We start from the raw sequence: 57,671 nt of genomic DNA on the forward strand, positions 1-57,671 counted from the left end.
CAACGCTATATTTCCCTGCTCCGGCAATAGCCAATGCTATGAAAACTAACATTAATTCCATCGGATGTGAAGCTTTAATAATTCCATCGCCATTTGCTAAGTGCGAAATAGAAACAATAAGCATAGTGAAAGCTAATACGCAAGCTGTGGGACGTGTGAATAAGCCAAGAATGATTAAAGCTGCTCCTACACTTTCCGCTGCCATTGCTGCAAATCCCCAAAAAGAAGTCATAAAAGTTATACCTATTTTGTGCATGGCTGTTCCTAATTTTTCCCAATTTTCGGGGTCTTTAACTATTTTAGGCATTCCATGAAAGCCAGCATAGAACCTCCGATAGCGACTCTTATAATTAATAATCCTACATCTTTGCGAATGTGGGTGATGGATCTACTCATAGTTAGATATGATTTTTATTATAAATATGTCAGTGTAATTTTTTCTTCTTCTACTGTAAGTTGTACTTCTTTACCCAAAATCAAAGCTCTATTATCCTCCATATGTCCTGCAGGAAATCCGAAAGCAATAGGATATTCATACTCGCGAACTTTATCCATAATGATATCCTCAAAACGTTGTCCAAAAGCTGGGTCTGAATCTTTTAAATCGGTAAAACCACCCACAATTAACCCCGCTAATTTATCCAATTTTCCCGCTCTTTTTAAAGTCCAAAGCATTCGATCAATATTGTAATGTGATTCACCTACATCTTCGATGAATAGTATTTTACCTTCATAATCTACGTCAGAAGGAGAAGCCAATACACTCTGCAATAAAGCTAAATTTCCTCCCGTTAGGATACCTTTGGATGTTCCATTACGATTGGGATAGATAGAGTTGGAATATGAAATATCAACATTCTCTCCAAAAAGTGCATTTCTTAATGTAGTAAGCGATTCTTCACTAGCATCCAAAAAAGATTTAACCATTTGCCCATGGATAGTAGGTATTTGAAAGTTATGTTGAATATGACTATGGATGGCTGTAATATCGCTGAAACCAACTATCCATTTTGGTCTTTTCTCAAAAGATGAAAAATCGATTTGGTCAATAATACGTACACATCCATATCCTCCGCGACCTGCTATGATAGCTTTTATTTCAGGATTATCCAATGCTTCTTGAAAATCCTTCGCTCTTAGTGTGTCACTGCCTGCAAACTGATGGTGTTGAGCTGTTACAGAAGAATAAATTATAGGTTCTAATCCCCAATTTTTCAGTACCTCATAAGCTTCCGTTAAGTCTACACTAATATAACTGGCTGGGCAAATAACGGCTATCTTATCACCTTTTTTCAATGGTTGGGGAGTATTCATATTCAATGTTTTAAACGTATATTTTTCAATGTAAATAATTATTGAAGACTTTTTAGAATATTTTGAGCAAGCCTTATTTATTAAGGACAAATTGAATTATCTTTGTACTCTAATTTTTAAAAAGTTTTCACCTTAAAAATACAATATATTGAGCAATTTGTCTAAAAAACGTTATACGATAACTTCGGCTTTGCCGTATGCAAATGGTCCTTTGCATATCGGTCACTTGGCTGGAGCATATATTCCGGGCGATATTTTTGTGCGCTTTTTGCGTCTGAACAATAAAGATGTGGTGTATGTGTGCGGTTCGGATGAACATGGTGCTGCCATTACGATACGTGCTAAAAAAGAAGGTGTTACACCAAGAGAAGTAATTGATAAATATAATAAGCAGATCAAAGAATCTTTCGAAAACTTTGGTATTTCATTTGATATTTACCACCGTACTTCAGAGCCTGTTCATCATGAATTATCACAAGAGTTTTTCTTGAATTTGTATGAAAAAGGTGAATTTATTGAAAAGTTCTCTGAGCAATATTACGACGAAGAATTTAACCAATTCTTAGCGGATAGATATATTACTGGTACATGTCCTCACTGTCAGAATGAAGGCGCCTATGGTGACCAATGCGAAAAATGTGGTACATCATTGAGTCCTACAGATTTGATTAATCCGAAATCTACTTTGAGTGGCAAAACACCTATTCTTAAAGAAACAAAACACTGGTATCTGCCATTGGATAAATATCAACCTTGGTTGGAAGAATGGTTAATCGAGGGTAAAAAGAATGAATTGAAATCCAATGTATTTGGTCAATGCTCTTCTTGGTTGAAATCAGGCTTGCAACCTCGTTCAATGACACGTGATTTGGATTGGGGAGTTGATGTTCCTTTAGAAGAAGCAAAAGGTAAAAAGTTGTATGTGTGGTTAGATGCGCCAATAGGTTATATTTCAGCGACTAAACAATGGGCTATTGACAATGGCAAAAACTGGGAAGATTATTGGAAGAAACAAGCGAATTCGGAGGACGATTCGACGTTGATTCACTTTATCGGGAAAGATAATATCGTATTCCACTGTATTATTTTTCCGGCGATATTACATGCGCATGGTGAATATATCTTGCCAGAAAATGTACCAGCAAACGAATTCTTAAATTTAGAAGGTGACAAACTTTCTACTTCACGTAACCACGCCGTGTGGTTGCACGAATATTTGGAAGAATTCCCAGATAAGCAAGATGAACTACGTTATGTGTTGACTTCAATCCTTCCTGAAACATCAGATTCGGAGTTTACATGGAAAGATTTCCAAGCACGTGTTAATAATGAATTGGTTGCGATTTTAGGAAACTTTGTAAATCGTGTAATGGTTCTTTCACACAAATACTTTGACGGTAAAGTAGTGAAAGGTTCAGAATTTAATGACACAGATAATGCTGTTTTCGACGAATTGGCAAAATATCCTGGATTAATTGAGCAATCTATCGGTAACTACCGTTTCCGTGAAGCGCTTTCTCACTTTATGAATGCAGCACGTTTGGGTAATAAATATTTGGCTGACGAAGAGCCTTGGAAAGTTTACAAAACTGATGAAGAGCGTGTTAAAACAGTATTAAATGTCGCGACTCAAATCGTAGCAAATTTGGCTATTCTGGCGCAGCCCTTTTTGCCTAAGACTTCAGCTAAATTGTTCGAAATGCTAGAACTTCCACAGCAAAATTGGGATAAAGCAGGTACGAAAGATCTTATCTCTACAAATGCTCAATTGGGTGAAGTTCAAATGTTGTTCGAAAAAATCACAGACGAACAAGTTGAAGCACAATTGCAAAAATTAGCAGAGGCGAAAGCAGCGAATGCGATTGCGAACACTTCTGTTTCTCCTGCAAAACCAAATATTTCTTTTGATGACTTCATGAAATTGGATATCCGTGTTGGAACAATTTTAGAAGCGGAGAAAGTGGCGAAAACAAAGAAATTGTTGAAGTTGAAAATCGATACGGGTATTGACCAACGTACGGTAGTTTCGGGTATTGCTGAATTCTTTGCACCAGAAGATATCGTTGGCAAACAAGTTTCAATTTTAGTAAACCTAGAGCCTCGCGAAATCAAAGGTATTCAGTCTCAAGGTATGATTTTGATGGCTGAAGATGCGGATGGTAGATTAGACTTTGTAAATCCTACTTCGGGTATTAAATCAGGTAGTACGGTAAGATAGTCTTGGACTAAGATATATATTGGAAAGAGCAAAGATGTTTACGTCTTTGCTCTTTTTATGGATACTAATTTATTTCTGTTGTTTTTGACAAATACCCAATCAATTTTTAAAGCGTTGCCAGCTTTTTGGCTTTACTTCTTAGCAAGCCTATAATAAATCCAATGAAGGAAGGTAATATCCAGCCTAAGTCTATATCAAAAAATGGTAGGTGATTAAATCGTGAAATCCATTCCGGACTTAATAATCCCAATATTTTTAAAACTCCAATAATAGCAATTAATGTAGCACCAATTAATGCCCCTATGTAAGGTTGTTTAGTCTTTACAAAGCTTCCAAATAGGATGATATATAATACTAAAGTGATGACAATAGGATAAACAAATGCAAGTGGAGGGTAAGCAAATTTAATGATGTTGTCAACTCCGGTCACAGCTAAAGCAGCAGAAACCACACAACAAAGAGTTACCAACAATTTATAACTCAATTTTCCCCCAGATAAATCTGAGAAAAAAGAACCTACAGCTGCAGTTAAAGCAATAGAAGTGGTAAGGCATGCCAAAGCGATACTGATAGCAATAGCGATCATACCATAATCTCCTAAAGTGCTTTTAGCAATATGAATCAATAAGGCCGATCGACTGATGCTCGCATCCGCAATATTCGAGGTCGCCCCTAAATATACTAATCCTCCGTATATGATAAACAGACAGATAGCTGATAGGGCCCCTGAAGATATGACTACCGAACTTTTCTCTTGTACGCTGTTATAGCCTTTGGCTTTTGCTGCATGGATAATTATTCCAGCGAAAATCACCGAAGCTAATACATCCAATGTTTGATAACCTTCGGTAAATCCTAGTGAAAAAGAATCTAAAGCCGTTAATGAGCTACTGGAGTATTCTCCTAGTGGATTAAATATTCCAACTGCAATCAGTAAAAGTAGTAATATAAGAAGGGCCGGGGTAAGAATATTTCCAATGATATCCACTACTTTTGACGGAACAATAGTCAACGCCCAAGTGATCCCGAAAAAAAGTATAGAAGAAACTATAGGATTAAAATTTGGAAAATTTGGAAGAAGCCCTACTTCGTAAGTTGTGGCTGCAGTTCTTGGGATAGCGATCAATGGACCAATACATAGCATAATTATAAATCCTAAAATAGGAGCTAATTTTGGATGCACTTTGTTCCCTAAGTCTTGTAAAGAATTGCCAGATTTAACGATAGAAAGAATTCCTAAAAAAGGCAATAGTATCCCTGTTAAGCCAAAAGCCAATATGGTAATCCAAACATGATCGCCAATTTGTAATCCAATAAAGGGAGGTAGTAATAAATTGCCTGCTCCAAAGAACATTGCAAATAGGGCAAATCCAATAGTAATAATGTCTTGGTTCTTCTTCATTAGGTAGGGTTAGAATAATAGATGGGTAAGTTGTTTAGCTTCTTTCACGTCATGCACACGAAGAATTTGCACACCTCTCTCCAATAATAAGGTGTTTAAAGCTGTAGTGGCATTTAACGATTCTTGAGGCGTAACGCCTAATTTTTTATAAATCATTGATTTTCGAGAAATACCGCCCAATATTGGTAGACCGTGATAATGCAATTCATTTACACGCATTAGCAATTCATAATTTTGTTCTATAGTTTTGGCGAAGCCAAATCCGGGATCAAGAATAATATCTTTTACACCCAATTCTCTTAATTTTGAAATCTTATCTCCTAAATCTACGGCCACATCATTTACTACATCATCATAGTCAGTTAGTTGTTGCATGGTCTCAGGTGTGCCTCGCATATGCATTAGAATATACGGTACTTTTAATTCAGCTACGGTCTTAAACATATCTTCGTCCAAAAGTCCTCCTGAAATATCATTGATAATATGTGCGCCTGACTTAATAGAAGCTTTTGCGACATCCGCTCTGAAGGTGTCAATAGAAAGTGGAATTTGAGGGAATTCTTCTACAAGAACTTCAATAATAGGAATAGCTCTGTCTATTTCCTCTTGTGAAGATATCATTGGTGCTCCTGGGCGGGATGAATAAGCACCTACATCAATAATATCGACACCATCATTTATCATATGAGAAGCGTGATCAATAGCATTCTCTAAGGAATTGTGTTTTCCACCATCAAAGAAAGAGTCAGGAGTAATATTAAGAATTCCCATGATTATAGGTTTCTCAAACGTCATCAACGAACCTTTGATATTGATAGATTGGCATGGGGAAGGCTTTAGCATCTTCATAACTATAAAAATATAAAAAAGGCTGTAATTTTCACTACAGCCTTTTGGTTCTGGTATTTGAAAATATTATTTCACTACTAATACGCCATCAGCCACAATGTTGATGTCTGTTTTAGGTTGCGTAATCTTAGCAATTTCTTCTGCACTTTTGCCAGCATCTTCTGCATTATGTTGCAATTGTTTCACAGAAAGCTCTTTTACCTTAGCTTTACCTTCTAATACTACAGTTTTGCCTACAATATCAGTAGGAACAAAATATCCGTAATCTTTGAAGCGAACCATAATTGGCTCTTCTTGACCTTCACGTTTTAAGGTTAGAAAACATCCTTTCTTTTTACAAACACCTATTACTTCACCCTCTATTTTTCCCGTGTATTCTTTTTTAGATTTTAGGGTGTTTTCCAATTTTTGTACTGAAATCGCATTTTTGTTGTTGATAGCTTTGCCATAATGCACACCTGCTTTAGCGGGTTTGATATTTTCTTGTGCAAAAGCAACTGTTGTTAATGCGATTAAGCATGCACAAAGGCTAATTAACTTTTTCATGGTATTATTATTTACGTATAAATTCAAATTTTCCAGATGGATCCAACTTCATTATGATAGAAGGTTTACTTTTTGCGGTATCGTGTTGCCCGAATTTAACAACATAGTCTACACCTTCTTTAATTTTATCCGCGATTTCGTCGAAATTCGCTGCTGAAGGTTGTCCACTGAGGTTGGCAGAAGTAGAAATGATAGGTTTTCTAAATCGCTGCAACAATTGTTGGCAGAAAGGATGATCTACAATACGTATGCCTATACTACCATCTTCTGCAATTGCATTTTCAGCTAGATTCTTAGCACCTGAATAAATGATAGTCATTGGTCTATCCGTTGCTTCGATTAATTCATAAGCTACATCTGGAATATCCTTTACATAGCTTGCCAACTGATTGTCGTTGTGCAGCAGGATAAGCATACTTTTGCTTTTATCTCTTCCTTTCAAAGCAAATACCTTTTCCACCGCTTCTGCATTAGTAGCATCACAGCCGATTCCCCAAATGGTATCCGTGGGATACAAAATGAGTCCGCCGTTTTTTAATGTTTCTAAAGCCTGATTAATATCCTCTCTATCCACAAATGTATTCGCCATATCTATTAATTTGTTATTAAACAGCAACGTTATGCTCGCGCAAAGCGTCGTTTAATGATGTTTTCTTGTCAGTTGATTCTTTACGTTGACCAATGATCAAGGCACATGGTACTTGATATTCGCCAGCAGGGAATTTCTTAGTGTAAGAACCAGGTATCACTACCGAACGAGCTGGCACATATCCTTTGTATTCTTTTGGCTCTGGACCTGAAACGTCGATAATCTTAGTAGAAGCTGTTAATACGACGTTAGCACCTAATACTGCTTCAGTTTCAACACGAACACCTTCAACCACAATAGCACGAGAACCTACGAATACGTTGTCTTCAATGATAACTGGAGAAGCTTGGACTGGTTCCAATACACCACCAATTCCAACACCGCCTGATAAGTGTACGTTTTTACCAATTTGTGCACATGATCCAACTGTAGCCCATGTATCCACCATGGTACCTTCGTCAACAAATGCACCAATATTTACGTAGGAAGGCATCATAATTACACCTTTAGCCAAATAAGCTCCATAACGAGCAGAAGCACCAGGTACTACACGTACCCCCAATTCTTTATAGTTGGTTTTTAATTTCATTTTATCGTGGTAAACGAAAGGCGCATTTTCGATCACTTTCATATCACGAATAGGGAAATAAAGAATAACTGCTTTTTTTATCCAGTCATTTACGTGCCAGCGATTTCCAAGCGGTTCAGCTACACGTAATTCACCATTATCCAATTTCATAATGATGGACTGTACAGCCTCAAAGTATTCTTTATTGCCTAATAATTGTCTATCTTCCCAAGCTTCTTCGATTAATTTTTGAAGTTTTTGAATTTCCATTTTCTTATATAAATCTCTAAATATTAACTACAAATATGCTCATTTTTCTGCAAATCAATAGCGTGTAGAAGTCATTATTTTGAAAGAATGTTAGTATTTTTGGGTATGGCAAGTGAATCGGAAAAATTACGTATTGATAAATATTTGTGGGCTATTCGTATCTTCAAAACTCGTAGCTTGGCTACGGAAGCTTGCAAAGCCGGACGTGTGAAGCTGAATGGACAAAATATAAAACCTTCTTATGTTGTCAAAGTAGGAGAGATCTACGCTATTCAAAAAGGAATTGAACGAAAAGTAATCTTAGTGACAGGATTGTTGGAAAGAAGAGTAGATGCCAAAACAGCTGTTCAATATTATGAAGATCATACTCCAGTAGAGGAAACCTATGGTTTTAAATCGGTGTTCCAAGCTCCAATCTTAAAGCGTGATAGAGGAACAGGACGTCCAACCAAACGTGATCGTCGTGAAATAGATGATCTAAAGGCCAGTGAATGGTGGGATCAGGAAGAAGATTAGTTTAAGACATTGGAAACATAAAAAAGCAAAATCCTCAAAGTTATTTGAGGATTTTGCTTTTTTATAAGGATAATAGATTATCTATTTTCTAAGTCTACGTATTCACGATCCACTTCGCCAGTATATACTTGACGTGGACGGCCGATAGGCTCTTTGTTGTCACGCATTTCTTTCCATTGTGCGATCCATCCCGGAAGACGACCTAACGCAAATAGTACCGTAAACATTTCTGCGTTGAAACCTAATGCACGGTAGATAATACCTGAGTAGAAGTCAACGTTTGGATATAATTTTCTATCGATAAAGTATTGATCAGATAATGCAGCTTGTTCTAAACCTTTAGCAATATCCAATACTGGATCTTGTACTCCTAATTTTTCTAATACTTCGTCAGCTGCTTTTTTGATGATTTTAGCACGTGGATCGAAGTTTTTGTACACACGGTGACCAAAGCCCATCAAACGGAATGGATCGTTTTTGTCTTTAGCTTTAGCTAAGTACTTCTCTACATCCCCACCGTCTTTTTTGATATCTTCCAACATCTCAATTACAGCTTGGTTAGCACCACCGTGAAGAGGACCCCACAAAGCATTGATACCTGCTGAGATAGAAGCATATAAGTTAGCATTTGAAGAACCTACTATACGTACTGTAGAAGCCGAACAGTTTTGCTCGTGATCTGCGTGTAAGATTAATAAAACACGCATTGCATCCAATACAGCATCATCAAAGATTTTATCGCAGTTTACTTCACCAAAAATCATGTTCATGAAGTTGTCGATATAACCCAAATCTTTTTTAGGGTATACAACTGGATGACCTAATGATTTCTTTTGAATCCATGAAACGATAGTAGGCATTTTACCGATCAAATTCACGATAGTTTGATATTCCTCTTCTTCGTTTTGATTTGGATTTAAAGATTCTGGATAGAATGCTGATAAAGCACCGACTAAACATGAAAGCTGACCCATTGGGTGAGATTTTGATGGGAATCCAGCGAAGAAGTTTTTCATATCTTCGTGAACCATCATTTGACCTTTGATGTCAGATCTGAATTTTTCTAAAACTTGTTTAGAAGGTAATTCGCCATAAATCAATAAATAAGCAACTTCTAAGAAAGTTGATTTTTCTGCTAAATCTTCGATTTTATAGCCGCGGTATTTTAGAATACCTTTTTCGCCATCCAAAAATGTAATAGCACTTTTAGTAGCACCCGTATTTTTGAATCCCGGGTCTAATGTAATATATCCTGATTGGTCTCTTAATTTTGAAATATCAATAGCTTTTTCGTTCTCAGTTCCTGTGATTACAGATAACTCAAGCGTCTTGCCATTTAAAGTTATAGATGCTGTTTCCGACATAATCAATTTTCTTGTATACACAAAAGTATAAAATTCGATAAGAAAAACTAAACTTAAAACAAGTTTAAATGACATTTATCAGTCATAAATTAAAAGTTTTCATAAGTCTAACTATCTGATTATCTAATTCTGTAAAAAACCTGAGAAATAATTTACGAAAAATTTGTTATTCTACGAGATATTCGTAGATTAGTGTTTTAATTGAAAATGTACTACGATGAAATTAGAGAAACTTACTATACAAGAAGAAGAAGCAATGTTGTCTGTTTGGCAATTAAAGGGCGGTTTTGTAAAAGAAATCTTAGATAATATGAAGCCCGAAGAACAAGTTCCTTATACTACACTAGCTTCTACAATTAAGAATTTAGAACGAAAAGGTTACGTAAAAGCTGTAAAATACGCGAATGCTAAACGATATGAGCCTACCATTACGTTAGAAGAGTATCGTGCAAAGTTTATGAATTCTTTTGTGGGTGACTATTTTAAAAATTCTTACAAGGAAATGGTTTCCTTCTTTATTAAAGAAGAAAAATTGAGTGAAAAAGAATTGGAAGAGCTGATGGAAATGATCAAGCATAATAAATCCTGATGCAATGGAAAATCTACTAACCTACATACTTCAAGTAAACCTTTTATTGGCTTTAATTTATTTCGGGTACCACTTCCTTCTGAAAGGGTTGACTTTTTATGTACTAAATAGGATTTATTTTATAATAGCCAGTATATATGCTTTTGTATATCCATTTATAGATATTAAAACTTGGTTTACTAAAAGTGAAGTAATTGATACAGCATTTCTGCCTGAATTTATTACTCCTGTTTTTTTGAATAATTCTGCAAGTTCTGGAATATCACTATTGGATATTATTATTGCTGTGTTTAGTACGGTAGCAATTGTTTTTGTGCTAAAATTTTTGGTTCAACTATTTAGTTTGCTTCGTATTCACTTAAATTCTAAAGATGCTACATGGCATTCCTATTTATTCCGTAACGTCTTATTTCCAGTAGTTCCTTTTTCATTCTTCAATAAAATATATATTCATAAAGAGCAACATCGAGAAATCGAGTTGCAAGATATTTTCGCACACGAAATTGTACATGTTAGAGGCCATCACACAGTAGATATTTTGTTGTTCGAAATAATATTGGTGTTTTGTTGGTACAATCCCTTCGTATGGCTGATGCGCAATGCTGTACGTCAAAATTTAGAATTCCTGACTGATCAACAGGTGCTAAATAAAGGGGTAGACAAGCAAAACTATCAATATTCGTTACTACATGTCACCAAGCAAGGTGCTGCGGTGGGTATTAGTAACCAATTTAATTTTAAAACCCTAAAAAAGCGCATTATGATGATGAACAAAAAACGCTCTTCCAAATTGGAATTGAGCAAGTATGCTTTCTTACTTCCTATCTTGTTGATCGCAGGAGCGTCCTTTACGATAAGTAAAGCAGAAAAGAATATTGAAAAAATAGTGAAGAAATCACAAAACACCACCGTGTTAGATGAGAGTTTAAAAGTAAAAATGGAAGGTGAAGTTGGTGAATTATTAAAAAATACGATTGGTACGGATATAATTTCTTTAGATACAAGTAATCAAGAAAAGGAATATCCATTATTAGCACCTGATTTTGACCGCAATGAACTAGAAGGTAAAAACCTCCATTTTGAAATTGATGGAAAACTGGTTAGTCTTGATGAATTTCTAGAATTTCCCAGAAAGGAAATTTCTGCTGTAGATATTTATAAAGACAAGGAAGAGATTCGTAAGAAAATTGGTAAGGATAATTCCGAAGGTTTATTTGTATTAACTTCAAAAAACAAAAAGCCAGCTCAAACGCAAGTCGACGTCAAAAGCCTGAAAAGCAAGTCTGAAATTGATAAAACAAAGAAATTTATTTACGATTACGACGGCAAGATTGTTTCTAAAAGTGAATTTTTAGCAATTGCTGATGAGAACTTAAAGCAATTAACACAAATGATGTCAAGATCGGTTATGAAAGGAAAATACAGTTCGTTAGTATCTAACTGGGAAGATTATGACGGTGTAATACACGCAATCTCTGCTCAAGGTGAAGAAAAATTAAAAGAACAAAGAGAGAAGGCACTATATATCCTAGACGGAGTAGAAAAAGGAAAGGGTTTTGATTTATCGAGCATAAAAGCTGATGATATTGAATCTATTTCTGTACTAAAAGATCAAAGTGCTATTGCTTTGTATGGAGATAATGGTAAGGATGGTGTGATTATAGTCACTACAAAACACAATTCATCGGCGCGCATAAAAGAAAGGTCAAATGATGAAATAGGGATATTTTTAAAAAATGATGATGACTCAAACACCAATACGCGAAGTCCAGGTATAAGACTAGAGGGGAAAAATCAATAAATGAAATACCTAAAGAAGAGCGACCACTTTTTGTCATCGATGATAAAGCTCAGAACTTAGATTTTGATATAAATTCTTTAAATCCTAATGATATAGAGTCCGTATCGGTTTTTAAAGGAAGTAGCTACATAGCTGAATTTGGTGATAACGCTAAGAATGGTGTTATTAAAATTGTTACCAAGAAAAATAAAAACAAAGAGGTTGTGATAATTGGTTACAAATCAAAGGAAAGTGACTCTGTTAAAGTTAATACTAAGGGAGCTATAAAGGAAGTAACAGTTACAGGATATAAAAAATAAAATAAGTATTTATTAAAGACAAATAGCACTCAACTTGAGTGCTATTTGTTTTAAGATTTAATATGAGATATTAAATCTTATTTATAAGCGAACACTTCACCCAGATCTTCGTTACTTGTAAAAGTACAGCCTAAGTCAGTTAATTCACCCGTACCAATGTTGATCACCATACCGTGTACAGCTAAATCGTCACGGTCCTTCCAAGCATTTTGTACGATAGAAGTAGTACAAAGGTTGAAAACCTGCTCTTTAACATTTAATTCAATAAGACGATTTACTTTATCCTCGTGATTTTCGATAGCATCAATTTCAGCAGCGTGAAGACGATAGACATCTTTAATGTGGCACAACCAGTTGTCAATTACACCAAATTGTTGACGGCTCAAAGAAGCAGCTACACCGCCACAACCGTAGTGACCTGCAATGATTACGTGTTTTACTTTCAATACATTAACCGCATAATCCAATACAGATAACATACTCATGTCAGAGTGGATTACCATGTTAGCAATATTACGGTGTACAAATACTTCACCTGGTTTTTTACCTGTGATTTCATTTGCCGGAACTCTACTATCCGCACATCCAATCCAAAGTACTTCAGGGCTTTGACCTTTCGCTAACTGTTGAAATCTTCCTGATTCGTCTTGTTTTACGAAATCAACCCACTCTCTGTTACCTTCTAATATTTTCTCAAATCCTAATTCTAAGTCTTTGTTACCCATTTTGTTAAATTTATTTTGTGAGTCTCTAAACTAGGAGACCAAGTTAAAGTTTTTGTGATAATTAATACTATAATTTTTAAACTATTCTTTGAAGTTTAGCCTTCTTTGTACGTACAGACTTTCGTTTGTATGATACATCTTGTAATTCTATGTCTAAACCTTTGCTCATGGCATTTTGTTCAAAGTCTTTTAAAACTTCTAACACATCTTTATCGATGAACTTACTATTCTTGCCGTCTATAACCACTTTCTCTACGGAACGAGGTAGACTGTATAGTTTTTGTTGAATTGGCACTTTATTCAAAAATGAAACCTCTTCAGCTAATGTCAATACTGCTGTTTGTTCTTCTGTAATTTCAAACTTATATGCATTTTGCATATTGGCACGAAGGATATAAAATGTTGCAACCAATATACCTATACCTACACCCATCAATAGATCCGTGAAAACTATCGCAACTACTGTAGTCGCAAATGGAATAAATTGATCTAAGCCTTTGCGGAACATTTGTTGAAATAAAGCTGGCTTAGCCAATTTATAACCTGTATGCAATAGAATAGCAGCCAAACACGCTAATGGAATTAAGTTGATAATCGAAGGAATCGCTAATAAAGCAACTAATAGCCAAAAGCCGTGTAGAATTGACGATTGTCTTGTACGGCCCCCTGAATTCACGTTTGCTGATGAACGTACGATAACTGAAGTCATAGGCAAACCTCCTAAGAAACCTGAAGTCATATTACCCACACCTTGTGCTATTAATTCGCGATTGGTTGGCGAATTTCTTTTAAATGGATCCAATTTATCTACCGCTTCCAAACTTAATAAAGTCTCTAAACTAGCAATGATGGCTAAGGTAAAAGCTACTACCCAAACTTCTTTGTTTAAAATTTGAGAAAAATCTGGAAGTACAAATAAACCTGTAAATTCAGCCAGTGAAGAAACAGAAGGAATAGATACAAAATGACTTGGAATTAAAGCCATACTTGTTCCTTGGAAGGCGTATCCTAATCCTACACCGATAAGTACAACAACTAGCGGTGCTGGCATTTTGTTCAAATATTTAATGGATGGCCAGAAGATAAGCACTAAAAGAGACAAGGCACAAATGATGGTAGCTCCTAAATTAATACTTGAGAAAATAGTGTCCGCATAGGCTGCGACCCCGCCACCATTGTCCATTTCAAATGCGTGACTTTCGGTCATACCGAAGGCTAACGGTAATTGTTTCAAAATAATGGTGATACCAATAGCAGCAAGCATACCTAAAATTACAGAGGATGGGAAATAATTTCCAATCATACCTGCTTTCACCACACCTAATATTAATTGAATAACACCTGCTAACATCACTGCTAACAAGAAGGTTTCATATGCGCCTAATTTTTGTATAGCACCAAAAACGATGACAGTCAAACCTGCCGCTGGACCAGAGACACTCAATGGTGACCCCGAAATAGCACCTACAACAATTCCACCAATGACACCTGTCAATACTCCAGCAAACAAAGGTGCTCCTGAGGCCATGGCAATACCCAAACATAAAGGCAAAGCAACAAGGAAAACTACAATTGATGCTGGAAAATCATATTTTAAGTCCCTTTTCGATAACTTAAGAAAAGCGGACGTACGAGTTCCTAACATATTATAAATTGTTTAATAATTATCTAAATACATGAGTTGACACACACGAAAATCATACTGTACTTGATTTCAAGTACAATAAAAAATTGCGAATACATCACCCAATAAAAATTTTGGATAAAGATTAACTGTTAGGAGGCGGGGTTGGGACTCTAGGATGAAAACTGCAAATAGATTTTTCGTCTTTTAAATAATCGCGCTGTTTACTTGAGTTTTCAACAGTAGGATTAAAACTTAAATCAATTGCATCTGGTTTGAATATCTTTACACCATGTTCATGCAAATCTTCATTATTGGAGTTGGTGTTTTTAGCGCCTGTCTCTAATTCCAATTGCATGACAATTTGTAATACCGTGCCTTTGTCAAGCACATCTATAAACATTGGTGTAGCAGAAATGAGCATCTTCGAAAAGAAGACAAAAAAACATAGCTTAGCAGCTATTATCCTTTTTGCTTTATTAAACATCGAAAATTTACTTCTCATACTGACACAAAAATAACTTTTATAGCCAAATTAACAAGAGGAAATAGAATTTTGTTGTGAAATTGTGACAAAAACATTATAAAATTTTAAATAATTGATTTTTTAATAATTTAATTCTAATGATTTGTTAATCTTTAAAAATGATATAACCTATTTTGTATATTTATTTTAAATAATACTAAGACAAAGCATATGAAACAAAACTTCATCGAAAAGATAACAACTTCCTATCAACCCAAAGGTGAATTTATACAATTAGGTTCAGGTATTTTGAACGGTGAAGTTGTCACTGACGCCAAAGTGAATTTAGCACTCAAAATGATGAATCGCCATGGACTCATCGCAGGTGCTACAGGTACTGGAAAAACCAGAACCTTACAATTGATAGCAGAGCAGCTCTCTGACAAGGGGGTTCCTGTATTCATGTTGGATGTCAAAGGAGATTTGTCTGGGTTAGCAGAAGAAGGAAAAACAAATGATGCATTGATTGAAAGAGGCAACGCTGTAGGTATTCCTTTTGTACCTTCTAGTTTTCCTATCGAAATATTTTCTTTGACAGGTAAGTTGGGCGCATCGATGCGATTGACTGTCGAAGATTTTGGACCTGTCATGCTGGCTAGGATTTTAGATTTAAATGATACACAAACAGGCGTTCTGAGTGTAATATTTAAATATGCACAAGACAAAACTATGCCTTTAGTCGATTTTAATGACTTAAAGAAACTGTTGTCCTATTTATCCGAAGGAGCGGGCGCAGCAGAAATAAAGGATGATTATGGCAAAATAAGTTCAGCAAGTTCAGGTGCAATACTACGAAAAATAGTAGCTATAGAACAGCAAGGTGTGTCACATATTTTTGGAGAAAAGGAATTTGAAATTCAGGATTTATTTGGAAAAGTAGATGGAAAGGGTGTTATCACTTTATTGAATATTTCGGATATTCAGGACCAACCTTTATTATATTCTACATTTTTGTTGAGCTTACTAGCGCAGTTATTCAAAAAGCTGCCCGAAGTAGGAGATTTGGATAAACCTAAATTGGTTTTCTTTTTGGATGAAGCACATTTATTGTTTAATGGAGCTTCTAAGGCTTTTTTATCGCAGATTGAGCAGATTATTCGATTGATTCGTTCCAAAGGTGTTGGTGTATTTTTTTGTACGCAGGCTGCGACCGACGTTTCCGAAAGTGTATTGAGCCAGTTGGGGAATAGAGTGCAGCATGCTTTACGTGCTTTTACGCCAAATGATGCTGAGAATCTAAGAAAAACCGTAAAAACATATCCTACTTCTCAATTCTATGAGATAGATAAGGTGCTTACCTCCTTAGGAACAGGGCAGGCATTGGTCACCGTTTTAAATGACAAAGGTATTCCTACAGAAGTAGTCGCTACTCACCTCGTGCCAGCAAGAGCAGTGATGGGACCATGTTCGGGACAGACTTACGATCAAGTGATCAAACAATCCGATTTCTTTCAGAAATATCAAGAAAGAATAGAAAGAAGATCAGCAGCCGAAATTATCGAGGAGAAAGAGGCTCTGGATGAACAGTTGGCTGCTAAAGAAAAGGCAAGTCAAGAAGCGGCAAAACAAGCACAAAAACCGCGAGCTACTTCTTCAAGAAGACAAACACCATTAGAGGCAGCTCAAACGCAAGCCAGCCGTACATTAGCACGCGAAGGTGTCAAATTATTAGGTAAAATTGCAACTGGAATATTGAATGCTTTCTTAAAAAAGAAATAGTATATTTGCGAAAAATTAATTATTTACTAAAGCAATATGGGAAAACCTACTTTATTAGTTCTTGCAGCGGGGATGGCAAGTCGTTATGGATCTTTAAAGCAAGTTGATGAATTTGGTCCTCACGGTGAAACGATAGTCGATTATTCGATTTATGATGCTATCCAAGCAGGATTTGGAAAAGTAGTATTTATAATACGTAAAGAATTTGAGGACGTAATGCGTTCTAAATTTGATGCTAAACTTGAAGGAAAAATCGAAGTTGATTATGCTTTTCAGGATTTCGATTTGACTAAATTCGGTGTAGATCGCGTTATTGAACGTTCAAAACCATGGGGAACTGCACATGCGGTTATGAGCGCTAAAGATAAGGTTGAAGGGGCTTTTTGTGTTATCAATGCGGATGATTTCTATGGTACGGATTCTTTCATCAAAATGGCAAAATTCTTAAATGAAGAAGTCACAGATAAACATATGGCGCTGATGGGTTTTGCTGTAGGTAACACAATGTCTGACTATGGTTATGTATCGCGTGGTGTTTGTGAAGTAAGTGCAGCGGGTAATATGGCCTCGGTAACAGAACGTACAAATATCTATTATAAAGGTGAAGGTGCTGGTCGTAAAATCGTATTCAATGAAAATGACGTAGAATATGACTTGGACCCGCAAACGCGCGTATCCATGAATTTTTGGGGTTTTACACCTAAAGTTTTTGATGTGTGTTTAGATTTATTCCCGGCTTTCGTGGAAGAAAATGCGGAAAATCCTAAAGCTGAATTCTTTATTCCTTCTATTCCAGATTATATGGTAAAACATGGAATGGCAGATTTCAAAGTGATTCCTACTTCATCTAAATGGTTTGGAGTTACTTATCCCGAAGATAAGCCAATTGTACAAGAGAGTATCTCTGCTTTAGTGGCACAAGGTGCATATCCTGAAAAACTTTTCTAGACTATTGATGTTTATTAGATAATAAATATATGAAGTGCAAAATTTTTATTTTGCACTTTTTTTTATGACTTAAATTATGAGATTTATCAAAATGTTGCTGTATTTCATTGCTGCGCTTCTTCTCTTTATTCTATTGTATTTTGCATTGGATGCGATTTTGTCTAGAATTCCAGCTTTGAAGAAAGAAATTTCAGATTCACAAACTAAGTATACTATTTATTTGCTGTCGAATGATGTGCATACAGATCTTGTTTTACCCGTACAAACAGATATCGTGGATTGGAGAACTATATTTCCCACAGAGAATAACAAAAGTAAGGAAACAAATTATGCTTGGGTAGGAATAGGTTGGGGTGATAAAGGTTTTTATTTGAATACGCCTGAATGGAAGGATTTAACTTTCAAAACGGCTTTTGTGGCTGTGGTGGGAATAGGGGAGACGGCATTACATGTAACCTATCATCCTGAAATGATAGAAAATAATCTTTGTTATAAAATTGAAATTGATGAAGAGCAATACAAAATTCTTATGCACTATGTATTAGAAAGTTTGGAAACGAAAGATGATAAAGAGCCGATTTTAATTCAGACTACCGCACAATATGGAAATACAGATGCCTTCTATGAAGCTTTAGGCTCATATAGTATGCTTTATTCGTGCAATACCTGGACCAATAATGCTTTGAAAAAAGCAAATCTTCCTTCAGGAATTTGGACGGTTTTCGATAAAGGGATATTAAGGTGGTATGGGTATGGAAAGTAAGATATTTATTACATTTTGTAAAAAATATTTGTCATAATGTAACAAGAGTTTTATCTCTAATATTTTAATTATAAAGGTTTTATGAATTATATTTGGGGAATAAACCAAATCATATGAACTTTTATCCTCTTTTTGGACGTTTAGGACGAATTATTATTGCAACTGTTTTATTAATTACAGCTGTAAATTATGTTCAGGAATCTCTGTGCGATATAAAAGTTGTTGAAATCGCTAGGAATATAGAAGGCGAATTTTCAATTCAATTTGATGAGATTGGTGTTAAATTGGCTTTAAATGATAGTACCTTCATGTTAAAGGTTGAAGCCTGATTTTTGAGATTTATTTGCTAATCGAATAAAAAATCCCCTCAGAATTTCTGAGGGGATTTTTATGTATTATAGGTGAGGATTATTTAACCTCTTCGAATTCTACATCTTGTACATCGTCACCACCTTGGTTGTCTGATTGAGATTGACCAGCATCACCTTGTGGTTGTGCACCACCTTGTTGTGAAGCAGCGTACATTTCTTCAGAAGCAGCATTCCAAGCATTTTGTAATTCTGCAGAAGCCGTATCGATGTCAGCGAAATTACGAGCTGCGTAAGCTGCTTTTAATTTCTCTAAACCAGCTTCGATAGGCGCTTTTTTGTCCGCTGAGATTTTATCACCGTATTCTTTCAATTGTTTTTCAGTTGAGAATACTAATGCATCAGCAGCATTGATTTTATCTGCTTCTTCTTTTAATTTTTTATCCGCTTCAGCATTCGCTTCTGCTTCTTGTTTCATTTTTTGAATTTCTTCGTCTGATAAACCTGAAGAAGCTTCGATACGGATATTTTGCTCTTTACCAGTAGCTTTATCTTTAGCAGATACTTTGATGATACCATTTGCATCAATATCAAAGATAACTTCGATTTGAGGAATACCACGAGGGGCAGGAGGAATATCCGCCAATTGGAAACGACCTAAAGTACGGTTTTGTGAGGCCATTGGACGTTCACCTTGCAATACGTGAATTTCTACTGAAGGTTGGTTGTCAGATGCTGTAGAGAATACTTCTGATTTCTTAGTAGGAATAGTTGTATTCGCTTCGATCAATTTAGTGAATACACCACCCATAGTTTCGATACCTAAAGAAAGTGGAGTAACGTCTAATAACAATACATCTTTTACTTCACCTGTCAATACACCACCTTGGATAGCAGCACCTAAAGCAACAACTTCGTCAGGGTTAACACCTTTTGAAGGCTCTTTACCGAAGAATTCTTTTACTGCTTCTACGATAGCAGGGATACGAGTAGAACCACCTACTAAGATAATTTCATCGATATCCGAAGTGCTGTAACCCGCATTTTTCAATGCTGTACGACAAGGGTCGATAGTACGTTTTACTAAATCAGCTACTAAAGTCTCAAATTTAGCACGAGATAATGTACGTACTAAGTGTTTAGGACCTGTAGCATCAGCAGTAATGTATGGTAAGTTGATTTCTGTTGAAGTAGTGCTTGAAAGTTCGATTTTAGCTTTTTCAGCAGCTTCTTTCAAACGTTGTAACGCCATAGCGTCATTTTTCAAATCGAAACCATTGTTTTCTGCTTTGAACTCATCGTTCAACCAGTTAATGATTGTATTATCAAAGTCATCACCACCCAAGTGTGTATCACCGTCAGTAGATTTTACTTCGAATACACCGTCTCCTAATTCAAGAACAGAAACGTCATGTGTACCACCACCACAGTCGAACACTACGATTTTCATATCTTTGTTTGCTTTGTCAAGACCGTAAGCTAAGGCAGCAGCAGTAGGTTCGTTGATAATACGTTCTACTTTCAAACCTGCGATTTCACCAGCTTCTTTCGTTGCCTGACGTTGCGCATCGTTAAAGTAAGCAGGCACAGTGATTACCGCACGAGTTACTTCTTGACCTAAATAATCTTCAGCAGTTTTCTTCATTTTCTGAAGCGTCATAGCTGAGATTTCTTGAGGTGTATATTTACGGTCATCAATCTCCACACGAGGAGTATTGTTGTCACCTTTTACTACTTTGTATGGAACATGTGAGATTTCTTTTTGAGCTTCGTCAAAAGAAGTACCCATGAAACGTTTGATAGAATAAATCGTTTTGTGTGGGTTAGTGATTGCTTGACGTTTTGCAGGATCACCTACTTTACGTTCACCACCATCTACAAATGCTACGATAGAAGGAGTAGTACGTTTACCTTCGTTGTTAGCAATTACTACTGGCTCGTTACCCTCCATTACAGCAACACATGAGTTCGTAGTTCCTAAGTCGATTCCTATTATTTTAGACATATTATGAATATTGTTTTTTACTAATTTTAAAATTTGATAAGTATATAACAACCCTTGTGCCAACAACTATTCTGCCTCAAAAATGTAATATAATATCACAAAATGTCTTAAAAATGCCACATTCATGTGACAAATTGTCTTCGATTAGTAAATTAATTGTTCTTGAATCTGTCTTCTTGCCGTATTACTGTCACGTCCACGTTGAAAAATTCTGCCAAAACTTTTGACAAAATCGTCCAACGTTATCGCACTTGCCTTTTTGTCTTTCCAATCGTTAGGAGTGGTATCATTGGTATAATCTACTTTTGTTGCCCAATACTGAATATGCATTTCTGGAATAGCCAAACCTAATATCATTCCTGGTAATCCACTACTCAAGGCAGGTCCTGCTGATACAGGAATTTGGTCCGTGTAAAAGGCTACTAAGTATAATGAATCCGGAGTAGATCCATTGACGCGTCTACATTCAAAACCTGCAATTTCTCTATACTCGTCTGTGAATCGCCAAGTGATATTGTTTAAGCTGTCCGAAATAATATATTTTTCGTCAATTTCCAATTGTACATTGCTAGTTCCTTTTTTTAGATCTTGATAAAATACTTTTGAATTATTGTTGACCCTTCCGCGAGGAGCACCACCTACTACATTCATCTGCATAGCACCTCCACGACCTCCACCAAAATTTCCTCCTCTGGCACCACCACCAGCTCCACCTCTTATATTCATTCTGTTTCCCGAATTATTTGAAGCACTACTTTCTTCAGCAGAAGGATCTATTGTCAAAACGGTACTGTTTTCATCAAAATAAAGAAGCATCTTTTGAGTGGTTGATTCTGGCATATTATCCAAGCTGAATCCACCACCACCGCCACCGAATCTCATCATCATTGATGGATCAACATTTTGTGTCATACTACGCATGCGTGCTTTGGTAAAGGTTACTTTATCAAAAGCAATTTTTCCTCTGGTGCCAAAATAGGCGTATTGTGCTTGGGTGTATGAGATGCTTAATAGTAATATGAGCGTTGTTATAATTTTAGTCATTACTTTTCTTTCCTAAATTTTTGTTAAAATCCCATTTCAATCCAAATAATACATATCGCGTCAACATAAGTTGAGTAGATTCCGAAAATTGTGTGTCCGATACATTTCTATTCGTCGTATTGTAGGTTTTGAAAATATCAAATGCTTTTATGCTAGCTACTAAACTTTGATTTTTTAATAGCTTTTTACTCAATTCTACATTGGTATAAAATTGTTGAATACTTTCTTTGTACAATTTTGTTGCACCTTCTATGCTGTAATTAATATGTGTCGTAATATTAAATTGTTTTGGTAAAAAATATTTTAAGAAGGCGCTACCTCCTGTACTCAAATTGGTGTAATTTAAATCCTGCTGAAGGCTGTTTCGTTGGTTATTAGCATTTACGCGCCAATTGAAGTCGTAATCCAAACCTTTAGAATCTTGTTCATTGAAGCTGAATCCTGTAAGGATGGAAGCATTTTGGGTGTTATTTAATTCATATTGACCTTGATTGTCTCTTGAACCATCCTGAGAATATCTGGTGTAAGTAAAGCCATTTGTATAGTTAGCTCCAGAGAAAATGTTGAATTGTACTTTGCGATCAAAGATAGGTTTGCCATAGTTTGTATTCAAGCTTGCATTCCAACTTGTTTTGCCCATTACATTCACATAAGTGCTAGTAGTCAAAGTATCCGTTACCGTACGTTTATTTACAATTGGGTTATTTTTAAAAGCTATGGATGAATTAATGTTCCAACTGGTGCCTTTTAATAAACTCATAGTATTATAATTCAATCTGAAACTGTTGTTTACAGCGCGTTTCAAATTCGGATTACCTTCTTGCACAAAAATAGGCGAAGTTTGTGGCTGTGTAGGTTGCAATTGAGAGAATGACGGTACATCAAAGTTATTTTGATAGGAAGCATTAATGTTCTTACGGTTTGATATTTTGTAATTACCATTAATATTTAAATCATTATCCCAAAACGTTCTGTCCAAATCGATATCATGGTAAGAATCATTTAGCGATTGATCCCTATAATTTGTCCTATTGGATAAGGAAAAATTAAATTTCTCTGCATTGTAATTTAAGTTCGCTACTACGCTTTGGTTGCTGGTTTTGTTTATTAAGTTTTGTGAATATTGTTCATCTAGTGTTCTGCCTGTAGCTGTATTATTAAATGCATCAACTTTATTCGTGTTGTTGTTGTAGCCAAAATTATAGCCTAAAGTAAAATGTAATTGTTGCGTTATTCTGTCAGAGAATTGAAGCTGCGTAGAAAAATTATTTCTGTTATTGTCCGTAAAACGATTCTGATCGACAATAGTTTCTCTATTAGTCTCATACAAGTAAGTGCGTTGAAAAACATCGCTTTCTTGATTTGATTGACTTATTTCATTGTTTAGATTCAAGTTTATTGAACGACCATTCTTATTTAAGCGTTTGCGGTAATTAATGCGAATTTCGTTCGAGAGGTCATCTCCAAAATTACTATTTGTGCTATTGTAATCTCGAACAGAATCGGTTTCATTATTAAGCATAAGGCTTTTGGAGCCACTAAATCCTGTATTTTGGGATTTGTTTGCATTTACATGCACCTCCATATTGGAAGTCGAATCAATTCTCCATCTAAATTGTGATCGTATATTGTGGGACTGATTCGCATTTTCGTTGTTGGATGTACTGTTTGTTTCTTGGATTTTATCCGCTGAAACTATTTCTTTATTATAACTCTCACGCTCATTTCTATTGCTGGCATCATTGAAGTTATAATTCGCGTTGACATTTACCTTTTTATTAAAAAGTTGATTTTCGTAGTTCGCGCCCACTGAAGTGTTTTTTGGCTCACCTGTAATCTGGCTATTCATGCGAAGGCTTCCTTCACGACCACCAGAGGAAGCGCCCATATTATTGGTGTTGGCTGTGATACCAATCCGTTCAGTTCGGTTGAATTTGGCAGCAAAAAGATTTGCCGTATACAACTCTTCGGTGCCCACATGACCTTCGACATTGCCGAAAATTCCTACACGAGCTTCTTCTTTAAGAAGGACATTGACCGTTTGGAAACGTTGTCCATCGTCAATACCTGTCAATTCAGCTTGCTCGGATTTACGTTCATAAACTTGTACTTTATCTACTGCGTCCGCACGAATATTACGAATGGCAATTTTAGGATCGTATCCGAAAAATTCCTCGCCATCAATTAATACTTTGGAAACAGATTTGCCATGTGCTGTAATTGCTCCCTCACCTGAAACAGTTAGCCCCGGAAGTCTTCTTAATAAATCTTCTAGCTTGGCATTTTTTTCAGTTTCGAAACTTCCAGCATCATATTCTATGGTATCTCCTTTAATACGGATCGGGATTTTTCCAGTTACCACCACTTCTTCTATCAGGTTGGCTTGAGAGCTCAAAAGAATATTTTCTAAAGTGGTATTCTTATTCAGTTTGACGGGTTGGGAATACAATTCGAATTGGGGGTAGGATACAATTAGTATGTAATCCTCTTGATTAATTTTCTTGAACTCGAAATTTCCGTTTTCATTTGCTCGCGTATGATATTTTAAAATAGAATCTTGATTTAATAAAATTATCGTAGCGTTGGTAAGTGGTGTATTATCTGCCTTGTCGAGAATCCGTCCGTTTAAATTGGATTGCGCTAAGGCAAGGTTTGAAATTAATATTCCTAAAAAAAATAAAAAAGTACTTTTCATTCACAATGGTTCTTGGTTGCCAAAATTAGATATAAAGAGTTGTAAAAGGTTTAATCGAGATGCAACAATATAATGACAAAAATTTATTAATAATGAGGTACTTTTGCGGAGATTATAAAATTACATAGCTATATGAACTTTGAAGATTACTTAAATTATTTCGAACAAATCATTTTACATCCTGAGAAATATCCTGTTTATCAAGATCCGAACTATTATAATTATGCAAAACTAAATTGGTCAAGAACCAACCGTTGGTTGAATAAATTCGAGCCATCAGACGATACTAAAGCGGTGATTGCAGCGATAAAAGAACCGCAAACTTGGATTATTATTACAGAGCCATGGTGTGGCGATGCGGCACATTCCGTACCTCAGTTGATTAATATCGCGGAAATTAATCCAAATATCAAAGTTGAAATTCATTTGCGTGATGAAGAGCCGTTTTTGATTGATAATTATTTAACGAATGGAGGTAAGTCAATTCCAAAATTAGTTATCAGAAATGAGAAGAATGAAGATATTGCTGTTTGGGGTCCTCGTCCCGAAAAGTTGCAAGAGGTATTTTTACAATGGAAATCCGAAGGCCTAGAATTCGATGGGATAAAAGAATTGCTTCAAAAATGGTACAATGCGGATAAAGGTGTTGAAATACAAAATGATATTGTAAAATTATTATCTTTAGTACAACAATCTTAAAATCAATGCATATTGAAGAGCTAAGAGAATATTGTTTAGGTCTAGCGCCTTCGGTGACAGAAGAAATGCCTTTTGGACCTGATACGCTAGTTTTTAAAATTGGTGGTAAAATATTTTTGTTAGTTGGTCTTGATCAAGTTCAAGATTTGAGCTTCAATGTAAAATGTGATCCAGAATATGCCGTAGAACTAAGAGAAAAATATGAGCAGACCGTAATACCGGGCTACCACATGAATAAAAAACATTGGAATACGGTTTATATCGGGAGAGAACTGCATGATAAGCAACTCCAGGAATTGATAGATCACAGTTATGAATTAGTGGTGAAATCTCTTCCAAAAAGTGTTCGAGATAGCATATAAAATAATAAGAGCGGTAATCTTAGGATTGCCGCTCTTGTCTTTGTTACATTTTCAAGCCAATTTCTCTTAATCTTTCGTCTAAGTATTGACCAGCTGTGTAATCTTCATAAGCTTTTGGATATTCTTCAGAAATACATGAATCCAAACAAGCTAAGCTCATGCTTGCTTTAGGATGTAAGAAGAATGGGATTGAATAACGTGAAGTTTTCATCAATTCACGAGGAGGGTTAACCACTCTATGCGTTGTTGATTTCAACTTATTGTTTGTTAAGCGTTGTAACATATCTCCCACATTGATTACGATGTCTTCTCCTTTAGCTTTGATAGGGAACCAATCTCCATCTTTAGTCAAGACTTCCAAACCATCGGCACTAGCACCAATTAATAATGTAATCAAGTTGATGTCCTCGTGCGCGCCAGCACGTACAGCATCTGGAGCAAGTGCATCAGGATCTTCAATTGGGAAATAGTGAATAGCTCTTAGAATAGAATTACCGTTGATAACAAATTTTTCAAAGTAATCTTCTTCTAAATCTAGGTATGAAGCAATCGCTTTTAGTAAATTGCGTCCTGCATCTTCTAATTTTTTATAAATCTCGGCAGTGATTTCGTTAAAACGAGGTAATTCTGCCACTTGTGGATTGTCTGGAAAATCAGCTTTGGAATACTCTTCACCAACAATAGTTTGTCCTCTTTGCCAGAATTCTTTTAAATCTGGTACCTTAGCGTCTTTCGCTTTTTCTCTTCCTTTGCTCGTGTAGCCACGTTGACCAGCCAATTCTGGGTATTCGTATTGATCCTTTATTTCTTGTGGAAGATCAAAGAATTCTTTCACAACTTTATAAAGCTCATCAATTAATTCTGGGCTAAGTCCATGATTTGCAATGGTAACGAAACCCGTTTCATTGAAAGCTTTACCAATATCTTGTACAAATTGAGCGCGCTGTTCGGCTGTACCTTGCGTATAATGTTGCAAGTCTAGTCGAGGAATATTTACTAGTGCCATAGTTTTGTGTTTGTTTTTGCAAAGTTAATGGATTATTAACAGAATGCGTATTGATTATGTTTATAACCTATTATATATTTGGCGTAAATTATAGATAATCAGTGTTTAAAAGTTTTCCACATCTGAAATTACTATAATTATATCATTAACCAATTAAGTGCTTGATTCTTTTCAGACACTTTTTTATTAAAAATGCAACTTTATTCTTGAATTATTGAATTCTAATGTATAGATTTGTTATGCTTGCATAATAAACTTAGGTGTACCATTTATCCAAATCGACTATGAGCCAGAACAAAACGATTGACTATTTTTTGAAAGCCGCATGGCAAACTGTAGCAAATAAGTACAATACAATAGCTACACAGTATGGGTTTACACAGGCCGCAGGATATATTTTGATTAATATCCATAGAGAAGGAACTCCTGTGTCACAGATTGCAAATTCTACAGGTGTGAAGACAACTTCATTGTCTCGTGTACTGGCGAATTTGGAGAGTTTAGGATTTATCTACCGTGAAGCAAGCGATGTAGATAAACGTTCTGTGAAAGTATTTTTAACGCCATTAGGGGTTGAAAAAAGAAAAATAGCAAAAGATGTTGTAAAAGGCTTCAATGAATTTTTAGATGCACAATTCTCAGAAAAAGAAAGACAACTTCTGGCGAATATGCTTGTTAAAATAAATGATTTGGCAAATAAGTACGAGCCGCAAGTCACATTAGAAGAAAAATGATAACTATATAAACTTATGAAGAGAAGTATTAAAAAAGTAGCTGTGTTAGGTTCGGGGGTGATGGGCTCACGTATCGCATGCCACTTTGCTAATATTGGTGTAGAAGTGTTGCTCTTGGATATTGCTCCGAGAGAATTACTACCCGCCGAAGAAGCAAAAGGGCTGACACTCGAAAGTGCTGCGGTACGCAATCGTATCGTCAATACCTCACTCGAGACTGCCATTAAATCTAATCCAGCGCCTCTATTTAGCAAATCCTTCGCTAAGCGAATACAAACTGGGAATTTTGAGGATGATATGTCCAAAATTTCACAAGTAGACTGGATTATCGAAGTAGTAGTCGAACGATTAGATATAAAGAAATCAGTGTTTGATCAGGTAGAAAAATATCGCAAGCAAGGTACCCTGATCACTTCAAACACTTCGGGTATTCCTATTCATATGATGAATGAAGGACGTTCAGAAGACTTTAAGGCTCATTTTTGTGGTACACACTTTTTTAATCCTCCGCGATATCTGCAATTGCTAGAGATTATTCCAACTGCAGATACCAAGAAAGAGGTAGTCGATTTCCTAATGGAGTTTGGCGATAAGATGTTGGGTAAAACGGTGGTATTATGCAAGGATACACCAGCATTTATAGGTAATAGGATAGGTGTTTATTCGATGTTAGCTTTGACACATTTGGTTGATCAATTGGATTTAACAGTCGAAGAAGTCGATAAATACACAGGTCCAGCTATGGGACATCCAAAATCTGCTACTTTCCGTACAGCGGATGTTGTAGGTTTAGATACTTTAGTCAATGTAGCGAATGGGTTGGATCAGAATGCACCAAATGATGAAGCCAAAGGTGTTTTCAAATTGCCTGCTTACATTACCAAAATGGTGGAAAATAAATGGCTGGGAGAAAAAACGAAAAAAGGTTTTTATGAAAAGGTAAAAGCTACGGATGGTAGTTCTGAAATTTTGTCTTTGAACTTAAAAACTTTGGAATTTGGCTCGCAGCAAAAAGTGAAATCTTCAACACTAGAAGCGACTAAATTGGTTGAAGACATTCGCAAGCGTATGAAAGTATATGAGCAAGGAACAGACAAAGCGGCTACGCTTTTCCGCGCGATGCACTATCCATTGTTTGAATATGTTTCTAAGCGTGTTCCTGAAATTACGGATGACTTTTTCCGTATTGATGATGCCATGCGTGCAGGTTTCGGCTGGGAAATAGGCCCATTTGAAGTTTGGGATGCATTAGGTGTACGTGAAACTTTAGCTAAAATTCAGGCAGAAGAAAAGCGCCTTCCAGGTCAAACGGGTGAAGTAGCACAGTGGGTGCATGATATGTTAGCCTCAGGTGCTGAAAGTTTTTATAAGGTAGAAAATGGTGTTCGCCATTATTATGATATAGCAAGCAAATCGTATAAACCAATTCCGGGGACGGAAGAATTAATTGTATTAGACCATATTCGTGATTCTAAAACGATTTGGAAAAATTCTGGTGTTTCCATTATTGATCTGGGTGATGGAATCATTAACTGTGAATTCCATACCAAGATGAATACTATCGGTGGCGATGTGATTCAGGGAATCAACAAGGCTATTGATCTAGCGGAAAAGGAATACCGTGGATTGGTGATTTCAAATGATGGTAAAAATTTCTCTGCTGGCGCGAATATCGGTATGATATTCATGATGGCAGTGGAGCAAGATTACGATGAGTTGAATATGGCGGTTCGTATGTTCCAAAATACAGCGATGCGTCTTCGTTATTCTTCGATTCCTGTAGTTGCGGCTCCTTTCCAATTAACATTGGGCGGAGGTTGTGAGTTTTCTATGCATGCCGATTTCGTGCAGTTGCACGCTGAGACATATATGGGATTGGTTGAATTTGGTGTTGGTGTAATTCCAGGTGGTGGCGGTTCAAAAGAATTTGCATTGCGTGCTTCGGATGAATACAAGCCAGAGCAAATCGTTCAGACTACTTTAAAAGATAGATTCTTGACTATAGGTCAGGCTAAAGTGTCAACTTCGGCTGTTGAAGCATTCGAGTTAGGTTATTTGCAACAAGGAAAATATGCGATTACGATGAATCGTGCGCGATTATTGGCTGATGCAAAAGCAAAAGCGATTGAATTGGCAGATGCGGGTTATATACAGCCGATTCCACGTACGGATATCAAAGTATTAGGTAACCAAGGTTTGGGAATTGTTTATGTGGGAGCTGACTCAATGCGTGCTGGTAAATACATTTCAGATCACGACAAGAAAATATCCGAAAAACTAGGTTATGTGATGTGTGGGGGCGACCTCTCTGCACCAACGGAAGTTTCGGAACAATACTTACTCGACTTAGAACGCAAAGCTTTCTTAGAATTATGTGCCGAACGCAAAACATTAGAGCGTATACAGCATATGTTAACTAAGGGTAAGCCTTTGAGGAATTAGTCTTGGAGTATTGAGTATTAAGTAGTGAGAATTGAGTATGCATAAGTTCCGCGAATTGGTTGTTTGGCAAAAGGCTATGGATTTAGCCACCTCAGTATATCTGAGCACTGAAAACCTACCTATCACGGAAAAGTTTGGTCTTTTAAGCCAAATTAGAAGATGTGCTGTTTCAATTTGTTCTAACATTGCTGAAGGTGCAGGACGAAACACAAAAGGTGAATTTATTCAGTTTTTGGGAATGGCAAACGGTTCGGAGTATGAATTGGAGACACAATTAGAACTGCTTAATAGATTGAAGTATATAGATGATTCGATTAAGAATAAACTATGTGATGAAGTAGAAGCTGTACAAAAGATGCTTTACAATTTAATGAAATCAATAAAGTAATCTCAATACGCAATACACATTACGCACTACTAAAACACAAACAAATGGAAGCATATATAGTAGCAGGATATCGTACCGCAGTAGCGAAGGCGCCGAGAGGTGGTTTTCGGTTTATGCGTGCAGACGATTTAGCAGCAGAAGTTATAAAACATTTAGTGGCATCAGTGCCCAATTTAAATAAAGATGAAATTGACGATGTAATTGTCGGTAATGCGATGCCAGAGGCAGAACAAGGTATGAATATGGCGCGTTTCATTTCCTTAATGGGATTGGATACGGACAAAGTACCTGGCGTGACAGTTAATCGTTACTGTGCATCAGGATTAGACACCATTGCCACAGCTACAGCTAAGATTAAAACCGGCATGGCGGATATTATTATCGCTGGTGGTGCTGAGGTGATGTCAGGAATGCCGTTTGGAGGTTGGAAAATTGTTCCAAATCCAAAAGTAGCAAAATTCCATCCCGATTGGTATTGGGGAATGGGCTTAACAGCGGAAGCTGTAGCTCATGACTTCAAGGTTTCACGTGAAGACCAAGATGCTTTTGCCTTAAAATCACACCAAAAAGCTGTAAATGCTATAAAGAGTGGGGTCTTCAAAGATGAGATCGTTCCGATTAAAATCAAAGAAAACTACATCAAAGATGGAAAAATGGCGTCTCGTGAATATGTTGTTGATTCAGATGAAGGTCCTCGTGCGGATTCTTCATTAGAAGCTTTGGCGAAGCTAAGACCTGTATTTGCGGCAGATGGAGTCGTTACAGCTGGTAACTCTTCGCAAACTTCGGATGGAGCAGCCTTTGTGTTGGTAATGTCTGAACGTAAAGTAAAAGAATTGGGGTTAAAGCCAATTGCAAAATTGATTTCTTATGCGGTAGCAGGTGTACCCCCACGTATCATGGGAATTGGTCCTATTGCAGCGATTCCAAAAGCTTTGGAAATGGCTGGTTTGAAAAAAGAGGATATAGATTTGTTCGAATTGAACGAAGCTTTTGCTTCACAATCTTTAGCCGTAATCCGTGAGTTAGGTTTGGATGAATCCAAAATTAACGTTAACGGAGGCGCAATAGCTTTGGGGCATCCTCTGGGCTGTACTGGTGCGAAATTGACTGTTCAGGTGTTGAATGAGTTGAAACGTCGCGGAGGAAAATATGGCATGGTAACTATGTGTGTGGGAACAGGTCAAGGCGCAGCAGGAATTTTTGAATTATTAGACTAGGGTAAGAGCAAGGACGAAAGGAAAAAAGAGTAAAGATGAATTTCGGATGCACAATTTTAGGAAACTTACGATTTGGCTTAAGGCTATACAACTGACTAAAGATATTTACTTAGTTGTAGGTGAGATGTCGAATGATGAAAAGTTCGGTTTGACAAGTCAAATAAAAGGATGCAGTGTATCTATTCCATCGAATATAGCTGAAGATTCGTCTCGTTCTTCAAATAGAGTAATTTAGTCACTTTTTAAAAATAGCTTTAGGCTCCTGTTTTGAGAAACACAATTAATATTATAAAAAGAATTAGGTTTATTAAATAGTAATCAAGTTGACCTTCTGATAACGAAGGTAATAGAAATAGAAAAGGGGATATCGCAACTTATCAAAAATTTAGAATCTAAGATATAAAGTCCTTATTCCTTTATCTTTTCTCCTTAACCATTATAAAATATGAGCAACAATACAACAATCAAAGGGGGAGAGTTTGTTATTAAAGAAACTCCATATACAGATATTTTTATTCCAGAAGAATTTGATGAAGAAGCACAGATGATTCGTCAAACCTGTTTAGATTTCTTAGATACAGAGGTATTAAACAAGTTGGATGCCATTGATGCACAGGAAGAAGGTTTGATGCAAAGTTTACTAGACAAATCTGGTGAATTGGGTATGTTGGGTGTGTCGATTCCAGATGAGTACGGCGGTTTTGGTAAAAGCTTCAATACTTCTATGCTAGTAGCGGATGCTGTAGGTGGAGGTTTCTCTTTTGCCGTTGCATTATCAGCGCACACCGGTATTGGTACGTTGCCAATTTTATATTACGGTAACCCGGAGCAAAAAGCGAAATACATTCCGAAATTGGGAACTGGGGAATGGAAAGCTGCATATTGTTTGACAGAGCCAAATTCTGGTTCTGATGCTAATTCGGGACGTACTTCGGCAAAATTAAATGCTGAAGGAACACATTATTTGATTAACGGTCAAAAAATGTGGATCACTAATGGTGGATTTGCAGATATTTTTATCGTCTTTGCAAAAATCGATGATGATAAAAATCTTACAGCTTTCATCGTAGAGAAAGATTTCGGTGGTATAACGATGAATCCAGAGGAACACAAATTAGGTATCAAAGGTTCTTCTACACGTCAGATTTTCTTCAACGATTGTCCTGTTCCGGTTGAAAATATGCTTTCGGAGCGTGAAAATGGATTTAAAATCGCTGTAAATATCTTAAATATTGGTCGTATCAAATTAGGTGCTGCGACTATTGGTTCGGCTCGTTCGGTTATTTCGAGAGCTGTGAACTATGCAAATGAGCGTGTACAATTCAATTTGCCTATTTCAAAATTCGGCGCTATTCGCTATAAATTAGCTGAAATGGCTACGCGTTTGTTCGCGACAGAATCGGCGGCTTATCGTGCTGGACAAAATATTGATGATGCATATGATGCTTTAGTAGCTGGTGGTATGGATGAAGCAAAAGCTAAATTAAAATCCGTAGAACAATTTGCTATCGAATGTGCGATTATCAAAGTTTGGTGTTCTGAGATGTTGGATTACGTGGTAGATGAAGGTGTACAAATCTATGGTGGAATGGGTTATTCTGCAGAAGCACCGATGGAAAGAGCCTATCGCGATTCACGTATCAATCGTATTTTTGAAGGTACGAACGAAGTTAACCGTTTGTTGGTTGTGGATATGTTGTTGAAACGTGCGATGAAAGGTGAATTAGACTTAATGGGCCCTACGCAAGCAGTAGCTAGTGAATTGATGTCTATTCCTGACTTTGGTGAAGAAGATGATAAACCATTTGCGGCAGAGAAAAAAAACATTGCAAACTTGAAAAAAGCAGGTTTGCTAGTAGCTGGTGCTGCGGTGCAAAAATTAATGATGTCTTTAGCGAAAGAGCAAGAGATCTTAATGAATATTGCTGACGTGATTGGCTACGTTTATGTTGCAGAATCGGTGTTATTGCGTGCTGAAAAATTGTATTACACGAAAGGCGAAGAAGCGTCTTCACTTGCTACCGATATGGCTCGTGTGTATTTGTATACTACTATTGATAAAGTCAATGTAGCAGCAAAAGAAGCATTATATTCATTCGGCGAAGGTGATGAACTAAATATGATGTTAGTGGGTATACGCCGTTTTACCAAAGCTCAACCTTTCAATGTGAAAGAAGCACGTCAACGTATTGCACGTAAATTGATAGAAGAAAATAAGTACTGTTTTTAAGAATAAATAGTTTTATTTAAGTTGATTAATTATAGAGGCCCGCTAAGAAGCGGGCTTTTTTGTGCCCATTAAGAGAATTTAAACTATAAATTATTGATACTAAAATTTTATTAATGTTAATTTATTAAAATAAGTATTTGAAATTGAGGTGTTTACTTAATAATGTATATAAAATCTATAAAATTAGTAGACTTTTTATTTTTTGTTTTTATATTTGCATCGTCATGTATGTAAGTACTTAACAATAAGCTATTAATCAACCATAAATAAAAATTTAAAAAATGACACAATTTTATAAAGAACAATACAAAGAATTGGTAGTGAGGACAATAGAATTTAAACAAAATCTTTATCAAGGAAGGATGCGAATGCGTAGATAGTTTCTTTTCCCTTATGTATATAGATAGGGGAAGTGTGAGGCTTCCCCTTGATTTTGTTAATAATGAACAAGTTTTCAATTGGCGTTGTCACTTGTAATATTCACTACTAAACGATTTAAAATTATGAATTATAAAGCTATTTATAGCATATCTTTTGGATTATCTTTATTGCTAGGTACTGCTGGAGCAGTGCAAGCACAACAAAAAGATCCTAAACCTATTATCAATGCTTCTTTAATCGGTACAATTATCGATGCTGACACCAAAGAGCCTATTGCAGGTGTTACCGTACAGTTGGATGCAGTAACTCACCAAGTTAAAACAGATAGAGATGGTAAATTTCAATTTGTAACTGGTCAAAAATTACCATTTACGGTTATCGTATCATATTTGGGATACGAAACCCAAAAATTAGTTATAGAAACTTCACCTGCTGTCATTGAATTAAAACAAAGCGTAAATTCCTTGGAGCAAGTTTTCGTAACTTCCCGCCGTCGTACAGAACAAATTCAGGATATTCCGATTCCCGTATCTCTAGTACGAGCTAGTGTTATTGAAGATGCAGGTGCTTTCAATGTTAACCGTATTAAAGAAGTTATTCCTTCTGTCCAATTATATGCTTCTAATGCACGTAATACGACCTTAAATATACGTGGTTTGGGCTCTACTTATGGATTAACAAACGATGGAATTGATCCTGGTGTAGGTTTTTACTTAGATGGTGTGTATTTAGCACGTCCAGCAGCTACCGCATTGGATTTTATTGATATCGAGCAAATCGAGGTGTTGCGTGGCCCTCAAGGTACTTTATTCGGAAAGAATACCACTTCGGGTGCATTTAATATTACCTCACGTCTTCCATCATTTGTTCCAGGAGCTAACTTTGAAGTGAGCTATGGTAACTACGGTTATGTGCAAGGTAAAGCTTCGATCACAGGTCCAATTGTGAAAGATAAATTGGCGGCAAGAGTTTCTTTTTCAGGAACACAACGTGATGGTCTATTATACAATGTGCACTATGACCGTCAAATCAATGATATCAATAACTTAGGTCTTCGTGGACAATTGTTATACACACCTTCTGAAAATTTGAAGGTTACGTTGACGGGTGATAGAAGTATTCAAAAACCTGATGGTTATGGATGGGCTGTGGCTGGAGTAGTACAAAACCAACGTTCGGAATACAGACAATTCAATAAGATCATTGAAGATTTAGGGTATGAAATTCCTTATAAGAGCGCTTTTGAACGTAAAGTTGATTTAGATACACGCTCGAAGGCAGATAATGAATTAGGTGGGGTTTCTTTAAACTTCGATTACAAAATAGGTAACGGTACATTGACTTCCACTTCAGCTTGGCGCTATTGGAATTGGGTACCATTAAATGACCGTGATTATTTAGGAATTCCAGTATATACCATTTCATCTGGTAATTCTACACACGATCAATGGTCTCAAGAATTCCGCTATTCAGGTAATATCAACGAAAAAATCAGTGGTGTAATTGGTGTATTTGGTTTATGGCAAGATCTAAGAACTGATCCTGTACATACTGAAGAAGCTGGAGATGCGCTATGGCGTTTCCAACAGAATAATGCTTCCGCTACTCAATGGGCTCCTGGATTAATTGACAAAGTAGGTATCCGAACAAATTACGGAATCAAAAGTACAAGTTTAGCAGTATTTGGACAGATTGATTGGGCAATAACAGATAAAATTCACGTATTACCAGGTTTACGCTATAATTATGATAAGAAAGTAGCAGATTACGATCGTAAGAAATATATCGAAAATAATATTCAATATACAGAAGCACAATTAGCTGCAGTAAATAGTATCTATTCAAATCAACAATTTGATATAGATGCAGATGCTGGTAATTTATCGGGACAATTGTCATTACAATATAAATTCAATCCGAACTACAATGCTTTCGTGACTTATTCCAAATCTTACAAACCTATTGGTATCAACGTGGGAGGTTTGCCCGTGATTGATGGAAAAGTGGCAACAGAATTAGCAGAAGTAAAACCTGAATCTGTAAATCACTACGAATTTGGGGTGAAAACCAACCCTACGCGTAATGCTTTCTTAAACTTGACAATTTTCCAAACAAATATTAAAGATTACCAAACACAAGTACAAACACCAGACCCAGGCGTAAATAGAGGTTATTTGGCAAATGCTGAAAAAGTAAGCGTAAAAGGTTTGGAATTAGACGGTAGTATCCGTGCAAGTAAATATCTACGTGTAAATGCTGCTTTTGCTTATACCGATGGTAAATACGATTCATTCACGAATGCACCAGTTCCATTGGAAGAAGTAGGTGGAGCACAAGCCTTCAAAGATGTTTCAGGAGGTGAATTGCCAGGTCTTTCTAAATATTCTTGGACTATCGCTCCAGAATTTACGGTAAAAGGGGATTTATTGGGGCTTCAAGGTAACTACTTCTTAGGCGTAGATGCATTTTATCGTTCGAAATTCTCATCTAGTCCGTCGCCATCACAATATTTAAATATTGATGCATATTCCTTGGTTAATGCGCGTTTAGGGTTCCGTGCAAGTAATGGTCTCTCAGTTATTGCTTGGAGCAGAAACATAACAAATAAAGATTATTACGAGCAATTACTAGCTGCTCCCGGCAACTTCGGTCAATATGGTGGTGTAGTGGGTGATCCACGTTCATATGGTGTGACTTTACGTTACAATTGGAGATAATAATTCGGTTAATTCACTCAATTAATATGCTAAGACATGAGTAATAAAGTTCAAGCTATTGACGTTCCGACACCTTTGGTGAAGAAGAAAATACTATCGCCTATAGTAGGATTGATATTATTATTGAAAGTAGTTATTATCGCTTATTTTGGATATATGCTTGTTCAGGCAGTACAGAATAATACGGTAAATTTCGACAGCACATTCTTCTTATTTATTGTTGCAGGATTCTTTGCACAGCTGATAGATGGAGCTTTAGGTATGGCCTATGGCGTGAGCTGTACAACTTTATTAATCAGTCTTGGAATATCACCAAAATTAGCATCTGCAAGTGTGCATACTTCGGAGATTTTCACTACAGGAGTATCTGGATTGTCTCATATCAGATTTAATAATTTAGACAAGAAGCTTTTCTTCAAAATAGTTTTTACAGGGGTTTTGGGTGCATCTTTGGGGGCGTATTTGCTGTCAGATTTAATTGATGGCGCAGTAATAAAACCTTATATATCTGTTTATCTTGTTTTCTTGGGAGGCTATTTAATTTATAAAGCTATTCGCAAAAATGTGGAAGGCAAACCTAAAAGAAAATATGCGCCAGTACTTGCACTATTTGGTGGATTGTTGGATGCAATAGGTGGCGGTGGCTGGGGACCGATTGTTACTTCTAACCTTTTGAGTCAAGGGCATAATCCACGCAAAACTATAGGTACAGTAAACACAGCAGAATTTTTCGTAACATACTTTGCTACTATAGTTTTCATTTTCGTTCTTGGAGTTCAGCATTTAGATATTGTTTTGGGATTGGTAATCGGAGGAGTCCTGGCAGCGCCAATTGGGGCTTATGTAGCTTCAAAAGTAAATCCTAAGACCTTATTAATACTCGTAGGAACGTTGGTGGTCCTAACTTCTATATGGAGCTTGATTAATATATTTTTAAAATAATTCTTTACTATCACAACCTTATCAACATGAAAAACAAAGCAAATTCTAAACTAGGGAACAGCGTTAGTAAAGATTTAATCATTCTTTATACTATCTGTTACAAAATGCGAATGCACGCCTAATTAGTTTAATCTACATATATTAAAGTTCTCGGGAGGTGGGCACAACTCTAGAGGCTTTATCAACGGTCATTCATGTAAGCGTTTTGATATCTATAAAAGCTGCTTGTTGTAAATAACTTTAATCTTACTTAAAATGAAAAATAAGAGTGTATTTTTATACGCCCTAGCTATATTATTGTCTATATCGTCGGGCTTTTGGAATCCGATAAAAGCGCAAGAAACAAAACCTATTATCAATGCTTCTTTAGTAGGAACCGTAATCGATGCAGATACTAAAGAACCCATCGAAGGCGCGACTATTCAGTTGGAAGCTGTAACACATAGTGTAAAAACAGATCGCCAGGGAAAATTTCAATTTGTTACAGGGCAGAAATTACCATTCACTGCAACGATATCTTATGTAGGCTACGAATCGCAAATCTTTGTATTCAAAACATCACCTGCAGTAGTAGAACTAAAACCAAAATCTAATGGATTAGATGAGGTGGTAGTAGTAGGGTATGGAACGCAGAAGAAAAAGGACGTGGTAGGTTCCGTTGCTAAAGTGAGTGGTCAAGCTTTAGAGGATATTCAGAGTTCTGGAGTGGACCAACTTTTACAAGGACAAGCGTCGGGTGTTTTAGTTTCTGCTAATTCATCGGTGCCTGGAACAGGTATATTTTTACGTGTTAGGGGTTCAACTTCTATTAATGCTAGCAATAATCCCTTATATGTCGTTGATGGGGTATTCATCAATAATACAAGTCTCCAAACTATAGGAACAGGGGGACAAGAGACTTCTCCTTTAGCGGATATTAACCCTTCCGATATTGAATCAATAGAAATATTAAAAGATGCTAGTGCTACGGCTATTTATGGTGCAAGAGGAGCAAATGGTGTGGTAATTATTACTACAAAAAGAGGTAAGGCTGGGAAAAATAATATTGGATTTAGTCTTTCAAAATCATATTCAAATGCGCCGAAAAAATGGAAAACGTTAACTGCAGAACAGGAAGCAATACTCCAAAATGAAACATGGATAAATGATGGAAAGGATTTTAGTAAAAGACCATTCCGTCCCGTAAGTGATGGAGGTAAAGGAAATCCAGAAGATCTCACTACTTATGATAGAATTGGGCTTATATTTCAAACCGCAGAAAGTGAAAATGTTGATTTATCGCTTAGTGGGGGCAATGAAAAAACGCAGTATTATTTAGGTGGTAGCTTTGCCAATCAAGAAGCTATTGTTAAGCCTGATTGGTTTAAAAGGTATAACATTAAAATAAATCTAGATAACAAGATCACGGAAAAAGTGAAGGTTGGTACAAGTACAAGTTTGGTACGAACGATTCGGAATATGAGTGCCAACGGAAATGTGCCTAATGGAACAGTAAATGGAGCATTATATACTCCATCTTATTATCCAATATTTACAAGCGATGGTAATTATAACCGTCCAGTGTTCTTTGAAAACCCCTTAGCAACTATTAATGAATCAAACTTTAAAGCGGAAGGTTCAAGGGTTATTAGTAACGTATATGGTTCATATTCAATTTTGAAAAATTTAATTTTCAAAACAAGTTGGAGTATTGATTTCAACGAAAACTATGAAAACAACTACTACAATAGTAAAATGTTTTTAGGTCAACCTAATGGGGAGGCTACCTCTGCCACATCACGATTAACTTCTTTGATAAATGAGCAGACACTGTCCTATCTCACAACTATCAATGATAACAACCAATTATCTTTGGTAATCGGAAATACGTTGCAAAAGGAGTCACATGACCTGACGAGTGTCACGGGGATTGGATTTCCATCCGACGAATTTACAAAAATTGCATCTTCTGCAACTCAATATGGTACTTCTAGGTCAACAGCGTCAGCTTTAGTATCCTTTTTTGGGAAGGGAACATATATTTACGCTGACAAATATACATTAGATGCAAGTATTCGTGCAGATGGATCTTCACGTTTTGGAAAGGAAAATAGATGGGCTTATTTTCCATCAATTGGTGGAGCTTGGAGAATTTCCCAAGAATCCTTCTTAGCAGATATTCAATGGTTAAGCGATTTAAAATTAAAGGCAAGTTACGGTATTACAGGAAATCAAAATGGTATAAACGATTTCTCCTCTCGAGGATTGTGGTCGGGTGGCTATAATTACTTAAATGCTTCTGGTATATTTCCTTCTCAATTGGCAAATCCTAATTTGAAATGGGAAACAACTTCGCAGTTTAATGCTGGATTTGAGATAGGATTCATCAAAAACAATTTTAATATCGAGTTCAATTATTACGATAAGTATACTAAAGACTTATTATTGTCCAATCCTATATCTTCTAAATTAGGTTTTAGCTCACAACTATCAAATGTTGGGGAAATGAGCAATAAGGGCTTTGAGTTTGCTTTTAATGGAAAATTGGTTGACAAAGCAAATTTTAAATGGAACACAAATCTTAATATTTCTAGAAATATTAATCTTATTGAGAAGTTAAACTCTACTATTCTATTGAATAGAACAATACTCAAAGAAGGCAATCCTTTATATTCTTTTTATGCACATAAGCAGATCGGTGTAAATCCAGAAAACGGTGAGGTACTTTTCGAAGATTTAAATAATGATGGTTTAGCTACTGATGCTGATTTACAAATTATCGGAAATGCATGGCCAAAATTCACAGGAGGCTTTAATAATGACTTCTTCCTTTGGGACAAGTTGGATATCAAATCTTTATTTTATTTTTCTGTAGGTAACAAAATGTGGAATAATACAAGGTATCGTATGGGGCATGGTGGCTCTAGAAATGATGCTTTTGCTATGTTGGAAGAACAGTTAAATAGATGGCAAAAACCTGGAGATATTACCGATGTACCTAGAATGACTGCTTCGGGAAACAATGCAAGCATTATTCCAAGTCGCTTTATGGAAGACGGTTCCTATTTGCGTCTACGCAATGTTTCCTTAGGATATCATTTTAAAGGAAAAGTGTTAGAGCGTGCTCACATTAAAAACTTAAGACTTTATTTGGCAGCTACGAATCTTTTAACTTTTACTAAATACTCAGGAGTAGATCCGGAAGTAAACACTACAGGAGCTGATCAAAACCAAATTGGTTACGATCAAGCTATTGCTCCTCAACCTAGAACTTTTCAATTAGGTGTTAACTTAACATTATAGTAATGCAAAAAAATCTAATCATAATCACAATATTATTTTTGTTTTCATCTTGTGCCAATTTTCTTGAGGTAGAACCTGAATTGGCTGTAAGTGATGAACAATCGATAACTAATGGAAAAGGAGCCGCAGCCGCGTTGAATGGGGTTTATAACAAATTGGCTTCTGATAGTTACCATGGTGTTTCTTTTCGATTTATTACCAATCTTTCAGGTGATAATTTAAGATGGGTTGGTAACAGTCCTAGTAATCGGGAGTTTGATGTTTTTGAAGTCTTTACTTCTAATTCAAGAGTTGAAAGTTTATGGAATGCCATCTATAGCACGATTAATGGAGCAAACCATATAATCTCTAAGGTGCCTGACATACAGGATCAAGCGTTTACAGATGCGGAAAGAGCTCGCATACTTGGCGAAGCGTATTTTATACGTGCATTGAATTATTTTGATCTTGTACGATTGTGGGGAGGTGTTCCTATAGTAGTGAAACCCACAGGCTCTATAGAAGATGGATTAGGAATTGCTCGTTCGGATAAAGCTGCAGTATATGAACAGATATTATCGGATCTAGAGAAAGCAGAGCAGTATTTAGAACTTACTACCGTTAAGTCGAGAGCATCTAAAGGGGCAGTATGGGCTTTTAGAAGTACACTTTATTTGTATCTGGAAAGATGGCAAGAAGCGGTAAATAATGCAAATAAGGTGATTGAAGAAACTACCATATATCAATTGAATAAAAGCTATTCGGATTTTTACTTATCAAAAAATACTGCTGAATCAATTTTTGAAATTGACTATACTATCAATAACCGCAATAACTATGCGATTAATTGGCTTCCTGGATCTTTAGGAGGAAGAAGAGAATTTTTACCGACGGATGATCTGATAAGTCTTCTTAATAATCCTCTTGTAGGTGGTGATCGCAGGAACTTACTACTATTAGATCAGGATATTTACTATGGTAATATGGATTTTAAACCTGCTACGGGGATTGATCAAGTTTATGTCTTCCGACTTGCAGAAATATTTCTCAATAGAGCTGAAGCTAATGTTAAGCTTAAAAAATTAGCTGATGCAAATAATGACCTGAAAAAGGTACGTGCAAGAGCAAATGTTTCGGAAGTTTCTGATTATGCAAATGAAGAAGAATTAGAGAGACAAATACAATTAGAACGTAGATTAGAATTTGCATTTGAAGGAAAACGATGGTTTGATTTAATAAGAACCAATAAGGCTAAAGCTACATTAGGTATAACAAAAGATTACAAATTATTACTCCCTATTCCGCAACAATTAATCTTTGTTGATAAAGAAATTGAACAAAATGAAGGATACAAATAAAATTATATAAATATGAAAAGTTTAAAAATTTTAATAATTGCATTTGGAATAGTTTCAACTGCATTCGCACAAGGAAAATATACTGTTACGGGTACAAGATTTTTATTGCCTTTATTTGAACAATTTAATGAACCGTTACAAGAAGAAGGATTTGATAAATTATTTGAGGCTACATCTAGAAATCCAAAGGCCGATATTACAGCCACTGCTACACCAAAAGTGCTTCCTGCTGCAAAGGAAGGTTATAAACAAATTGCCTTAGCCAAGATTGTTTATTTACCTGTTGTTAACACAAAGCACCCCGATATTAAAACACTATTGGAAAAAGGTATTCGCGTGGATGAACTTAAAAGTATATTTTTTAAAGACAAGGGAGATGCCGGATTTAAACCAAATTCTAATTTCAATGTATTAACTCGTAGCGCTTGTGCAGCGGTTTCATTTTCTAGTTTTTTAAAGGAGGATATTAAAACGCTTGTCAATGACTATGATAAAATAGAAAATGACAGTTTGTTAATAGATCTTGTTACCAAAGACACCTTAGCCATCACCTTTTTAGATCCTTCTAATATTTATGATATTAACACAGGAAAGATAAAGTATGGAATAACTGTTTTGCCAATAGATTTAAACAATAATGGTACTATAGACAGTGATGAAAACTTTTATTCAGACCGTAAGGTACTAATAGAAAGACTTAAAAAGGATAAAATTGAATTGCCTTCGGGTCTACTAACAGTCACCATATCTGAAAAAGAAAATGCATATTTTTCAAAATATGTGAACTGGGTTAAAGAAAAAGGAGATCCAATCATAGAGAATTTTGGTTTTTTACCACTAAATTAGTTCCATAGTAATTAAACCTTGGCAAAATACGACGCAATAATAGTTGGTTCTGGACCGAATGGTTTTGCTGCTGCAATTACTTTGCAGCAGCAAGGTCTTTCTACGCTTATCGTAGAAGGAGCGGATACCATTGGTGGGGGAATGCGGACGAAGGAACTGACACTGCCAGGATTTAAACATGATGTCTGTTCAGCGATTCATCCGATGGCAATGGCGTCACCTTTTATGCGTTCTATTCCTTTAGAAGCTTACGGTTTATCTTTTGAATATGCAAAATATGAAGCCGCGCATCCATTAATTGATGAAGAAGGAACTGTTTTACATCGCAGTTTGGAAGAAACCATTGCAGAACTAGGAGAAGATGGAGCGTATTACCAGAGTCTAATAGAACCTGTTGTCAAAAACTGGGAAAAGCTAGCGAAAGACACAATGGGACCATTAGGACTTCCTAAATACCCGTTGAATCTTGCGGCATTTGGTGTGCATGCGATTCAACCAGCTTCGTGGTTGGCAAAGCACTTTAAAACCGAAAAAGCAAAAGCCTTATGGGCGGGAATGGCAGCTCACGGTATACAGCCCTTGGATAATTTGACCACTTCAGCAATCGGCTTAGTATTAATGGGAGTAGGACATCGGTATGGTTGGGTTATTCCCAAAGGAGGTTCGCAGTCGATAGCCAATGCATTAGAAGCTTATTATTTATCCTTAGGGGGAAAGATTCAGACTGGCTTCTGGTTGAAGAATAAGTTCGATTTACCAGAACACAAGATTTTATTATTGGATCTTACACCAAAACAATTATTAGATATTGAAGGATTGGGTTTGTCGTCATTGTATACCAAACAATTGCATCGATACAAGCAAGGGATGGGGGTATTCAAAATAGATTGGGCACTTTCTGAAGAAACCCCATTTACCGACTTGCGCGCACGTCAGGCAGCAACAGTACATATCGGCGGAACATTCAATGATATTGCACTCTCAGAATATGATGGTCACCGTGGAAGAGTTTCGGATAAACCCTTCGTACTTTTTACGCAACAAAGTCAATTTGACAAAACTAGGGCGCCAGAAGGGAAACATACGGGGTGGGCATATTGTCACGTGCCCAATAGTTCAACAGTGGATTATACCGAAATAATAGAGAATCAAATCGAGCGTTTTGCGCCAGGATTCAAAGACACCATCTTAGGGAAACATACATTTAGTCCTGCAAAGCTGGAAGCATATAACCCCAATTATATAGGAGGTGATATCAATGGCGGTATCATGGATATTTCGCAATTATATACACGCCCTACACTATCATTTAATCCGCACCGAACATCTAACAAGTCAATTTATATCTGTTCGTCCGCTACCCCTCCAGGTGGTGGGGTGCACGGCATGTGTGGTTTTCATGCTGCTCGATTGGTGTTGAAAGACCATTTTAATATTTCAGTAAATTTATAATGGCGCAGAAAAGAATTGTTTTAGCAGGAGGAACGGGGAATATAGGCAAATTGCTGACCTTGATTTTGATTCATTTGGATTATCAGGTGATAATTTTTAGTAGAAGGGAGCTAAAATCTTCGCATCCTAATATCCGATATATCAAATGGGATGGTGAAAGCCTTGGTAACTGGGTACAAGAGATGGAAGGTATTGATACTCTAATCAATCTGAGTGGAAAATCTATCCAATGTCGCTTCACAGATGATAATAAAAAGATTTTGTTAGAATCTCGCATTGAGCCTACACGAATTCTGGGTGAAGCTATTTCAACTTTAAGTTCTCCACCTCGGTTATGGATTAATTTTTCTGGCATATCCCTTTTCGAAGGTGTAGAAGGATTAAATAATGAAGAATCCACATCCTTTGGAAATACCTTTTTAGCTCATCTTACTCAAGAATGGGAAAAGACTTTTGTCGAAGCTAATACGCCTGCCACAAAGAAAGTAATCTTACGATTGAGTCCAGTTTTATCTACAAAATTCGGTATGTTCAAGGAACTACTGCCGCTGGCAAAACTCGGGTTAGGAGGAAAAGTAGGCGATGGAAATCAGCAAATAGCCTGGATTCACGAACTGGATTTAGTTCGTCTGGTCATGTGGATTATCAATCTTGAATCTCCATCTGCATTGTATCATGCATGTGCTCCCGAGCCAGAATCGAATAAAGAATTTATGAAAAATCTGCGGAAAGCGGCAGGAATGCCTATTGGGATGCCTTTGCCTGCTCTTTTCGCTAAACTTGGAGCTTATTTCAAAGGTGTAGAAAGTGATATGTTGTTACTGACGAACGCTGTTTCGACTACGCGTACTTTGCAAGAAGGCTTTATATTTAATTATCCAAATACTCAAAAAGCATTTGAACATCTAACTAAAAAATAACAATACAATAAATTATGTCAACAAAAAGAATAGCATTTACTGAAGATTGGGTCGTGGTGATTTTGGGATTGGGCTTAGTCCTGGTAGCCTTATTGGGCTTCATCATTCCAAAGCCAAGTTTCAGCTGGGAATCCACTTCAGAATTGACTTCTAAAGTGCTTTCCGTATCGAATTTAACAAAAATTGGAAGCCAATTTATTACCGTTTATATTACAGCGATTTTGGGCGCATTATTACTGAACAAATCTATTAAATCCTTGCTTATCGTTTTTCCGTCGGTTTTTGTATTGACCATTTTTGCCTTGATTTTGGCAGGAAATGCAACCGTAAAAGAATATAACCTCGAAGCCGTAATTTTTGCGTTAGGGATTGGTTTGTTGATTAGCAATACTTTCACCTTACCAGAATGGTTCAAAAATGCATTAAGCACTGAATTGTATGTGAAAATAGGTTTAGTCCTGTTAGGAACTACAGTAATTTTTGGGGACATACTTAAAGCAGGCTCGCTGGGTTTAATACAAGCTTTAGTAGTGGTGATTTCCGTATGGTATTTTGCTTTTTGGATTTGTAAAAAGTTGAAGATCGATAAAGAAATGTCCTTAATGCTGGCAAGTGCGGTTTCGATTTGTGGCGTTTCGGCAGCAATCGCGACATCTGGAGCCATCAAAGGTGACAGCAAAAAATTGTCCTACGTCATCTCTTTGGTGTTAATTACCGCCATTCCAATGATGATTTTTATGCCATACTTAGCTGAATGGATGGGGTTATCACAAGAAGTTACAGGCGCTTGGTTGGGTGGTTCTATCGATACAACAGGAGCTGTGGTAGCTTCTGGTTCACTAGTGGGTGAAGAAGCGTTAAAAATCAGTACTATTGTTAAGTTCTCACAAAATGTATTGTTAGGTATAGCTGCCTTTGCAATTAGCATTTATTGGACTTATGCTAAATCCGTAGACGATGAAACCAAAAAAGAAAAACCTACATTGAAAATCATTTGGGAGCGTTTTCCAAAATTTGTTATCGGATTTGTCTTTGCTTCTTTGCTTTTCTCTTTCGTTATTTCTCCTGAAACAAATAATTTGGTTAAGGAAAGCTTGAAAAGCTTACAGAGTTTGTGGTTTGTTTTAGCATTTACTTCCATTGGCTTGGAAACCAATTTTAAAGACCTTTTCCAACACAGTAATAAAAAACCTTTATATGCATTTTTGATTGCGCAGACCTTTAATATTTTGGTCACTTTAGGGATTGCATTGATATTATTCCAATAATTTTATGGAAAACCGTATCTTAAAGCATCATTAAAGCAAATAAAGTGAATGAACGAAAAGGAGCTTCTATTACAATATAAGGCTACAGGTGGTCTGGATGTATTGGGCAAGTTGTATGCTCCTTATATGTCGTTGGTGTATGGTGTGTGTTTCAAGTATTTACAGGAAGCGGAGCAAAGTCAAGACGCAGTAATGCAGATTTTTGAAGAGCTTATTCCTAAGTTGCGTACACACGAGGTGGATAATTTTAAAAGTTGGCTGCATGTGTACACCAAAAATTATTGTTTGATGCAATTGCGTAGAGACAAACGTCGTCCGCAGGTGGATATAGAAGAAAATCTTTTCGAAAGCGAGCAGAAGTTAAGTGCATTGAATGAGGACAGGTGGGAGGAGAAAGATTTTGAGAAACTCGAAGGTTGTATGCAGACCCTGAATTTTGAGCAGGAACAATGTGTTCGTTTATTTTATTTGGAACAAAAATGTTATAAGGATATCGCAGAACAGACGGGCTTTGACTTGAATAAAGTCAAAAGCGCGATTCAAAATGGGAAGCGTAATCTGAAAATCTGTATGGAGAATAAGAAAAATGGAAAATAATTACCAACTGTCTCGTATTCATAATTATGTACATGGCTTGATGAGCCGTGATGAAATGCATGCGCTGGAGCGAGAAGCATTGGATGACCCATTTTTGCAGGATGCGATAGATGGATACAAATTACAGCAAGGAGTAGATGTCAAGCAATTAAGTCTATTGCAACAACGACTGGCGGAGCGTGTAGAAGTTCAGGCTTCCGAACGTGATAAGCGTTTTTATAGTTGGCAACGATTAGCTATAGCGATGGCAGCGGGCGTGTTGTTTTTAACGGTTTGTACGTTGATTTTAATGCGCTATTTGCCTCAACAAAAAGCATCTGCCTTAACAGAGGTGGAATTGATGGATGATGCTGCTTGGGAGTATACAATTCAGCAGTCAGATGGCAATAATGTAGAACCCTTTGAAGGTTGGGATAATTTTGAATTATATCTATTACAGAATTTGCATCCCGAAAACAAAATTGAAAGCTCGGCTCATATATCGTTTGTCGTTCAAGCTGGAAAAGTTTCGGAATTAAATATCACTGGAATAGATAAGGAAAATAAGATGTGGCTGGAAGATATTATTCAAAACAAATTCAATTGGAAGGGACAGATCGCAAAGTTTGATATTGTTTATAACAAGTTGAATATTAAATAACATTCTATATTGGAATGAGTATGTTTGAGTAATTGTATTTGTTTTAATATATTCATAGTTTGTTAACTTAAATTATGAATAAAAAAACTTCTTTATTAATTATAGGGCTGTTATTTACCTCATTATTTGCTCTTGGACAAGAACAAAGACATCGAATTTTTTTTATTACTGAATTAGATATTGAGGATTTAGTACAGTACGAAGAATTAGGTGTATGGGGGATTTCTTATGATTATCAATTTAAACGAAATCAATATATAGGAGCTTATGTCGCATTAAATAACCATAATCAATTAATAGGTATAGACTATCAATCAAATTTCAACCTAATTGCAGATAGATTAAAATTCACTCTTGGGGCTGGCTTAGGGGTTCATTTTTATCAAAAGACAGGTTTGGATGGAAAGGCAACAATATTAACAGGGATTGGAGGTTTTACTTACAATCTTTCTAAACCTATTTCAATCTTTGCGAATTATCGACCAAAGTTAGATATACCATCTCTAGATGTATTCTCTGCTTCAGATATTAGAATTGGTGTAGGTTATAGGTTTTAACAAAAAAGTCCTTTCTGTGAATTATCAGAAAGGACTTTTTTGTTATAAATACCTTGACTACTCTTCCCAACGGATTTTATCCTCTATAGGAGAGCGAACTGGTTCGCGAGGTTCAGCATTGTGGTGTCCTAAATAGAATAGACCAATACATTTTTGGTTTTCTTCTAATTTTAAGAATTCACCTAAATGGTTGATTAATCCTGGTGTTGCCCAATATCCCCCAATATTTAAAGAATGAGCTGCTAACCAAATATTTTGAACGGCACAAGCTGTAGCTGCTAATTCTTCCCATTCTGGTAAATCACCTGTATAGTTTACAATAATTGCGATAGCAACATTTGATTGTGTAGCTTTTTTCGCCATATTTTGCTCTGCTACTTCAGAATATTTTTCTGCAGGTGTAATGTTTTTATAGATACGTGCTAATTCGGATCCTAAACGTTGTAAACCATCTTTTTGGAATACCACAAAACGCCATGGTTGTGTACGTTTGTGCGTAGGAGCAGCATTCGCTGCTTCTAAAATCGTCAAAAGATCTTCTTTTGAAATATCTTGATCCGTAAAACTGTTTTGGTTGACCGTTCTACGGTATTGAATTGCTTTTAAAACTTCGTTTGACATAAAATTGATTTAATTAATTACGCTTTTTCTTCCCAAAGTGTAGCGATGTGAAGAATAGTTTTCACGGCTTTCTCCATATCTTGTTTACTTACCCATTCCATTTTTCCGTGGAAGGCATGGCCACCAGCGAAAATATTGGGACATGGAAGTCCCATAAAAGATAATCTTGAACCATCAGTACCGCCACGAATACTGCGACGTTCAGCTTTCATACCTGCACGCTCGATAGCTTCTAAACCTATCTCCATGATTTGTGGATATTGATCCAATACTTCTTTCATGTTGCGGTATTGTTCTTTCGTATCGAACGTATAAGTAACTCCAGGGTATTGAGCAACCACTGCTTTCGCAACAGCTTCTAATTCAGCTTCATGTTTTTCCAAATTTGCAGTGTCATGATCTCTCACAATAAAGGAGATAGTTGTTTTTTCTACAGAACCAGAGATTCCTGTGGGATGAACAAAACCTTGTTTACCCGATGTGCTTTCTGGTGATAAACGGTCTGTAGGGAGTGAATCCACAATTTTAGAAGCAATTTTAATAGCCGATTGCATTTTGCCTTTGGCAAATCCAGGGTGAACTGATACGCCATGGATAGTTATAGTAGCAGCATCAGCAGAGAATGTTTCATCTTCGATAGTTCCTGCTTTTTCACCGTCCATTGTATAGGCAAATTTAGCGCCTAAGCGTTCTAAATTCACAAAATCTACACCACGACCAATTTCTTCATCAGGTGTAAATAATATTTTGATATCGCCGTGTTTGATTTCTGGATGTTCGATTAACAATTTCGCAGCTTCCATGATCTCCGCTACACCAGCTTTGTCATCAGCACCTAATAATGTTGTACCCGAAGCGGTGATAATATCATTTCCGATTTGATCGGCTAAATCTTTGTGTTCAGCAAAACGAATCACTACAGCATTATCATCTGGCAAAACTAAATCTTGACCTTGGTAATTGCTATGAACAATAGGTTTTACATCTGTACCCGAACAATCTGGCGATGTATCTACGTGCGAACAAAAACAAATCGCGGGAACATCTTTCGTTGTATTAGAAGGAATAGTAGCATATACATAGCCATTTTCATCCAATTCGACATCCTGCGCACCGATAGCTTTCAATTCTTCTAACAACACTTTACTCAAATTGAGTTGTTTGGCTGTAGAAGGGAAAGTTACAGAATTGGGATCGGACTGCGTGTCGATCTGTACATAACGCATAAAACGTTCAGCAACAGAAAGATTTGATAGATTATTTATAAAAGAATTATCCATTTTAACATTTTTTGCACTACAAATGTAGTAAACCCCACAAGTTTTAAGGTATGTTTATTGTAAAGATGTTGAAAAGAGAAACGGGGAAGAGTGACTTCCCCATAGTTATTATTTTTGTTTATCGACCCATCCAAACACTGATTCTAGTACACTTGAATTTCTTGCTCCGCCGATATTTTGTCTAATTTTTAATTCTTCACCTGCTATTTTAGTGAAAAGTCCATCGATAGCTTTTTGGGTTACATAAGCATTTAAATCAGTTTGAACTTTTTCTTTTGCGATAGGGAGTGCATTGTAGGCAGAAGTTAACTGTGTCCAATAGCTACTTACATTGTTTTTCCCTAAAGCGGATTCAACAATAGGACTGAATTTTTGAGTCAACGTAGCAGACGTCGTTCTTTTAAAGAAAGTTGTTGCAGCATCTTGTTGGGAACCCAATAAAATATTGAAAGCATCAGTTACAGTCATTTGTGATAGCGAATTCACGAAAACTGGGGCTGCTTCTTTTACAGCTGATTCGGCAGCTCTATTTAAGCTCAATACGAAATTGTCAACCAATTTGCCCATTCCTACAGAACGCAAGGCTTGTTCAACTTTTTGTGCCTCTTGAGGCATCAAAATTTTGACTATAGCATCGCCGTAAAACCCATTGTTCGCAGAAAGTGTATTGATACTATTTTGTAATCCGTTACTTAATGCTTGTTTAATCCCGGTAGTAGCTTCTGCTTGTGTTATAGTTCCTGAATTAGAACCTGTTGTAGAAGTCGTTGTACCAGGAGCCGTTTGAGGCAATGTGCTTGGGATTTGGCTCATTGTCTCGCATCCTGTAAATAACGGAAGTGTAGCAATGCCTAATGCCAAGTATTTGATTGTTTTCATATTTAAACGATTGAAGCGCAAAAATACAAAAAGTTCTTACCACTCCATGTGTACCGAAACAGGAAAGTGATCTGAAGGATATTTACCAAGGTAAGTATCGGTCAGTATACCATATCTCAATATATTGAAAGGCTTCGAAACGAAAATATGATCAATACGACTTTTCTTTTCTAGACTTTTTCCCCAACCATTGAATGAAGAGTTAGGTTCATAGACGATAGGAGAAAGTTCGTACGTGTCTTGAATCGAAGGAGAGTTGGCTAAAGTAAAATAAGCTTCGTCTTTTTCATTCACGTTCAAATCTCCTGAAATGATAAGTGGGAGATTTGAAGCTAATTCTTTGGCTTTTTGAAGCATCAATTTAGCGCTTTCAGATCGCGCAATTCTTCCGACATGATCGAAATGCGTATTCATCATAATAAATTGCTTGCCATTAGTTTTGTCTTCGAAAACACCCCAAGTACAGATGCGTGGTAATGCCGCGTCCCATCCTTTGTTAGGTTTTTCTGTGTCAGTTGGTGAAAGCCAGAATGTTCCGCTTTTAATGACTTTGAAGCGTTCTTTTTTATACCAGATAGCAGAATGTTCGCCTTTATCTTTGCCATCATCTCGACCTACTCCAATCGAAGCATATTTGGGTAAAAGTTTTTGCATGTCATCCATTTGATCCTTAAATGCTTCTTGTACACCAAAAATATCAAAATCATGGTATTTGATAAGGTTACAGACTTTTTCTTTTCTGTCAATCCACATGTTGCCCGAATCTACTTGATTCCGTTGACGGATGTTGTAGGTAGCTACATGTATCGATTGTGCGAAAACAGATAGTGCGCACCAAAAAAGTAAGGTTAAGCTTATAATTTTTTTCATAATTAGTTATTTAATATTTTTTGCAAAAGCTCAGGTTCGTCAGTTGTAATATAATCCACTTTGTTATCGATGAAATAATGCATTTCTTCTTCTGAATTTACAGTCCACACATTGATTTTCATTTTGCGGTCTTTGGCATCTTTAAAATATTGTGGTCTATTCTTAAAAACTCCAGAATTAAAATCCATTTCACTAAATCCATCATTGTATAAATCAATCGGGCTCTTATCACTGCCCAAATACTGTACACGTACTTTTTTATCTAATTTTTTGAGATGAAGACAGGCATCATAACTGAATGAAATGAAAACTGTTTTTTTCAGACCTTTCAATCTTTTTACCAAATTATAAGAATGTTCTGCAGCTTCTATAGAGCGTTCTTTTCCTAATACATTGGGTTTTATCTCAAAGATCATTTTAGTTCTTTTTTGTTTTAAACCCTCCTGCATATATTCTTCTGCAGTGGGTAATTTTTCACCATTAGACAATTTTTTCTGACTTAGCGTAGCATAATCATTCGTAGCTACATTTATACCCTGATAATCATTGTTGTGGTTGACAATAAGGATATTATCTTTTGTAAGTGATACGTCAAATTCACTACCCCAAGCTTTCATCTCAATGGCATGTTTCAGTGCTGCAATAGAGTTTTGTGGTGCATTAGTCGTTTTCCAAGCACCACGATGAGCTATTATTTTCGTTTTTTGGGCATAGGAAGTAAGAGAAATTGCAAAAAGCATACAAGCTAAAGTGATGTTTTTCATGGTTGTATAAAGGTTTAGTTAGTTAAGTAGATTATGTTCGAGACTTTTCTTTCGCCTTCGTGATCGAATTTATTGTTGTCCGAAGGATAATTCACAATACCATTATAGGGTTGGTTGATGATATACATGGCCGTACTGCCGCCGCCATCAAGATTCATGGCGTCTTGACAACCATACCATTTCATTATATGTGCCAGTTCATGTAAATTCATTCCTTGTGATTGACTTCTACGTCCATCAACGGTAATAAGAATCAATTTATTGCCTTTCAGTCCAATCGCAGTGCGAGGATGTCTATTGTCATTGAATGCATTTTTGGAAAGTTGTGCTCTTGAATTTTGTGTCAAAAGTGAGGGACCGGCTAGTATAATATTGGGATAAGAACCAATAATGGTAGAATCTGAAGTAATTTTCGTGGCTTTTTTATCGAAAGCTAAAAAAGCATTCGCTCTGTCGCTTGGATTAATCGTTGTGTTAATAACCTTATTTTCCACTTTGATATAATCCACAGCTCCACCATTTTTCATGTCAAAAAAGCCTCCATTTATGGCTACAAATGCTTTTACTTGTTTGGCTAGGGAACTGGTCAATTCGCGGCTTTTTGGCAAAGCTTTAATCCCTAATTTCTTCTGATTCTGTTTAAGATCAATTTCAATTATGTTTATGATTTGTGTAGAGTTGAATACCGCTGTGGTGGAGAGGTTTTTCCAGATTACTCCTTTGGCTACTTTTTGTGTCTGCCATTTCTGCTGGATAAATGCTAATGAATCCTGGGGAAGTCTAATTTGACTAAAAGCTATAAAAGGAAATAATAAGGTAAATAAAAAGGCAGTACTATTTTTCATAATTACTGCCTAATTTAAATATCTTCTATTAATTTAATGCATGATTAACGAATACCATTCCATTCATCATGAAATTGTTGCAAAAAGTCTTCCATGAACTGATGTCTATGTTCTGCAATAGACTTCGCCGTTGACGTATTCATTTTATCTTTTAGTAATAACAGTTTTTCATAGAAATGATTAATTGTAGGGGCAGAAGTGTTTTTATATTCTTCTTTACTCATATGTTTTTTCGGTTTTACATTCGGGTCATAAATCTCACGATTTTTGTATCCTCCGTAATTAAATGCACGAGCAATTCCGATAGCGCCAATTGCATCTAAGCGATCTGCATCTTGCGCTACTTCAAGTTCTTTGGAATGGAAAGTGACTTCCCCCAAAGAGGCTTTGAAGGACATGTTAAGAATAATCTGTTGTACATGCTCAACTACTTCATTTTCCACACCGATGGATGTTAAAAATTCACCGGCCACACGTGGACCTATCGTTTCATCGCCATCATGAAATTTGCTATCAGCAATGTCATGTAACAAGGCGGCTAGCTCACAAACCAAATGATTTGCTTCTTCATGCTGTAAAATTAATTTTGTGTTGTTCCAGACCCGCTGAATATGCCACCAATCGTGGCCTGATTCTGCAAATTTAAGCCTGTCCTGTACAAATGCTACGGTTAGATCAATTATTTGTTGCATGTGATTTTTCTTTTGTTCCGTCGTAAAGTTCGTATTGTAATAATCTGCAGTCTAATTTACCATTAAAAAATTCAAATCTCCTAGAAGCTTTTAAACCAATTTTCTTTGCAAGGTCTGGATTCCCTGTAAAAACATAACCGCGGTAGCCTTTACACTCCTGTTTCATAAAGTCACCCACACGTTTGTAAGTGATTTCGAGCTTCGTATGCGTGCCCAAACGCTCCCCATATTCTGGATTGAACATGATAACTCCAGGTCCTTCAGGCACGGTAGTTTCAGCAAAATCACATACTTCGAAATCGATCAAATGTTCTACACCTGCAGTCTGTGCATTCATTTTTGCAATTTCAATTGCTTGTGCTGAAATATCCGAAGCAATAATAGTTGGTATATTGTTTTTAACAGTTTTTTCTTTCAGCAATCTTCTTTCTTGGAAGAATACTTCTTCATTATATCCGATAAAGTGCATGAATGAATAGTTCATGCGTTGTAACCCTGGCATTCTCTTTTGCGCCATCAAAGCTGCTTCAATTGCCAAAGTACCCGAACCGCACATTGGATTAATAAAAGGAGTTTTTCCATCCCATTTTGTGGCCAAAATAGTTGATGAAGCTAATGCTTCCAACATAGGTGCTTTACCAGGATGTTTGCGGTAGCCGTGTTTTGCTAAGGTTTCACCAGAAGTATCTAAGAAAATTTCTGCACGTTCTTCGATCCAGTGTAAATGAATCACTGCTTTGGACAGATCTGGTCCTGAATCGGGACGTACACCTTTTTTATCTTTGATTCTATCCACGATCGCATCTTTTACTTTTACATTAGCGAAAAGTGGTGTTGTAATCGTTTCGTTATGAACGTTGGATGTTACAGAAAAGTAGCCGTCAAAAGGTATAATATTTTCCCATTCAATCTTGACTAAAGCATTGTATAATTCTTTAGCATCACGTGCTCTAAATGAAGCTAATTCGTATAAAACCTGACTCGCCGTACGCAAATTTAAATTTAAGCGAATGCATTCATTGATAGATGCTTGTAGTTCTACTCCAGTGTTAAAAACTCTCTTTATTTCGTATCCTAATTCTGTAATTTCTTCTTGAAGGAATGGTGATAATCTTTTGTTACAAGTTATTATCACTTTGCTTGCTGTGTTGAAAACTTCTTTCATATTTGTGCAAAGTTAATTAATCTTCGATGGAAAAAATGTGTAATTTTACGGTTTAATACAATTAATGATATGGAAATCAGAGGAAAAGTTCACGAAGTAGGTGCTGTACAACAGGTTACTGAGTCTTTTAAAAAGAGAGATTTGATCGTTGCATACGCAGAAAACCCACAATTTGTGGAATATATTCGTTTTGAAGCGACACAAGATAGAGTTAATATTTTTGACAATTTGGCTGTAGGCGAAGAGATTGAAGTTTCTTTCAATTTACGTGGTCGTCCTTGGACAAATGCACAAGGTGTAACAACTTATTTCAACTCATTAGTGGCTTGGAGAGTAACTAAATTAGCTAATACTGCTGCTGCTTCTGCACCTTCATACAATGATATGCCAGCACCAGTAGATATCACTTCATCAGGTGCTGATGACGATGATTTACCTTTCTAATAGATAAAAACCGTATACTATATACTTTAAAAGCTATCTCGAGAGAGATAGCTTTTTTTGTTACCCACTCACATACTTCCCGTAAGGAATTTTCCGCAATACATAAATAATCCCAATCGAAGTAATTAAAGTCAGTAATGTGGCTAAAGGAATAACCCACAATGTACTCATGTGCTTTGAGAGGAATGGATGTATATAATTAAGTGGAAGGATATGTACTAAATAAATTCCGAAACTGTATTCGTCAATAATTTTTATCCATGTTGGGAGTTCAGACTCCTTATTCACTATTTTCTGGAACAAAATAAATAATAAACCAGCAGCAAGTGCTGTATTTGGAAATACGTAATAATACCAGTGCGGATTATATTTATTAGCCGATAAACTCCAAGTATACGTCATATATGCTGTAAATACGGATATAGCTATATAACCTATCAAAGGTATCCATTTACTCCAATTGAACGATTTAATAGATAAATAATACCCCAATACCAAATAGCCCAAGTATCCTGAAAAGAAAGTTAAATCAAATTTGGGAAAATTTGGATAGTAGAATTTATTCATTAGAATCATCGAAGCAAACCACAATACTAGAAAAATTTCAATCTCCCGAATGCTGACTTGGGTAATGATTTTACGGAGATAAGGAATAGTCAAATATAAACCAATGATCATGTATAGATACCACAAATGCGCATTGGCACCATGTAAAATTTTGTCTTGAGCTATGCTCATAATCTTTTCTGTGGATAGGGCATTGAAATTTGTATATCGATAGAAATAATAAATCAGATATATTATTGTCCAAAATAAAAATGGATACAGCAATTTGGTGATACGCTTTTTATAAAAAGACCAAGTGTCTTCGTCCTTGAGTAACAGCAATGCACCAGACAACATCACAAAAATAGCAACAGAACAACGTGTTGCTGAATTAATCCAATTCGCATAGTTCCAATTAAAATCATCCGCATCAAAGCGATTCAAAAAACCTGTACTGGCATGAATCAATATGACAAATACTGTCGCAATGACACGTAAGTAGCTGATATAGTTGTTTTTTGTAGCCATTATGTAAAAATATCTATTATTGGAATAGGAATTGAACGTTTTGTTGTAATGCTGGGGAATAAATTTCCGCATAAAGCTTGAAAAATAAGTATATTAGAAGAGACAATTTTATTTATATAAAAAATGGGTTTTGCGACAAAGAAAAGTAAACGATGGGAATTTGGACAACTAAAATGGACATTTTTGTCTATTTTATTGTTTGTTCCACCGATTCATCCGCTTGTGATGATGTCGCAGGCCTCCAAAAGTAAGGTGCGTTCTTGGTACGCCCTTGCTTGGATATTGTTATTTATACAGTTTGGATTGTTTTACTCGTTCTACTACTTTGCTGGTGC

General features: G+C 36.3%; 54 protein-coding genes (1 of these 54 running past the window's edge). 30 read left to right on the top strand and 24 right to left on the bottom strand.

Annotation, left to right across the window (positions count from 1 at the left end; all coding sequences use genetic code 11):
* A partial coding sequence (locus tag G5B32_RS05355; RefSeq protein WP_165290523.1) for a DoxX family protein occupies window positions 1–307 on the bottom strand: 307 nt, incomplete at its 3' end.
* A 107-nt stretch (window positions 308–414) separates the two neighbouring features.
* On the bottom strand, window positions 415–1,314 hold the full coding sequence (locus G5B32_RS05360) for an LD-carboxypeptidase (RefSeq protein WP_165290524.1): 900 nt from the start codon (window positions 1,312–1,314) through the stop codon (window positions 415–417).
* 148 nt (window positions 1,315–1,462) lie between these two features.
* On the opposite strand from G5B32_RS05360, the gene metG reads away from it, so the two are divergent.
* Complete coding sequence (metG, locus tag G5B32_RS05365; RefSeq protein ID WP_165290525.1) at window positions 1,463–3,532, top strand: methionine--tRNA ligase; 2,070 nt, start codon at window positions 1,463–1,465, stop codon at window positions 3,530–3,532.
* 106 nt (window positions 3,533–3,638) lie between these two features.
* Here metG and brnQ read toward each other — a convergent pair whose 3' ends face one another.
* The 5 genes from brnQ to G5B32_RS05390 form a co-directional block, all read right to left on the bottom strand.
* Window positions 3,639–4,934, bottom strand: coding sequence for a branched-chain amino acid transport system II carrier protein (gene brnQ, locus G5B32_RS05370; protein WP_165290526.1), 1,296 nt, complete (start codon window positions 4,932–4,934; stop codon window positions 3,639–3,641).
* Between the two features lie 9 nt (window positions 4,935–4,943).
* Window positions 4,944–5,783 (bottom strand): dihydropteroate synthase, encoded by an 840-nt coding sequence (gene folP, locus G5B32_RS05375; protein ID WP_165290527.1) that lies wholly within the window; start codon window positions 5,781–5,783, stop codon window positions 4,944–4,946.
* Window positions 5,784–5,849: 66 nt separating this feature from the next.
* Entirely contained in the window at window positions 5,850–6,329 is a 480-nt protein-coding gene (locus G5B32_RS05380) for a DUF4920 domain-containing protein (protein WP_165290528.1), read from the bottom strand.
* 7 nt (window positions 6,330–6,336) lie between these two features.
* Window positions 6,337–6,918, bottom strand: coding sequence for an L-threonylcarbamoyladenylate synthase (locus G5B32_RS05385; protein ID WP_165290529.1), 582 nt, complete (start codon window positions 6,916–6,918; stop codon window positions 6,337–6,339).
* A 16-nt stretch (window positions 6,919–6,934) separates the two neighbouring features.
* A complete protein-coding gene (locus tag G5B32_RS05390; RefSeq protein ID WP_165290530.1) occupies window positions 6,935–7,756 on the bottom strand; it encodes a 2,3,4,5-tetrahydropyridine-2,6-dicarboxylate N-succinyltransferase in 822 nt (273 codons plus the stop codon).
* A gap of 87 nt (window positions 7,757–7,843) precedes the next feature.
* Between G5B32_RS05390 and G5B32_RS05395 the strand changes: the two genes are divergently transcribed.
* Window positions 7,844–8,272, top strand: coding sequence for an RNA-binding S4 domain-containing protein (locus G5B32_RS05395; protein WP_240899006.1), 429 nt, complete (start codon window positions 7,844–7,846; stop codon window positions 8,270–8,272).
* A 77-nt stretch (window positions 8,273–8,349) separates the two neighbouring features.
* On the opposite strand, the gene G5B32_RS05400 is transcribed toward G5B32_RS05395, so the two are convergent.
* Window positions 8,350–9,636, bottom strand: coding sequence for a citrate synthase (locus G5B32_RS05400; protein ID WP_165290531.1), 1,287 nt, complete (start codon window positions 9,634–9,636; stop codon window positions 8,350–8,352).
* Window positions 9,637–9,853: 217 nt separating this feature from the next.
* Between G5B32_RS05400 and G5B32_RS05405 the strand changes: the two genes are divergently transcribed.
* Genes G5B32_RS05405 through G5B32_RS17635 form a run of 3 tightly spaced genes read left to right on the top strand, consistent with a single transcriptional unit; the run spans window position 9,854 to window position 12,325 of the window.
* Window positions 9,854–10,225 carry a BlaI/MecI/CopY family transcriptional regulator gene (locus G5B32_RS05405; protein ID WP_165290532.1) on the top strand — a complete coding sequence of 124 codons (372 nt, stop codon included), beginning with the start codon at window positions 9,854–9,856 and terminating at the stop codon, window positions 10,223–10,225.
* A 4-nt stretch (window positions 10,226–10,229) separates the two neighbouring features.
* On the top strand, window positions 10,230–12,026 hold the full coding sequence (locus G5B32_RS05410) for a M56 family metallopeptidase (protein WP_165290533.1): 1,797 nt from the start codon (window positions 10,230–10,232) through the stop codon (window positions 12,024–12,026).
* A gap of 5 nt (window positions 12,027–12,031) precedes the next feature.
* Window positions 12,032–12,325, top strand: coding sequence for a TonB-dependent receptor (locus G5B32_RS17635; RefSeq protein WP_410528460.1), 294 nt, complete (start codon window positions 12,032–12,034; stop codon window positions 12,323–12,325).
* A gap of 77 nt (window positions 12,326–12,402) precedes the next feature.
* Here the strand turns inward: G5B32_RS17635 and G5B32_RS05420 are convergent, their stop codons facing one another.
* From G5B32_RS05420 to G5B32_RS05430, 3 genes are all read right to left on the bottom strand, one after another.
* Entirely contained in the window at window positions 12,403–13,050 is a 648-nt protein-coding gene (locus tag G5B32_RS05420) for a carbonic anhydrase (RefSeq protein WP_165290534.1), read from the bottom strand.
* Window positions 13,051–13,126: 76 nt separating this feature from the next.
* Window positions 13,127–14,695, bottom strand: a complete 1,569-nt coding sequence (locus tag G5B32_RS05425; RefSeq protein WP_165290535.1) for a SulP family inorganic anion transporter — start codon at window positions 14,693–14,695, stop codon at window positions 13,127–13,129.
* 124 nt (window positions 14,696–14,819) lie between these two features.
* Window positions 14,820–15,179 carry a hypothetical protein gene (locus G5B32_RS05430; RefSeq protein WP_165290536.1) on the bottom strand — a complete coding sequence of 120 codons (360 nt, stop codon included), beginning with the start codon at window positions 15,177–15,179 and terminating at the stop codon, window positions 14,820–14,822.
* A gap of 192 nt (window positions 15,180–15,371) precedes the next feature.
* Here G5B32_RS05430 and G5B32_RS05435 point away from each other — a divergent pair, with 192 nt between their 5' ends.
* The 4 genes from G5B32_RS05435 (at window position 15,372) to G5B32_RS05450 (ending at window position 18,959) form a co-directional block, all read left to right on the top strand.
* The gene (locus G5B32_RS05435) at window positions 15,372–16,919 is read left to right on the top strand and encodes a helicase HerA-like domain-containing protein (protein WP_165290537.1); all 1,548 of its coding nucleotides are present in this window, start codon (window positions 15,372–15,374) and stop codon (window positions 16,917–16,919) included.
* Between the two features lie 36 nt (window positions 16,920–16,955).
* Window positions 16,956–17,867 carry an NDP-sugar synthase gene (locus tag G5B32_RS05440; protein ID WP_165290538.1) on the top strand — a complete coding sequence of 304 codons (912 nt, stop codon included), beginning with the start codon at window positions 16,956–16,958 and terminating at the stop codon, window positions 17,865–17,867.
* A gap of 76 nt (window positions 17,868–17,943) precedes the next feature.
* Window positions 17,944–18,630: a TIGR02117 family protein gene (locus G5B32_RS05445; RefSeq protein WP_165290539.1), complete on the top strand. Its 687-nt coding sequence runs from the start codon at window positions 17,944–17,946 to the stop codon at window positions 18,628–18,630.
* Between the two features lie 113 nt (window positions 18,631–18,743).
* Window positions 18,744–18,959, top strand: a complete 216-nt coding sequence (locus G5B32_RS05450; protein ID WP_165290540.1) for a hypothetical protein — start codon at window positions 18,744–18,746, stop codon at window positions 18,957–18,959.
* A 79-nt stretch (window positions 18,960–19,038) separates the two neighbouring features.
* On the opposite strand, the gene dnaK is transcribed toward G5B32_RS05450, so the two are convergent.
* From dnaK to G5B32_RS05465, 3 genes are all read right to left on the bottom strand, one after another.
* Entirely contained in the window at window positions 19,039–20,943 is a 1,905-nt protein-coding gene (gene dnaK, locus G5B32_RS05455; RefSeq protein WP_165290541.1) for a molecular chaperone DnaK, read from the bottom strand.
* A 144-nt stretch (window positions 20,944–21,087) separates the two neighbouring features.
* Window positions 21,088–21,987, bottom strand: coding sequence for a GLPGLI family protein (locus G5B32_RS05460; protein ID WP_240899007.1), 900 nt, complete (start codon window positions 21,985–21,987; stop codon window positions 21,088–21,090).
* Window positions 21,980–24,682: a TonB-dependent receptor gene (locus G5B32_RS05465; RefSeq protein WP_165290542.1), complete on the bottom strand. Its 2,703-nt coding sequence runs from the start codon at window positions 24,680–24,682 to the stop codon at window positions 21,980–21,982. Before G5B32_RS05465 ends, G5B32_RS05460 begins: the two co-directional genes overlap by 8 nt.
* A 132-nt stretch (window positions 24,683–24,814) precedes the next feature.
* On the opposite strand from G5B32_RS05465, the gene G5B32_RS05470 reads away from it, so the two are divergent.
* Together G5B32_RS05470 and G5B32_RS05475 are read left to right on the top strand one after the other, a co-directional pair.
* Window positions 24,815–25,381, top strand: coding sequence for a thioredoxin family protein (locus G5B32_RS05470; RefSeq protein ID WP_165290543.1), 567 nt, complete (start codon window positions 24,815–24,817; stop codon window positions 25,379–25,381).
* A 5-nt stretch (window positions 25,382–25,386) separates the two neighbouring features.
* Window positions 25,387–25,743 (top strand): MmcQ/YjbR family DNA-binding protein, encoded by a 357-nt coding sequence (locus tag G5B32_RS05475; protein ID WP_165290544.1) that lies wholly within the window; start codon window positions 25,387–25,389, stop codon window positions 25,741–25,743.
* 43 nt (window positions 25,744–25,786) lie between these two features.
* Here the strand turns inward: G5B32_RS05475 and G5B32_RS05480 are convergent, their stop codons facing one another.
* Window positions 25,787–26,749, bottom strand: coding sequence for an isopenicillin N synthase family dioxygenase (locus tag G5B32_RS05480; protein WP_165290545.1), 963 nt, complete (start codon window positions 26,747–26,749; stop codon window positions 25,787–25,789).
* A 284-nt stretch (window positions 26,750–27,033) separates the two neighbouring features.
* On the opposite strand from G5B32_RS05480, the gene G5B32_RS05485 reads away from it, so the two are divergent.
* The 17 genes from G5B32_RS05485 (at window position 27,034) to G5B32_RS05565 (ending at window position 48,702) form a co-directional block, all read left to right on the top strand.
* Window positions 27,034–27,483 carry a MarR family winged helix-turn-helix transcriptional regulator gene (locus G5B32_RS05485; RefSeq protein ID WP_165290546.1) on the top strand — a complete coding sequence of 150 codons (450 nt, stop codon included), beginning with the start codon at window positions 27,034–27,036 and terminating at the stop codon, window positions 27,481–27,483.
* A gap of 15 nt (window positions 27,484–27,498) precedes the next feature.
* Window positions 27,499–29,925: a 3-hydroxyacyl-CoA dehydrogenase/enoyl-CoA hydratase family protein gene (locus G5B32_RS05490; RefSeq protein WP_165290547.1), complete on the top strand. Its 2,427-nt coding sequence runs from the start codon at window positions 27,499–27,501 to the stop codon at window positions 29,923–29,925.
* A gap of 37 nt (window positions 29,926–29,962) precedes the next feature.
* Window positions 29,963–30,313 (top strand): four helix bundle protein, encoded by a 351-nt coding sequence (locus tag G5B32_RS05495; protein ID WP_165290548.1) that lies wholly within the window; start codon window positions 29,963–29,965, stop codon window positions 30,311–30,313.
* 44 nt (window positions 30,314–30,357) lie between these two features.
* Window positions 30,358–31,533 (top strand): acetyl-CoA C-acyltransferase, encoded by a 1,176-nt coding sequence (locus G5B32_RS05500; protein WP_165290549.1) that lies wholly within the window; start codon window positions 30,358–30,360, stop codon window positions 31,531–31,533.
* 46 nt (window positions 31,534–31,579) lie between these two features.
* Window positions 31,580–31,768 carry a four helix bundle protein gene (locus G5B32_RS17065; protein ID WP_206366797.1) on the top strand — a complete coding sequence of 63 codons (189 nt, stop codon included), beginning with the start codon at window positions 31,580–31,582 and terminating at the stop codon, window positions 31,766–31,768.
* Window positions 31,769–31,978: 210 nt separating this feature from the next.
* Complete coding sequence (locus G5B32_RS05510) at window positions 31,979–33,763, top strand: acyl-CoA dehydrogenase family protein (RefSeq protein ID WP_165290550.1); 1,785 nt, start codon at window positions 31,979–31,981, stop codon at window positions 33,761–33,763.
* Window positions 33,764–34,266: 503 nt separating this feature from the next.
* On the top strand, window positions 34,267–36,861 hold the full coding sequence (locus G5B32_RS05515; RefSeq protein WP_165290551.1) for a TonB-dependent receptor: 2,595 nt from the start codon (window positions 34,267–34,269) through the stop codon (window positions 36,859–36,861).
* A gap of 36 nt (window positions 36,862–36,897) precedes the next feature.
* Window positions 36,898–37,803 (top strand): sulfite exporter TauE/SafE family protein, encoded by a 906-nt coding sequence (locus G5B32_RS05520; protein WP_165290552.1) that lies wholly within the window; start codon window positions 36,898–36,900, stop codon window positions 37,801–37,803.
* Window positions 37,804–38,058: 255 nt separating this feature from the next.
* On the top strand, window positions 38,059–41,085 hold the full coding sequence (locus G5B32_RS05525; RefSeq protein ID WP_165290553.1) for a SusC/RagA family TonB-linked outer membrane protein: 3,027 nt from the start codon (window positions 38,059–38,061) through the stop codon (window positions 41,083–41,085).
* Window positions 41,086–41,087: 2 nt separating this feature from the next.
* A complete protein-coding gene (locus G5B32_RS05530) occupies window positions 41,088–42,422 on the top strand; it encodes a RagB/SusD family nutrient uptake outer membrane protein (RefSeq protein WP_165290554.1) in 1,335 nt (444 codons plus the stop codon).
* Window positions 42,423–42,434: 12 nt separating this feature from the next.
* The gene (locus tag G5B32_RS05535; protein ID WP_165290555.1) at window positions 42,435–43,268 is read left to right on the top strand and encodes a hypothetical protein; all 834 of its coding nucleotides are present in this window, start codon (window positions 42,435–42,437) and stop codon (window positions 43,266–43,268) included.
* 18 nt (window positions 43,269–43,286) lie between these two features.
* Window positions 43,287–44,720 (top strand): phytoene desaturase family protein, encoded by a 1,434-nt coding sequence (locus tag G5B32_RS05540; protein ID WP_165290556.1) that lies wholly within the window; start codon window positions 43,287–43,289, stop codon window positions 44,718–44,720.
* Window positions 44,720–45,640: a TIGR01777 family oxidoreductase gene (locus tag G5B32_RS05545; protein WP_165290557.1), complete on the top strand. Its 921-nt coding sequence runs from the start codon at window positions 44,720–44,722 to the stop codon at window positions 45,638–45,640. Before G5B32_RS05540 ends, G5B32_RS05545 begins: the two co-directional genes overlap by 1 nt.
* Window positions 45,641–45,654: 14 nt before the next feature.
* The gene (locus G5B32_RS05550) at window positions 45,655–46,908 is read left to right on the top strand and encodes a YeiH family protein (RefSeq protein ID WP_165290558.1); all 1,254 of its coding nucleotides are present in this window, start codon (window positions 45,655–45,657) and stop codon (window positions 46,906–46,908) included.
* 48 nt (window positions 46,909–46,956) lie between these two features.
* Entirely contained in the window at window positions 46,957–47,505 is a 549-nt protein-coding gene (locus G5B32_RS05555; RefSeq protein WP_165290559.1) for an RNA polymerase sigma factor, read from the top strand.
* Window positions 47,495–48,145 (top strand): hypothetical protein, encoded by a 651-nt coding sequence (locus G5B32_RS05560; protein ID WP_165290560.1) that lies wholly within the window; start codon window positions 47,495–47,497, stop codon window positions 48,143–48,145. Before G5B32_RS05555 ends, G5B32_RS05560 begins: the two co-directional genes overlap by 11 nt.
* A 74-nt stretch (window positions 48,146–48,219) precedes the next feature.
* Window positions 48,220–48,702, top strand: coding sequence for an outer membrane beta-barrel protein (locus tag G5B32_RS05565; protein ID WP_165290561.1), 483 nt, complete (start codon window positions 48,220–48,222; stop codon window positions 48,700–48,702).
* 57 nt (window positions 48,703–48,759) lie between these two features.
* Here the strand turns inward: G5B32_RS05565 and G5B32_RS05570 are convergent, their stop codons facing one another.
* The 8 genes from G5B32_RS05570 to G5B32_RS05605 form a co-directional block, all read right to left on the bottom strand.
* Window positions 48,760–49,323, bottom strand: coding sequence for a nitroreductase (locus tag G5B32_RS05570; RefSeq protein ID WP_165290562.1), 564 nt, complete (start codon window positions 49,321–49,323; stop codon window positions 48,760–48,762).
* A gap of 17 nt (window positions 49,324–49,340) precedes the next feature.
* Window positions 49,341–50,603, bottom strand: a complete 1,263-nt coding sequence (pepT, locus tag G5B32_RS05575) for a peptidase T (RefSeq protein WP_165290563.1) — start codon at window positions 50,601–50,603, stop codon at window positions 49,341–49,343.
* 108 nt (window positions 50,604–50,711) lie between these two features.
* Window positions 50,712–51,482: a DUF4197 domain-containing protein gene (locus G5B32_RS05580; protein ID WP_165290564.1), complete on the bottom strand. Its 771-nt coding sequence runs from the start codon at window positions 51,480–51,482 to the stop codon at window positions 50,712–50,714.
* Window positions 51,483–51,518: 36 nt separating this feature from the next.
* Window positions 51,519–52,352 carry an endonuclease/exonuclease/phosphatase family protein gene (locus tag G5B32_RS05585; protein WP_165290565.1) on the bottom strand — a complete coding sequence of 278 codons (834 nt, stop codon included), beginning with the start codon at window positions 52,350–52,352 and terminating at the stop codon, window positions 51,519–51,521.
* A gap of 2 nt (window positions 52,353–52,354) precedes the next feature.
* Window positions 52,355–53,116 (bottom strand): glycerophosphodiester phosphodiesterase family protein, encoded by a 762-nt coding sequence (locus G5B32_RS05590; protein WP_165290566.1) that lies wholly within the window; start codon window positions 53,114–53,116, stop codon window positions 52,355–52,357.
* 14 nt (window positions 53,117–53,130) lie between these two features.
* Window positions 53,131–53,961, bottom strand: coding sequence for a phosphodiester glycosidase family protein (locus G5B32_RS05595; protein ID WP_165290567.1), 831 nt, complete (start codon window positions 53,959–53,961; stop codon window positions 53,131–53,133).
* Between the two features lie 44 nt (window positions 53,962–54,005).
* Window positions 54,006–54,653 carry an HD domain-containing protein gene (locus tag G5B32_RS05600; RefSeq protein WP_165290568.1) on the bottom strand — a complete coding sequence of 216 codons (648 nt, stop codon included), beginning with the start codon at window positions 54,651–54,653 and terminating at the stop codon, window positions 54,006–54,008.
* Window positions 54,637–55,818, bottom strand: a complete 1,182-nt coding sequence (locus G5B32_RS05605) for a class I SAM-dependent RNA methyltransferase (protein ID WP_165290569.1) — start codon at window positions 55,816–55,818, stop codon at window positions 54,637–54,639. Before G5B32_RS05605 ends, G5B32_RS05600 begins: the two co-directional genes overlap by 17 nt.
* Before the next feature lie 69 nt (window positions 55,819–55,887).
* Here G5B32_RS05605 and G5B32_RS05610 point away from each other — a divergent pair, with 69 nt between their 5' ends.
* The gene (locus tag G5B32_RS05610; protein ID WP_165290570.1) at window positions 55,888–56,262 is read left to right on the top strand and encodes a DUF3127 domain-containing protein; all 375 of its coding nucleotides are present in this window, start codon (window positions 55,888–55,890) and stop codon (window positions 56,260–56,262) included.
* 60 nt (window positions 56,263–56,322) lie between these two features.
* On the opposite strand, the gene G5B32_RS05615 is transcribed toward G5B32_RS05610, so the two are convergent.
* Window positions 56,323–57,336: an acyltransferase gene (locus G5B32_RS05615; protein ID WP_165290571.1), complete on the bottom strand. Its 1,014-nt coding sequence runs from the start codon at window positions 57,334–57,336 to the stop codon at window positions 56,323–56,325.
* A gap of 123 nt (window positions 57,337–57,459) precedes the next feature.
* Here G5B32_RS05615 and G5B32_RS05620 point away from each other — a divergent pair, with 123 nt between their 5' ends.
* Window positions 57,460–57,671 carry the 5' portion of a hypothetical protein gene (locus G5B32_RS05620; RefSeq protein ID WP_165290572.1) on the top strand. It continues 565 nt past the right edge of the window, so 212 of the gene's 777 nt are visible here — the first part of the coding sequence; its start codon is at window positions 57,460–57,462; its stop codon lies off the right edge, out of view.

The organism is Sphingobacterium sp. SGL-16 (assembly GCF_011043515.1).
Lineage (GTDB): Bacteria > Bacteroidota > Bacteroidia > Sphingobacteriales > Sphingobacteriaceae > Sphingobacterium > Sphingobacterium litopenaei.

What these genes read in the sequence shown, in the direction of transcription:
- G5B32_RS05565 (WP_165290561.1), top strand. Translation starts at nt 48,220, where the DNA reads ATGAATAAAAAAACTTCTTTATTAATTATAGGGCTGTTATTTACCTCA.
- G5B32_RS05555 (WP_165290559.1), top strand. Translation starts at nt 46,957, where the DNA reads ATGAACGAAAAGGAGCTTCTATTACAATATAAGGCTACAGGTGGTCTG.
- G5B32_RS05595 (WP_165290567.1), bottom strand. Translation starts at nt 53,961, where the DNA reads ATGAAAAATAGTACTGCCTTTTTATTTACCTTATTATTTCCTTTTATA.
- G5B32_RS05405 (WP_165290532.1), top strand. Translation starts at nt 9,854, where the DNA reads ATGAAATTAGAGAAACTTACTATACAAGAAGAAGAAGCAATGTTGTCT.
- folP (WP_165290527.1), bottom strand. Translation starts at nt 5,783, where the DNA reads ATGAAGATGCTAAAGCCTTCCCCATGCCAATCTATCAATATCAAAGGT.
- brnQ (WP_165290526.1), bottom strand. Translation starts at nt 4,934, where the DNA reads ATGAAGAAGAACCAAGACATTATTACTATTGGATTTGCCCTATTTGCA.
- dnaK (WP_165290541.1), bottom strand. Translation starts at nt 20,943, where the DNA reads ATGTCTAAAATAATAGGAATCGACTTAGGAACTACGAACTCATGTGTT.
- G5B32_RS05360 (WP_165290524.1), bottom strand. Translation starts at nt 1,314, where the DNA reads ATGAATACTCCCCAACCATTGAAAAAAGGTGATAAGATAGCCGTTATT.
- G5B32_RS05560 (WP_165290560.1), top strand. Translation starts at nt 47,495, where the DNA reads ATGGAAAATAATTACCAACTGTCTCGTATTCATAATTATGTACATGGC.
- G5B32_RS05490 (WP_165290547.1), top strand. Translation starts at nt 27,499, where the DNA reads ATGAAGAGAAGTATTAAAAAAGTAGCTGTGTTAGGTTCGGGGGTGATG.
- G5B32_RS05390 (WP_165290530.1), bottom strand. Translation starts at nt 7,756, where the DNA reads ATGGAAATTCAAAAACTTCAAAAATTAATCGAAGAAGCTTGGGAAGAT.
- G5B32_RS05445 (WP_165290539.1), top strand. Translation starts at nt 17,944, where the DNA reads ATGAGATTTATCAAAATGTTGCTGTATTTCATTGCTGCGCTTCTTCTC.
- G5B32_RS05450 (WP_165290540.1), top strand. Translation starts at nt 18,744, where the DNA reads ATGAACTTTTATCCTCTTTTTGGACGTTTAGGACGAATTATTATTGCA.
- G5B32_RS05465 (WP_165290542.1), bottom strand. Translation starts at nt 24,682, where the DNA reads ATGAAAAGTACTTTTTTATTTTTTTTAGGAATATTAATTTCAAACCTT.
- G5B32_RS17065 (WP_206366797.1), top strand. Translation starts at nt 31,580, where the DNA reads ATGCACAATTTTAGGAAACTTACGATTTGGCTTAAGGCTATACAACTG.
- G5B32_RS05580 (WP_165290564.1), bottom strand. Translation starts at nt 51,482, where the DNA reads ATGAAAACAATCAAATACTTGGCATTAGGCATTGCTACACTTCCGTTA.
- G5B32_RS05420 (WP_165290534.1), bottom strand. Translation starts at nt 13,050, where the DNA reads ATGGGTAACAAAGACTTAGAATTAGGATTTGAGAAAATATTAGAAGGT.
- G5B32_RS05590 (WP_165290566.1), bottom strand. Translation starts at nt 53,116, where the DNA reads ATGAAAAACATCACTTTAGCTTGTATGCTTTTTGCAATTTCTCTTACT.
- G5B32_RS05535 (WP_165290555.1), top strand. Translation starts at nt 42,435, where the DNA reads ATGAAAAGTTTAAAAATTTTAATAATTGCATTTGGAATAGTTTCAACT.
- pepT (WP_165290563.1), bottom strand. Translation starts at nt 50,603, where the DNA reads ATGGATAATTCTTTTATAAATAATCTATCAAATCTTTCTGTTGCTGAA.
- G5B32_RS05615 (WP_165290571.1), bottom strand. Translation starts at nt 57,336, where the DNA reads ATGGCTACAAAAAACAACTATATCAGCTACTTACGTGTCATTGCGACA.
- G5B32_RS05545 (WP_165290557.1), top strand. Translation starts at nt 44,720, where the DNA reads ATGGCGCAGAAAAGAATTGTTTTAGCAGGAGGAACGGGGAATATAGGC.
- G5B32_RS05475 (WP_165290544.1), top strand. Translation starts at nt 25,387, where the DNA reads ATGCATATTGAAGAGCTAAGAGAATATTGTTTAGGTCTAGCGCCTTCG.
- G5B32_RS05520 (WP_165290552.1), top strand. Translation starts at nt 36,898, where the DNA reads ATGAGTAATAAAGTTCAAGCTATTGACGTTCCGACACCTTTGGTGAAG.
- G5B32_RS05525 (WP_165290553.1), top strand. Translation starts at nt 38,059, where the DNA reads ATGAAAAATAAGAGTGTATTTTTATACGCCCTAGCTATATTATTGTCT.
- G5B32_RS05430 (WP_165290536.1), bottom strand. Translation starts at nt 15,179, where the DNA reads ATGAGAAGTAAATTTTCGATGTTTAATAAAGCAAAAAGGATAATAGCT.
- G5B32_RS05380 (WP_165290528.1), bottom strand. Translation starts at nt 6,329, where the DNA reads ATGAAAAAGTTAATTAGCCTTTGTGCATGCTTAATCGCATTAACAACA.
- G5B32_RS05395 (WP_240899006.1), top strand. Translation starts at nt 7,844, where the DNA reads ATGTTAGTATTTTTGGGTATGGCAAGTGAATCGGAAAAATTACGTATT.
- G5B32_RS05485 (WP_165290546.1), top strand. Translation starts at nt 27,034, where the DNA reads ATGAGCCAGAACAAAACGATTGACTATTTTTTGAAAGCCGCATGGCAA.
- G5B32_RS05530 (WP_165290554.1), top strand. Translation starts at nt 41,088, where the DNA reads ATGCAAAAAAATCTAATCATAATCACAATATTATTTTTGTTTTCATCT.
- G5B32_RS05410 (WP_165290533.1), top strand. Translation starts at nt 10,230, where the DNA reads ATGGAAAATCTACTAACCTACATACTTCAAGTAAACCTTTTATTGGCT.
- G5B32_RS05610 (WP_165290570.1), top strand. Translation starts at nt 55,888, where the DNA reads ATGGAAATCAGAGGAAAAGTTCACGAAGTAGGTGCTGTACAACAGGTT.
- G5B32_RS05605 (WP_165290569.1), bottom strand. Translation starts at nt 55,818, where the DNA reads ATGAAAGAAGTTTTCAACACAGCAAGCAAAGTGATAATAACTTGTAAC.
- G5B32_RS05550 (WP_165290558.1), top strand. Translation starts at nt 45,655, where the DNA reads ATGTCAACAAAAAGAATAGCATTTACTGAAGATTGGGTCGTGGTGATT.
- G5B32_RS05480 (WP_165290545.1), bottom strand. Translation starts at nt 26,749, where the DNA reads ATGGCACTAGTAAATATTCCTCGACTAGACTTGCAACATTATACGCAA.
- G5B32_RS05570 (WP_165290562.1), bottom strand. Translation starts at nt 49,323, where the DNA reads ATGTCAAACGAAGTTTTAAAAGCAATTCAATACCGTAGAACGGTCAAC.
- G5B32_RS05585 (WP_165290565.1), bottom strand. Translation starts at nt 52,352, where the DNA reads ATGAAAAAAATTATAAGCTTAACCTTACTTTTTTGGTGCGCACTATCT.
- G5B32_RS05495 (WP_165290548.1), top strand. Translation starts at nt 29,963, where the DNA reads ATGCATAAGTTCCGCGAATTGGTTGTTTGGCAAAAGGCTATGGATTTA.
- G5B32_RS05425 (WP_165290535.1), bottom strand. Translation starts at nt 14,695, where the DNA reads ATGTTAGGAACTCGTACGTCCGCTTTTCTTAAGTTATCGAAAAGGGAC.
- G5B32_RS05435 (WP_165290537.1), top strand. Translation starts at nt 15,372, where the DNA reads ATGAAACAAAACTTCATCGAAAAGATAACAACTTCCTATCAACCCAAA.
- G5B32_RS05500 (WP_165290549.1), top strand. Translation starts at nt 30,358, where the DNA reads ATGGAAGCATATATAGTAGCAGGATATCGTACCGCAGTAGCGAAGGCG.
- G5B32_RS05600 (WP_165290568.1), bottom strand. Translation starts at nt 54,653, where the DNA reads ATGCAACAAATAATTGATCTAACCGTAGCATTTGTACAGGACAGGCTT.
- G5B32_RS05385 (WP_165290529.1), bottom strand. Translation starts at nt 6,918, where the DNA reads ATGGCGAATACATTTGTGGATAGAGAGGATATTAATCAGGCTTTAGAA.
- G5B32_RS05470 (WP_165290543.1), top strand. Translation starts at nt 24,815, where the DNA reads ATGAACTTTGAAGATTACTTAAATTATTTCGAACAAATCATTTTACAT.
- G5B32_RS05460 (WP_240899007.1), bottom strand. Translation starts at nt 21,987, where the DNA reads ATGACTAAAATTATAACAACGCTCATATTACTATTAAGCATCTCATAC.
- G5B32_RS05400 (WP_165290531.1), bottom strand. Translation starts at nt 9,636, where the DNA reads ATGTCGGAAACAGCATCTATAACTTTAAATGGCAAGACGCTTGAGTTA.
- G5B32_RS05440 (WP_165290538.1), top strand. Translation starts at nt 16,956, where the DNA reads ATGGGAAAACCTACTTTATTAGTTCTTGCAGCGGGGATGGCAAGTCGT.
- G5B32_RS05515 (WP_165290551.1), top strand. Translation starts at nt 34,267, where the DNA reads ATGAATTATAAAGCTATTTATAGCATATCTTTTGGATTATCTTTATTG.
- G5B32_RS05510 (WP_165290550.1), top strand. Translation starts at nt 31,979, where the DNA reads ATGAGCAACAATACAACAATCAAAGGGGGAGAGTTTGTTATTAAAGAA.